At 61.7% G+C, this 57,342-nt stretch carries 54 protein-coding genes (1 of these 54 only partly in view); 11 read left to right on the top strand and 43 right to left on the bottom strand.

Annotation, left to right across the window (positions count from 1 at the left end; translation table 11 throughout):
* The 8 genes from ftsH to EQG66_RS10765 form a co-directional block, all read right to left on the bottom strand.
* On the bottom strand, positions 1-22 hold the beginning of the coding sequence (gene ftsH, locus EQG66_RS10800; RefSeq protein WP_129404597.1) for an ATP-dependent zinc metalloprotease FtsH. It extends 1,934 nt beyond the left edge of the window; 22 of the gene's 1,956 nt are visible here — the first part of the coding sequence; it begins with the start codon at positions 20-22; the stop codon falls past the left edge of the window.
* 54 nt (positions 23-76) lie between these two features.
* Complete coding sequence (gene tilS, locus EQG66_RS10795; protein WP_245988045.1) at positions 77-1,042, bottom strand: tRNA lysidine(34) synthetase TilS; 966 nt, start codon at positions 1,040-1,042, stop codon at positions 77-79.
* Positions 1,023-2,003, bottom strand: a complete 981-nt coding sequence (locus EQG66_RS10790) for a tetratricopeptide repeat protein (protein WP_129404596.1) — start codon at positions 2,001-2,003, stop codon at positions 1,023-1,025. The genes tilS and EQG66_RS10790 overlap by 20 nt, the downstream gene beginning before the upstream one ends.
* A 90-nt stretch (positions 2,004-2,093) precedes the next feature.
* Positions 2,094-3,005 carry a helix-turn-helix domain-containing protein gene (locus EQG66_RS10785; RefSeq protein WP_129404646.1) on the bottom strand — a complete coding sequence of 304 codons (912 nt, stop codon included), beginning with the start codon at positions 3,003-3,005 and terminating at the stop codon, positions 2,094-2,096.
* Positions 3,006-3,281: 276 nt separating this feature from the next.
* Positions 3,282-5,555, bottom strand: coding sequence for a phosphoenolpyruvate--protein phosphotransferase (gene ptsP, locus EQG66_RS10780; protein WP_129404595.1), 2,274 nt, complete (start codon positions 5,553-5,555; stop codon positions 3,282-3,284).
* Positions 5,556-5,628: 73 nt separating this feature from the next.
* Positions 5,629-6,000 (bottom strand): CZB domain-containing protein, encoded by a 372-nt coding sequence (locus EQG66_RS10775; RefSeq protein WP_164975660.1) that lies wholly within the window; start codon positions 5,998-6,000, stop codon positions 5,629-5,631.
* Positions 6,001-6,074: 74 nt separating this feature from the next.
* Positions 6,075-7,055 (bottom strand): NAD(P)H-dependent flavin oxidoreductase, encoded by a 981-nt coding sequence (locus tag EQG66_RS10770; protein WP_129404645.1) that lies wholly within the window; start codon positions 7,053-7,055, stop codon positions 6,075-6,077.
* Positions 7,056-7,075: 20 nt separating this feature from the next.
* A complete protein-coding gene (locus EQG66_RS10765) occupies positions 7,076-8,332 on the bottom strand; it encodes an aspartate kinase (RefSeq protein WP_129404593.1) in 1,257 nt (418 codons plus the stop codon).
* Between the two features lie 90 nt (positions 8,333-8,422).
* Between EQG66_RS10765 and ubiG the strand changes: the two genes are divergently transcribed.
* The gene (gene ubiG, locus EQG66_RS10760) at positions 8,423-9,166 is read left to right on the top strand and encodes a bifunctional 2-polyprenyl-6-hydroxyphenol methylase/3-demethylubiquinol 3-O-methyltransferase UbiG (RefSeq protein WP_129404592.1); all 744 of its coding nucleotides are present in this window, start codon (positions 8,423-8,425) and stop codon (positions 9,164-9,166) included.
* On the opposite strand, the gene EQG66_RS10755 is transcribed toward ubiG, so the two are convergent.
* The 3 genes from EQG66_RS10755 to EQG66_RS10745 all read right to left on the bottom strand — a co-directional run bounded on the left by EQG66_RS10755 (position 9,163) and on the right by EQG66_RS10745 (position 13,562).
* Positions 9,163-9,576: a globin domain-containing protein gene (locus EQG66_RS10755; protein ID WP_245988039.1), complete on the bottom strand. Its 414-nt coding sequence runs from the start codon at positions 9,574-9,576 to the stop codon at positions 9,163-9,165. The two genes, ubiG and EQG66_RS10755, sit on opposite strands and share 4 nt — an antisense overlap.
* A 61-nt stretch (positions 9,577-9,637) precedes the next feature.
* Complete coding sequence (gene polA, locus EQG66_RS10750; protein WP_129404590.1) at positions 9,638-12,457, bottom strand: DNA polymerase I; 2,820 nt, start codon at positions 12,455-12,457, stop codon at positions 9,638-9,640.
* A gap of 43 nt (positions 12,458-12,500) precedes the next feature.
* Positions 12,501-13,562, bottom strand: coding sequence for a serine hydrolase (locus tag EQG66_RS10745; protein WP_425470241.1), 1,062 nt, complete (start codon positions 13,560-13,562; stop codon positions 12,501-12,503).
* A gap of 311 nt (positions 13,563-13,873) precedes the next feature.
* On the opposite strand from EQG66_RS10745, the gene EQG66_RS10740 reads away from it, so the two are divergent.
* On the top strand, positions 13,874-14,758 hold the full coding sequence (locus EQG66_RS10740) for an alpha/beta fold hydrolase (RefSeq protein WP_129404588.1): 885 nt from the start codon (positions 13,874-13,876) through the stop codon (positions 14,756-14,758).
* Between the two features lie 171 nt (positions 14,759-14,929).
* Here the strand turns inward: EQG66_RS10740 and EQG66_RS10735 are convergent, their stop codons facing one another.
* The 5 genes from EQG66_RS10735 to EQG66_RS10715 all read right to left on the bottom strand — a co-directional run bounded on the left by EQG66_RS10735 (position 14,930) and on the right by EQG66_RS10715 (position 18,702).
* Positions 14,930-16,348 (bottom strand): NAD(P)(+) transhydrogenase (Re/Si-specific) subunit beta, encoded by a 1,419-nt coding sequence (locus tag EQG66_RS10735; RefSeq protein ID WP_129404587.1) that lies wholly within the window; start codon positions 16,346-16,348, stop codon positions 14,930-14,932.
* A complete protein-coding gene (locus tag EQG66_RS10730; RefSeq protein WP_129404586.1) occupies positions 16,348-16,632 on the bottom strand; it encodes an NAD(P) transhydrogenase subunit alpha part 2 in 285 nt (94 codons plus the stop codon). The genes EQG66_RS10735 and EQG66_RS10730 overlap by 1 nt, the downstream gene beginning before the upstream one ends.
* Before the next feature lie 9 nt (positions 16,633-16,641).
* Positions 16,642-17,370 (bottom strand): hypothetical protein, encoded by a 729-nt coding sequence (locus tag EQG66_RS10725; RefSeq protein ID WP_129404585.1) that lies wholly within the window; start codon positions 17,368-17,370, stop codon positions 16,642-16,644.
* A gap of 65 nt (positions 17,371-17,435) precedes the next feature.
* Complete coding sequence (locus EQG66_RS10720; RefSeq protein WP_129404584.1) at positions 17,436-18,557, bottom strand: NAD(P) transhydrogenase subunit alpha; 1,122 nt, start codon at positions 18,555-18,557, stop codon at positions 17,436-17,438.
* 22 nt (positions 18,558-18,579) lie between these two features.
* The gene (locus tag EQG66_RS10715; RefSeq protein WP_129404583.1) at positions 18,580-18,702 is read right to left on the bottom strand and encodes an aa3-type cytochrome c oxidase subunit IV; all 123 of its coding nucleotides are present in this window, start codon (positions 18,700-18,702) and stop codon (positions 18,580-18,582) included.
* A 157-nt stretch (positions 18,703-18,859) separates the two neighbouring features.
* Between EQG66_RS10715 and EQG66_RS10710 the strand changes: the two genes are divergently transcribed.
* Entirely contained in the window at positions 18,860-20,299 is a 1,440-nt protein-coding gene (locus tag EQG66_RS10710) for a sigma-54-dependent transcriptional regulator (protein WP_129404582.1), read from the top strand.
* Positions 20,300-20,317: 18 nt separating this feature from the next.
* Here EQG66_RS10710 and sdhA read toward each other — a convergent pair whose 3' ends face one another.
* The 3 genes from sdhA to sdhC are packed head-to-tail and all read right to left on the bottom strand — an operon-like array spanning position 20,318 to position 22,935.
* A complete protein-coding gene (gene sdhA, locus EQG66_RS10705) occupies positions 20,318-22,135 on the bottom strand; it encodes a succinate dehydrogenase flavoprotein subunit (protein WP_129404581.1) in 1,818 nt (605 codons plus the stop codon).
* Positions 22,132-22,524, bottom strand: a complete 393-nt coding sequence (sdhD, locus tag EQG66_RS10700; protein WP_129404580.1) for a succinate dehydrogenase, hydrophobic membrane anchor protein — start codon at positions 22,522-22,524, stop codon at positions 22,132-22,134. Before sdhD ends, sdhA begins: the two co-directional genes overlap by 4 nt.
* Before the next feature lie 3 nt (positions 22,525-22,527).
* The gene (gene sdhC / locus EQG66_RS10695; protein ID WP_129404579.1) at positions 22,528-22,935 is read right to left on the bottom strand and encodes a succinate dehydrogenase, cytochrome b556 subunit; all 408 of its coding nucleotides are present in this window, start codon (positions 22,933-22,935) and stop codon (positions 22,528-22,530) included.
* Between the two features lie 158 nt (positions 22,936-23,093).
* On the opposite strand from sdhC, the gene EQG66_RS10690 reads away from it, so the two are divergent.
* Positions 23,094-24,461: a methyl-accepting chemotaxis protein gene (locus EQG66_RS10690; RefSeq protein WP_245988035.1), complete on the top strand. Its 1,368-nt coding sequence runs from the start codon at positions 23,094-23,096 to the stop codon at positions 24,459-24,461.
* An 87-nt stretch (positions 24,462-24,548) separates the two neighbouring features.
* Here the strand turns inward: EQG66_RS10690 and clpX are convergent, their stop codons facing one another.
* The 10 genes from clpX to EQG66_RS10640 all read right to left on the bottom strand — a co-directional run bounded on the left by clpX (position 24,549) and on the right by EQG66_RS10640 (position 34,864).
* Positions 24,549-25,817 carry an ATP-dependent Clp protease ATP-binding subunit ClpX gene (gene clpX / locus EQG66_RS10685; RefSeq protein WP_129404578.1) on the bottom strand — a complete coding sequence of 423 codons (1,269 nt, stop codon included), beginning with the start codon at positions 25,815-25,817 and terminating at the stop codon, positions 24,549-24,551.
* 139 nt (positions 25,818-25,956) lie between these two features.
* Positions 25,957-26,592, bottom strand: a complete 636-nt coding sequence (clpP, locus tag EQG66_RS10680; RefSeq protein WP_129404577.1) for an ATP-dependent Clp endopeptidase proteolytic subunit ClpP — start codon at positions 26,590-26,592, stop codon at positions 25,957-25,959.
* Between the two features lie 106 nt (positions 26,593-26,698).
* Positions 26,699-27,691: a glycosyltransferase family 2 protein gene (locus EQG66_RS10675; protein WP_129404576.1), complete on the bottom strand. Its 993-nt coding sequence runs from the start codon at positions 27,689-27,691 to the stop codon at positions 26,699-26,701.
* 21 nt (positions 27,692-27,712) lie between these two features.
* Positions 27,713-29,281: a trigger factor gene (gene tig / locus EQG66_RS10670; protein WP_129404575.1), complete on the bottom strand. Its 1,569-nt coding sequence runs from the start codon at positions 29,279-29,281 to the stop codon at positions 27,713-27,715.
* Between the two features lie 317 nt (positions 29,282-29,598).
* On the bottom strand, positions 29,599-29,799 hold the full coding sequence (locus EQG66_RS10665) for a hypothetical protein (RefSeq protein ID WP_129404574.1): 201 nt from the start codon (positions 29,797-29,799) through the stop codon (positions 29,599-29,601).
* Positions 29,800-29,866: 67 nt separating this feature from the next.
* Entirely contained in the window at positions 29,867-30,538 is a 672-nt protein-coding gene (locus EQG66_RS10660) for a glutathione S-transferase family protein (RefSeq protein WP_129404573.1), read from the bottom strand.
* Positions 30,539-30,594: 56 nt separating this feature from the next.
* Positions 30,595-31,380, bottom strand: a complete 786-nt coding sequence (locus tag EQG66_RS10655; RefSeq protein WP_129404572.1) for a TIGR02186 family protein — start codon at positions 31,378-31,380, stop codon at positions 30,595-30,597.
* A 1-nt stretch (position 31,381) separates the two neighbouring features.
* Positions 31,382-32,296 (bottom strand): sulfite exporter TauE/SafE family protein, encoded by a 915-nt coding sequence (locus EQG66_RS10650; protein ID WP_129404571.1) that lies wholly within the window; start codon positions 32,294-32,296, stop codon positions 31,382-31,384.
* Positions 32,297-32,349: 53 nt separating this feature from the next.
* Complete coding sequence (locus EQG66_RS15600; protein ID WP_245988034.1) at positions 32,350-33,480, bottom strand: hypothetical protein; 1,131 nt, start codon at positions 33,478-33,480, stop codon at positions 32,350-32,352.
* Positions 33,458-34,864, bottom strand: a complete 1,407-nt coding sequence (locus tag EQG66_RS10640; protein WP_129404642.1) for a glycosyl transferase family protein — start codon at positions 34,862-34,864, stop codon at positions 33,458-33,460. Before EQG66_RS10640 ends, EQG66_RS15600 begins: the two co-directional genes overlap by 23 nt.
* 152 nt (positions 34,865-35,016) lie before the next feature.
* Between EQG66_RS10640 and nhaA the strand changes: the two genes are divergently transcribed.
* Positions 35,017-36,255, top strand: coding sequence for a Na+/H+ antiporter NhaA (nhaA, locus tag EQG66_RS10635; RefSeq protein ID WP_129404570.1), 1,239 nt, complete (start codon positions 35,017-35,019; stop codon positions 36,253-36,255).
* 56 nt (positions 36,256-36,311) lie between these two features.
* Here nhaA and EQG66_RS10630 read toward each other — a convergent pair whose 3' ends face one another.
* From EQG66_RS10630 to EQG66_RS10610, 5 genes are all read right to left on the bottom strand, one after another.
* The gene (locus EQG66_RS10630) at positions 36,312-37,583 is read right to left on the bottom strand and encodes an SAM-dependent methyltransferase (protein ID WP_129404569.1); all 1,272 of its coding nucleotides are present in this window, start codon (positions 37,581-37,583) and stop codon (positions 36,312-36,314) included.
* Between the two features lie 89 nt (positions 37,584-37,672).
* A complete protein-coding gene (locus EQG66_RS10625; protein WP_129404641.1) occupies positions 37,673-38,743 on the bottom strand; it encodes a 2-oxoacid:ferredoxin oxidoreductase subunit beta in 1,071 nt (356 codons plus the stop codon).
* Positions 38,744-38,748: 5 nt separating this feature from the next.
* Complete coding sequence (locus tag EQG66_RS10620) at positions 38,749-40,632, bottom strand: 2-oxoacid:acceptor oxidoreductase subunit alpha (RefSeq protein WP_129404568.1); 1,884 nt, start codon at positions 40,630-40,632, stop codon at positions 38,749-38,751.
* A gap of 147 nt (positions 40,633-40,779) precedes the next feature.
* On the bottom strand, positions 40,780-41,691 hold the full coding sequence (locus EQG66_RS10615; protein WP_129404567.1) for a pirin family protein: 912 nt from the start codon (positions 41,689-41,691) through the stop codon (positions 40,780-40,782).
* Positions 41,688-41,972 (bottom strand): BolA family protein, encoded by a 285-nt coding sequence (locus EQG66_RS10610; protein WP_129404640.1) that lies wholly within the window; start codon positions 41,970-41,972, stop codon positions 41,688-41,690. Before EQG66_RS10610 ends, EQG66_RS10615 begins: the two co-directional genes overlap by 4 nt.
* 43 nt (positions 41,973-42,015) lie before the next feature.
* Here EQG66_RS10610 and EQG66_RS10605 point away from each other — a divergent pair, with 43 nt between their 5' ends.
* On the top strand, positions 42,016-42,639 hold the full coding sequence (locus EQG66_RS10605; protein WP_129404566.1) for a J domain-containing protein: 624 nt from the start codon (positions 42,016-42,018) through the stop codon (positions 42,637-42,639).
* 33 nt (positions 42,640-42,672) lie between these two features.
* Positions 42,673-43,677, top strand: coding sequence for a cobaltochelatase subunit CobS (gene cobS / locus EQG66_RS10600; protein ID WP_129404565.1), 1,005 nt, complete (start codon positions 42,673-42,675; stop codon positions 43,675-43,677).
* A 111-nt stretch (positions 43,678-43,788) separates the two neighbouring features.
* Here the strand turns inward: cobS and EQG66_RS15595 are convergent, their stop codons facing one another.
* Positions 43,789-44,418, bottom strand: coding sequence for a PEPxxWA-CTERM sorting domain-containing protein (locus EQG66_RS15595; RefSeq protein ID WP_245988032.1), 630 nt, complete (start codon positions 44,416-44,418; stop codon positions 43,789-43,791).
* A gap of 233 nt (positions 44,419-44,651) precedes the next feature.
* Between EQG66_RS15595 and cobT the strand changes: the two genes are divergently transcribed.
* The 3 genes from cobT to cysS are packed head-to-tail and all read left to right on the top strand — an operon-like array spanning position 44,652 to position 48,712.
* A complete protein-coding gene (cobT, locus tag EQG66_RS10590; RefSeq protein ID WP_129404564.1) occupies positions 44,652-46,481 on the top strand; it encodes a cobaltochelatase subunit CobT in 1,830 nt (609 codons plus the stop codon).
* A gap of 9 nt (positions 46,482-46,490) precedes the next feature.
* Positions 46,491-47,153: a nitroreductase gene (locus tag EQG66_RS10585; protein ID WP_129404639.1), complete on the top strand. Its 663-nt coding sequence runs from the start codon at positions 46,491-46,493 to the stop codon at positions 47,151-47,153.
* 41 nt (positions 47,154-47,194) lie between these two features.
* Positions 47,195-48,712: a cysteine--tRNA ligase gene (gene cysS, locus EQG66_RS10580; protein WP_129404563.1), complete on the top strand. Its 1,518-nt coding sequence runs from the start codon at positions 47,195-47,197 to the stop codon at positions 48,710-48,712.
* 4 nt (positions 48,713-48,716) lie between these two features.
* Here the strand turns inward: cysS and ligA are convergent, their stop codons facing one another.
* The 6 genes from ligA to rpsM form a co-directional block, all read right to left on the bottom strand.
* Positions 48,717-50,783: an NAD-dependent DNA ligase LigA gene (gene ligA, locus EQG66_RS10575; RefSeq protein WP_129404638.1), complete on the bottom strand. Its 2,067-nt coding sequence runs from the start codon at positions 50,781-50,783 to the stop codon at positions 48,717-48,719.
* Positions 50,784-50,837: 54 nt separating this feature from the next.
* Positions 50,838-52,409, bottom strand: coding sequence for a glutamine-hydrolyzing GMP synthase (gene guaA, locus EQG66_RS10570; RefSeq protein WP_129404562.1), 1,572 nt, complete (start codon positions 52,407-52,409; stop codon positions 50,838-50,840).
* Positions 52,410-52,530: 121 nt separating this feature from the next.
* Positions 52,531-52,956, bottom strand: a complete 426-nt coding sequence (rplQ, locus tag EQG66_RS10565) for a 50S ribosomal protein L17 (protein WP_129404561.1) — start codon at positions 52,954-52,956, stop codon at positions 52,531-52,533.
* A 116-nt stretch (positions 52,957-53,072) separates the two neighbouring features.
* Complete coding sequence (locus tag EQG66_RS10560) at positions 53,073-54,137, bottom strand: DNA-directed RNA polymerase subunit alpha (RefSeq protein WP_129404560.1); 1,065 nt, start codon at positions 54,135-54,137, stop codon at positions 53,073-53,075.
* A 107-nt stretch (positions 54,138-54,244) separates the two neighbouring features.
* On the bottom strand, positions 54,245-54,634 hold the full coding sequence (gene rpsK / locus EQG66_RS10555) for a 30S ribosomal protein S11 (RefSeq protein WP_129404559.1): 390 nt from the start codon (positions 54,632-54,634) through the stop codon (positions 54,245-54,247).
* A gap of 98 nt (positions 54,635-54,732) precedes the next feature.
* Positions 54,733-55,101, bottom strand: coding sequence for a 30S ribosomal protein S13 (gene rpsM, locus EQG66_RS10550; protein ID WP_129404558.1), 369 nt, complete (start codon positions 55,099-55,101; stop codon positions 54,733-54,735).
* Positions 55,102-55,402: 301 nt separating this feature from the next.
* Here rpsM and EQG66_RS10545 point away from each other — a divergent pair, with 301 nt between their 5' ends.
* Positions 55,403-55,834, top strand: a complete 432-nt coding sequence (locus EQG66_RS10545; protein ID WP_129404557.1) for a response regulator — start codon at positions 55,403-55,405, stop codon at positions 55,832-55,834.
* A gap of 1 nt (position 55,835) precedes the next feature.
* On the opposite strand, the gene EQG66_RS10540 is transcribed toward EQG66_RS10545, so the two are convergent.
* Both EQG66_RS10540 and EQG66_RS10535 read right to left on the bottom strand, forming a co-directional pair.
* Positions 55,836-56,909 carry an acyltransferase family protein gene (locus tag EQG66_RS10540; RefSeq protein ID WP_129404556.1) on the bottom strand — a complete coding sequence of 358 codons (1,074 nt, stop codon included), beginning with the start codon at positions 56,907-56,909 and terminating at the stop codon, positions 55,836-55,838.
* Positions 56,910-56,971: 62 nt separating this feature from the next.
* On the bottom strand, positions 56,972-57,214 hold the full coding sequence (locus EQG66_RS10535; RefSeq protein WP_245988031.1) for a DUF1275 family protein: 243 nt from the start codon (positions 57,212-57,214) through the stop codon (positions 56,972-56,974).
* Positions 57,215-57,342: the final 128 nt, after the last annotated feature.

Genomic DNA, 57,342 nt, shown 5'->3' with positions numbered 1-57,342 from the left:
GCGGTTCTTTGTCGTCGTTCATTTCACCCTCATGTCGTCCCGCCAAGATAAGGCGGGCAGCGCAAAGTACAATGGCTCATCCGCCTGATCGCGGCGGCGCAGCATAAAGTGACCACAACCTGCCGCCGCCATCAAGCAGCCACTGGCCGATGCTGGCCTTATTACCACGCAATAGCTGAACAAGTGCTTGATCGATCGTCTCTCCACGCGGGGGAGGCGCATCCGGCTCGGCGGCGATCAGCATGCGCCCGATCAGCCGTCGTTGCACCTCGCGCGGGAAGTCATGATGATCCAAAACCCACCGAGCATTTCCGTCAGTGCGAATATGCCGCGCGGCGAGATCGTTCACCAGCCAGGAGAGCGCATCTTCCGCATCGGCGCAGGCAGCGGCCGCGCGCGCTGCCGCGAGCGGGTCGAGCCAGTCCACGCGGGTGAGGTGCTGGCGCATCTCCACCCGGTCGAACCGCGCATCGTCGTTGCTGGGGTCATGCACATGGGGTAGATTGTGCGTACGAACCACCTGCATCAGCTCAGCCCGCCGCCAGCCCAGCAATGGGCGCAGCACCGCGCCGTTGCGTGCCCGGATACCCGCCAGCCCCCCAACGCCGGATGACCGGTTCAGGCGCATCAGCATGGTCTCAAGCTGGTCATCGGCGTGATGTGCGGTGAGCAACCAACCTAGCGCTCGTTCCTCCAGCCATTGATGCAACAACCCATAGCGCGCCGCCCGCGCCGAGGCCTGTATGCTTCCAGTGATGGGGGCAGAGAGGGAGAGTATCCTGTGCGCGATGCCCTGATCCGCACACCAACGCGCAACCATTTCGGCCTCTTCGCGGGCCTCGGCGCGCAAACCATGATCGACAGTCGCAGCCTCCACGCCCCCAGGAAAGGCGCTGGCCGCGAGCCAGAGCAGCGCCATGCTGTCCGGCCCGCCTGACACCGCAATTCCGATCCGGGCCGTCTCAGCCTCTGCCTTACCGATTAGTGCAATATAATCGTTGCGGAAACGCTCAATCGTCTGCTCAGGCGCCGCACTTGGCACGGACGCGGCCCTTCTCCATCATAGTGCGCAGATCGGACGCCAGATTGGTGCCATAGCTTTTAACCAGCTCGTCATAGACCTTGCACGCGTCTGCGGGCTTTTTGAGCTGGATCAACGCCTCGCCCAGATATGCGAGGCTCTGTGCGGTGCGGTCGCCCTCCGGGCGCTTGCGGTAATTCTCGTAGAACGCAACAGATGCCAAAGCGGGCTTTCCATCATCGAGATAGGCGCGACCCAACAGGTTCTGTGCACGGCTGCCGACCGAGGTGTTGCCATATTTCTCGACCGTGGTTTTGAGCTGCGCCTGCGCTTCGGGATAGAATTTGGCGCTCCACAGTCTGAAGCCATAGGTATAGGCGTCACCCGCCGCGTCGCCCGTATCGGGCTTTTCGATCGCGGCGACAGCTGCCTTGCGCGCCTCATCAGCCAGCGCTGGTTTGGCGGGGACAGGCTTGGGCGCAGGCGCGGCTTTCGGCAGAGCAGGCGCGGCAACCTTCACCGGCGCGGTACTCACCGCGGCTGGAACAGGCGCAGGTGCAGCGACCGGATTTGCGACAGGCGCAGCGGCACCAGGCTCAGTAGCCGCCACGGACGGGAAGAGCTGAGCCTTCAATTCCTCGAACTTCTGCTCCAGCACCTTGAGTTTGTAGCTGTTCTGCTCGGTCTGGCCGGTCAGCGTGGCAAGCTGGCTTTCGAGCGACGTCACCCGCGCGATGAGATCGCTCACGGGAGTGGAGGCCGGGGCGAGCGGCGCGGCATCGGGCGAGGCAGCGGTAATATCCGGCTCCACCGGCGCGCCATTGGGAAACACCTTGCGCTGCACCGCGCGCACTTCCTTTTCCAGCCGGTCCACTCGCTTGTCGATCGGCACCACAGGCTCTGCCGCGCCTGCATGGCCCGCCATCGCTAGCGCGCTTGTTGCCAAACAGAGTGCCGAAAACCCACTGATGATATGACGCATGGCAGAACCAACCCCGAAAGATGACGTGCGCCGACCATAAACAGGCCCGCACGAAAATGGAAGGAATGCACGCCCCGTGCCGGATAGATTTTACTGAGAAGTGGCAGGCGGTGTGTCTTGCGCGCCCGAAGACGCCGCCTCATCGAGCACCCTCTGCGCCCCAGGGCTGAGGGATACGGGTGCACGCACCGCCGGATTGGCGGGTGCCGTAGCGCCTAAGGTGGGTGCAGCTGGCGCAGGTGCTTGCGGCACCGGCCGAGCCAGCAGCGCAGCGGCACTGATCGGCACATCAGCAATCGTCTTTTCCGGCGGGCCAAGCGGCGCTACCGGCTTGCCGCCCACAGTCACCGCCAGCGCATCAGGCCGCCCTGTCAGGATCATCGGATTATTGGCCTGCGCAGGAACTGTATAGCTCTCGCCCTTCAGCATCTGCTTTTCAAGCAGGCGTACACCCGCAGCGTCATAAATACGCAGCCAAACATCCTGCTGTGCTGTCAGAACAACAGGGCCGTTTACGAGTGGAAGCGGCGTAACCGGGCCAGCTTGCGCCTGCCTTTGTTCCGAGGCGGCCTGTTCGCTCGCCCGATTGGCGAGGTCAGACACTTCCTGATCGGTTGATGCCGTAAAAAATTGGGCACGCCACACCGCATAAGCTGTGGCCAGCACAAGAGCGAGGATCGCCGCAGTCCACGCCAGCTTGCGCGGTGGAATACGCGCCGGATCGACCGGCTCGAACATCTCATAGCGATCCGTGGGGTCAGCCGCGCCCAATTCCTCACGCACACCGCGCGCGATCTCCACTTCATCTGCACCCACTGCGCGTGCATAGGCGCGGGCGAAACCAACTGCGTAGGGTGTTCCGGGCAAGGCGGCGAAGTCGCTGCGCTCGATCGCTTCGAGCTGGCGCTGGGCAATCCGCGTAACCTCAGCCACCTGTGCGAGCGTCATGCCCCGCTCCTCGCGGGCAGCGCGAAGAATATCGCCGGGCCGGTCCGGTATCATTTCGGCTGCGCGCTCAAAATCCAGAACAATGTCATTCACGTCCTCGCCCCTACACAGGGGCCGCTGATGCGACCTCTTTATCTTGTTCCCCGCCCGTTACGCGAACACCTCCCATGCGCAGAGGCAACTGTCAACGAGACTAGAAGCGCCTTGTCGACGGCTTCGCGCTGTTAATCGCGCGCACTTGTATAATTGGGCGGTTTTTTGCCTGTCAAACGCGTTAACTTCTCAGTGCCTGATCCAGGCCCAGGTGAACCGAAGGTTCGTATCAAGCTTTCAATCCAGATCCACGCTCGCCTGCTGTGCGTATGCGATCAATGCCTTTCGCATGCTCTCTGGCGGGCTGACGAGCATAGTTTGCACCGCCGTGCTTAACGGCACCGCCTCCAGCGAGCGGATCATAGCTTTCACAGGACCAACCGACGCCGGGGTGATCGACAGGCGGCGGATACCGAGACCGATCAGCGCCATCGCCTCCAGCGTACGCCCACCCATCTCTCCGCATACCCCCACAGGCACCGCCGCGGCCTCACACGCGCGCGCAATGCGGTTGAGGAAGCGCAATATCGCAACACTCAGCCAGTCATACCGCTCGGCCAGCTTGGGGTGGGCGCGGTCCGCCGCGAACAGGAACTGCGTCAGGTCATTGGTGCCGATTGAGAGAAAATCGAGCTTGGGCAACAATATGTCCAGCACCTCCGCCAGCGCAGGCACCTCCAGCATCGCACCATAGCGGATACTGCTCGGCAACATCTTGCGCCGTTCGATCAGCCATTGCCGCTGATGCTCAAACAAGGCGCGGGCGACATCAAACTCCCACGGTTCGGAGATCATCGGAAACATGACATGGAGCGTCCGCCCCGCCGCCGCTTCCAGCAGCGCGCGCGCCTGCGCCTTCATCAATCCGTCGCGCTCCAGACTGAGCCGCACCGCGCGCCAGCCCATAGCCGGGTTTTCCTCTACCATGTCGTCATCATGATGCAGATAGGGCAACGCCTTATCCCCACCGATATCAAGCGTGCGGAAAATCACAGGGCGATCTCCCGCCGCATCCATCACATCGCGATAGAGCCGTTGTTGCCGTTCGCGCTGCGGCATGGTGGCGGAGACGAGAAACTGAAATTCGGTACGGAACAAGCCAATGCCATCCGCGCCAGTCACGTCGAGCGCGCCGACATCGTCGCGCAGGCCCGCATTCACCATCAGCTCGATACGCACTCCGTCCTTGGTAATGGCGGGCGCATCGCGCATCTCGGCGAACTTGGCGCGGCGCTTCTGGCTGAGCTGCAGCTTGCTCTCGAACGCCTCGTCCATGTCTGGCGAGGGGCGGATGAACAACCGGTTCTCGGTGACGTCCATCAGGATCAGATCACCCTCGTTGATGAGGTGGCGCACATCGCGCACCCGCCCCAGCACCGGCACGCCCATCGCTCTCGCCACGATAATGACATGCGCGGTGAGCGAGCCTTCCTCAAGGATCACTCCCTTCAGGCGCCGCCGGTCATATTCCAGCAGCTCGGCAGGGCCGAGATTGCGCGCGATCAGGATGGCGTCCTGCCGCAGACCAAGCTGCGCCGCCGTGCCAAGCTGACCGGAGACGATACGTAAAAGGCGGTTGGAGAGGTCCTCCAGATCGTGCATCCGGTCCTGCAACAACGGGTCGTCAATCTGGCGCATGCGCATGCGGGTACGCTGTTGCACGCGCTCTATCGCCGCCTCGGCGGTGAGGCCGCTGTCGATTGCTTCGTTGATGCGGCGCGACCAGCCCTCGTCATAGGCGAACATCTTGTAGGTGGCGATCACCTCCTGATGCTCGCCATCCACACCGAATTCAGAGGTGCTGCCCAGCGTATCGATCTGCTCGCGCATCTTGGTGAAGGCGGAATAGACGCGCGCACGCTCTGCTTCCACATCCTCCGCCACTGTATGCTCGATAGTAACGCGCGGCTGGTGAAACACCGCCTGCCCCCGCGCCATGCCCATGACGAGCTGCAAACCGGAGACGATTTGCGTACCTGTGCCGCCGATGCGCACATCGCTCGGCCCTTCATCGGCCAACCCGGCGTTGGCAATCAGCTCTGACAGTACCATCGCCACGGTCTGCAGCGCCTCGATCTCCACTTCCTCATAACGGCGCGGGTCTACATGCTGGACGCAGAGCACGCCCACCGCATTTTCCCGCCGCACGATGGGCACGCCGGCAAAGCTGTGGAACAGGTCTTCCCCCGTTTCGGGGCGATAGGCGAAGTCTGGATGGGCGGCGGCTTCATCAAGGTTCAGCGTCTCGACATTCTTTGCAATGGTGCCGACCAGACCCTCGCCAGGTGCAAGCCGGGTGACGTGAACCGCCTCCTGCTTCAAACCGCGGGTGGCGAACAGCTCCATCACCCCTTCGCGCAGCAGATAGATCGAGCACACCTCGCTGGAGAGTGCTTCACCGATGATCTCCACAACCTTGTTGAGCTTGACCTGTGCATTGGTGCGCGCGGCCATCACCTCATGCAGGCGGATCAATATCTGTCGGGCGGCGGCGGCAGGCGTATCGGGCATAAGCCATCGCTATCAGAAAGCGGGCGCAGATGCCAAGGGGTTGCAGATCCGATCCCGGATCAGTCTGATTGCGTCAGAGCAATTCGCCCTTCCACTTGGCGAGCGCGCGCACCAGCTTTTCAGAGCGCTCGGCAAACTCGCCTGTAAAAAGCTGCTCCGCTTCGGTTCTGCGCGCAGAGATGGCATGACGCAGCACATTGGCCGCGGTTTGGTGAAATTCGGCGTGCAGGCGGCGCACTACCTGATAGGGCTTGCCCTGCTTCGTCACCGGGTCGATGGCATCGCCATGGATCCATCGGCCAAAGGGGCATTTGTCGTCCCGGCAGGCTCTGTCTGGATCGATCTCGCTGCTGCCGCTGGACATTGCAACGCGCAGCTTCAGCTTCCATGAGCCGTGCGCACCGATTGCATTATTGATCTGTTCTACCATTTCGACGTTGGACACGTCTCTTCCTTTCGCAACCTGTTTGTGCGAAAGGCCCATAGAGAAAAATGCTTTATATTGGGTGAAGTCGCCCCTCAGCTTGCTTCAAGCGCGGTTTCCGCTTGTGCGACCAGCTCCGCAAGAATGGCGGCAACGGGTTCCTCCCTGCTCACCATACCAACCGACTGCCCGGCCATCAGCGAACCGTTCTCGACGTCGCCGTCTATCACCGCACGACGTAGCGCGCCCGCCCAGTAATGCTCGATCTCTAGCTGCGCGGCCATCATGTCGACCTTGCCCTCATCGAGCATCTGCGCCACTTCGCGCTGCTTGGCGGTGAAGGCTTCCGTGCCGACATTCTTGAGCGCGCGCACGGGGATTACCGGCAGGCGTGGGTCGATCTGCACACTGGCGATCGCATCGCGCGCATTGGCGCGGATGAACGCCTTTTTGAAGTCCGGGTGGGCGATGCTCTCAGTCGCGCAAACGAACCGCGTGCCGAGCTGAACCCCTGCGGCACCCATTTTGAGATAAGAGGCGATCACCTCGCCTCGCCCGATGCCACCCGCGACGAAGATCGGCACCTCCGACGCCAACTCCGGCAATATCTCTTGCGCCAACACGCTGGTTGCCACCGGGCCGATATGCCCGCCCGCCTCCATCCCCTCTATGATGAGCGCATCCACACCGGAACGGACCAGCTTTTTTGCCAGAGAGAGCGCCGGGGCGAAGCAGATGACCTTCGCGCCGCTCGCCTTGATCGCCTCGATGCTGCCCTTGGGCGGCAATCCGCCCGCCAGCACGATGTGCGTCACTCCATGTTTCGCGCAGACGGCGATCAGGTCCATAAGCTGCGGATGCATGGTGATCAGATTGACGCCGAAGGGCTTGGAGGTAAGCGCCTTGGTCGCCGCGATCTCTTTGTCCAGCAACTCCGGCGTCATCGCGCCACAAGCTATGAGACCAAAGCCACCTGCATTGCTGACTGCGGAGACTAGGTTACGCTCGCTCACCCAGCTCATCGCGCCACAGATGATCGCGACTTCGGACCCCAACAGCGCGGTGCCGCGCGCCATCAGTGCGCCAAGGGCAGCGCTCAAGCCGCCTGCTCCGCGTCCAGCCCATAGGCGGTGTGCAGCACGCGCACAGCCAGCTCGGTCTCGTCTTCGTCGATCAAGACTGATACCTTGATCTCGCTGGTAGAGATCGCCTCAATGTTGATGCCGCGTTCCGCCAGCGTCTTGAACATGATTGCCGCGACGCCCGCATGGCTGCGCATGCCGACACCCACAACGCTCACCTTCGCCACTTCCGCATCGGTGATCAGCCGGTTGAAGCCGATCTCGTCCTTGCGGCTTTCCAATATGTCCACGCTGCGCGCCAGATCTGCGCGTGGCACGGTGAAGGTCACGTCGGTTTCGGCGGTGTCCTTGCTGTCGTTCTGGATAATCATGTCGACGTTGATGCTGGCATCGGCGAGCGGACCGAAGATGCTGGCCACCGCGCCGGGCTTGTCCGGCACGCGCGTTACGATGACCTTCGCCTCGTTCTTGTCGACCGCGATACCGGTGATGAGCTGGCGTTCCATGTCGCTTCCTTCTATTTCCTCTTCGCCGACAATCATCGTGCCGGGTTCGTCGTCATTGCTGGGTTCATCGAAGGAGCTGAGCACCTGTACCCGCACCTTCTCCTTCATCGCTAATGCTACCGATCGGGTCTGCAACACCTTGGAGCCGACCGAGGCCATCTCCAGCATTTCCTCATACGTCACCTTATCGAGCTTGCGCGCGCGGCTGACGATCCGTGGGTCGGTGGTATAGACACCGTCTACATCGGTATAGATGTCACAGCGATCCGCCTTCACCGCCGCAGCCACAGCAACAGCCGAGGTATCGGACCCGCCCCGGCCCAGAGTAGAGATGCGGCCATCCTCCATCATGCCCTGAAAACCGGGGATGACGGCAACCTGCCCGCTCTGCATCGCAGTGAGCAACGCATCGGTCTCGATCGTCTCGATCCGCGCCTTGGCGTGGGCCTCGCCGGAGCGGATGGGCAACTGCCAGCCGAGCCAGCTGCGCGCATCGACGCCCATGGCTTTGAGCGTCATCGCCAGCAGCCCGCTCGTCACCTGCTCGCCGGCGGCTACCACCACGTCATATTCGGCGGGGTCGTAAAGCGGGCTGGCTTCTTTGCAGAAGCCCACCAGCCGATCGGTCTCGCCCGCCATAGCGGAGACGACGACCGCAACCTCGTGGCCCTGATCGACCACATATTTGACACGCGCGGCCACATTGCGAATTCGCTCCATCCCCGCCATCGAGGTGCCACCGAATTTCATGACTATGCGCGCCATATTTGCTGCCAGACCTGTTTGCCGTTAAGAAGCGGGAAGGCGAGCGCCCCCCGCGTGAAAACCGCGCCGCTATAGTCAGCAAGGACCAATATGGCAAGCAGGCCAGAGACAACCATAAACCCGGAAGAAGCAAGGCATTTCGGCGCGCTGGCGGCAGACTGGTGGAACCCCAAGGGAAGCAGCGCGATGCTGCACAAGCTCAATCCCGTGCGCCTCCGCTACATCAGGGAGGCGATTGATGCGCACTGGGGGGCAGACGCGCGGGATATCCGCCCGCTGAAAGGCAAGCATGCGCTCGATGTCGGCTGTGGAGCCGGGCTGCTCTGCGAGCCGCTGGCAAGGCTTGGCGCTCAGGTGACAGGAATCGACGCGGCGCAGGAGAATATAGCGGCGGCGAAAGCCCATGCCGAGGTTCAAGGCCTGAGCATAGACTATCGTGGCGCAGGCATAGAGGCGCTTGGCATGGAGGGTGCGTTCGATCTCGTCACCAGCATGGAGGTGATCGAGCATGTGACCGACCCTGCCCTGTTCGTGCGCGGGCTGGCTGAGGCGTTGGCGCCCGGCGGCCTGATGATCCTCTCCACGCCCAACCGCACCGCGCTCTCACGATTCGCGATGATCACTATGGGCGAAGGGATGGGCTTCATCCCCAAGGGCACGCATGAATGGAAACAGTTTCTGACGCCCGATGAGTTGCAAGGGCTGCTGTCCGACGCTGGGCTGGAGAGCTTCGATCTGCGCGGAATCTCCTTTGACCCGCGCACGGGCTTTGCCTTGAGTGACAATACCCATCTCAATTATATCCTCTGCGCACGGAAGAAGCGCGGAGGCTAGCTTGCGGCGGCATCCTTCTGCTGATTGACCATCGCCCGCGCCATCTGCGCCAGCCGGATTTGCATCGCCTCGCTCAAGTCCTGCGCGATATCGCGCTGTTCAGCAATTGCGCGGGCCATCGCATCGGCCCATTGCTCGCCGATCTCGGCTGAAATCGGAAAGGCGCGGTGCAGCGACATCACGCATTTGCCCTGATCGAACCAGTTTTTCGGCCCGCCCGTCCACGCGGCCAGAAACTGCTTCAGCCCGGCCTGCACCGGTCCCAGGTCCTCTGCATGGATCGCGCGCAGTTCCGCATAGGCAGGGTCGTTGTCCATAAGGTCATAGAAACGAGCCACGATGCGCTCGATCACGTCGCTGCCGCCCAGTGCTTCATAGGGCGTGGCCGGCTTTGTAGTGGGTTGGTCCAAGGTCATCCTCCTGCGAGCATGCCCTCATGCACTGGACGGGAGAAGGTATCCTTGACCTCGGTCAATGGGCAGCACCCCAGCTCTTGCCAGTGCCCACTTCCACCACCAGCGGCACAGAAATATGCACCAGCGGCGCGGCGGCGTTTTCCATTACCTCGCGGATGACAGGCGATGCACGCTCCACATCGCTTTCGGGCAGTTCAAACACCAGCTCGTCATGCACCTGCAGCAGCATTTTCACGTCATGCAGCCCGGCTTGCGCCAGAGCCGGGCCCATGCGCACCATCGCGCGCTTGATGATGTCTGCCGAGGTGCCCTGGATCGGCGCATTGATCGCCGCGCGCTCCGCCCCCTGGCGTTCGTGCATCACCGATGCCGTGATGCGCGGGAACCAGGTCTTGCGGCCAAAGAGCGTACAGGTGAAGCCATCCGCCCGCGCTTTCTCCAGCGTCTCGTTGATATAGGCGGCGATGCCGGGAAAGCGCTCATAATAACGCGCGATCATGTCCTGCGCCTCGTCCGGCGAAATCTCCAGCCGCGCGGCCAGCCCCCAGCGGGATATGCCATAGAGGATCGAAAAGTTGATCGTCTTCGCCCGTCCGCGCGTATCGCGGTTGACCTCGCCAAACAGCTCCTGCGCGGTGGCGGCGTGAATATCTTCTCCGCGGGCGAAGGCCTCCTTCAAGGCAGGCACATTGGCCATATGCGCGGCCAACCGCAGTTCGATCTGGCTATAATCGGCAGACAGCAGGACATTGCCCTCTTCGGCAATGAACGCCTCTCTGATCTGCCGCCCCGCCTCGGTGCGGATCGGGATGTTTTGCAGGTTGGGGTCGGTAGAGGAAAGCCGCCCGGTCTGCGCGCCGGTGAGGCTATAACTGGTGTGGACACGGCCCGTATGAGGATTGATCTGAGCCTGCAGCGTATCGGTATAGGTGGACTTCAGCTTCGCGAGCTGCCGCCAGTCCAGCACCTTGCGCGCGATCACCGCGCCTTCTGCCGCCAGCTTCTCCAGCACCGTGACGTCGGTGGAATAAGCGCCGGTCTTTCCCTTTTTGCCGCCTTTGTAGCCCAGCTTGTCAAACAGGATTGCGCCCAGTTGCTGCGGACTGGCAATCACAAAGGGTTGCCCGGCAAGGCCATGAATCTCGCCCTCCAAGGCGGCCAACCCCTCGGCAAACTCGCCCGACAGGCGCGAGAGATAGTCGCGGCTCACTTTTATTCCCTCGCGCTCCATCTGCGCGACTACGGGCGCAAGTGGCCGGTCCACCAGCTCATAGACGCGGGTTACATGCTCCGAATGAAGGCGCGGTTTCAGCATCTGCCACAGGCGGTAGGTCACTTCCGCGTCCTCGGCAGCATATTCGGTCGCGCGGTCCAGCGGCACCTCGGCAAAGCTGATCGCCTTCTTGCCGGTGCCGGTTACGTCCTTGAAGCTGATGCACTCGTGGCCGAGCTGGGTGCGGGCCAGTTCATCCATGCCTTGACCGCCCAGCCCCTTGCCCGCTTCAAGGTCGAAAGCGAGCAGGATCGTGTCGTCATAGGGACGGATCGTGATGCCGCCCAGCCCGGCAAGCTGCGCCGCCCGTTCCAACACGTTGATGTCATATTTAAGGTTGTGTCCGATCTTGAGGACGCCTTCATCCTCCAACATCGGCTTCAGCGCGGCAAGCGCGGCTTTGGTGTCTATCTGCTCAGGCCGCTCGGCAAACATATCGGTGCCGCCATGTGCCAGCGGGATATAGCATGCCCTGCCCGGCCCGGTAGAGAGGCTGATACCGACCAGATTAGCCGCAACCGAATCAAGCGCGTCGGTCTCGGTGTCAACTGCGACCACGCCCTCGGCCCGCGCCTGCACTATCCATCGCTCCAGCGTGGCAAGGTCCGTCACCGTCTCATAGAGGCTGCGGTCGATAGCGGGCAGTGTTGGGCTGGCGGGTGCGGAAGGCCCGGACGCAGGCGCAGTTATCGCCGCCTTCGTCATATTGGGCGCACGGCCTGCCGGTGCACTGCCATTGTTGAGGCGCGCAAGCAGCGAGTTGAACCCCTGATCCTCCAGAAACGCGCGCAGCGGATCTGGCGGAATTTCGCCCAGCTTCAGGTCGTCGAGCGGATCGGGCAGCGGCACCTGTGCATGCAGTTCCACCAACTGGCGCGATAGCCGCGCCATCGCCTCATGCTCGATCAAGTTGTCGCGCATCTTCGATGGCTTCATCGTCGGCAGCGCAGCGAATACACCGTCCAATGTACCATATTCATTGATAAGCTTGGATGCGGTCTTGGGACCGATGCCGGGCACACCGGGGACATTATCCACCGCATCCCCCATCAGCGCCAGCACATCGCCGAGTCTGTCCGGACCAACGCCAAACTTTCCCAGCACATAATTGTCTGACCGCCGCTCATTCTTCATCGTATCGAGCATGTCGACGCCGGGCTGGATGAGTTGGGCGAGATCCTTGTCGGACGACACTATCGTCACATGCCAGCCACGCGCTAGCGCCTCTCTTGTATAGCTCGCGATGATGTCGTCCGCCTCAAAGCCCTGCTCCTCGATGCACGGCAGCGAAAAGGCGCGCGTAGCCTCGCGGATCAGCGGGAACTGGGGCACAAGGTCTTCCGGCGGCGGCGGCCGGTTCGCCTTGTATTTATCATAGAGATCGTTGCGGAAAGTGGTGCCGGATTTATCGAGGATCACCGCCATGTGCGTGGGGCCATCCGCCTCGTGCAAATCTTTCGCCAGCCGCCACAGCATCGTCGTATAGCCATAGACCGCGCCCGCGGGCACGCCATGCTTGTTGGTCAGCGGCGGGAGCTGGTGATAGGCGCGGAAAATATAGCCGCTGCCATCGACAAGATAGAGATGATTCTGATCGGACATGATGGCGGGATAGCCGAGCAGGCTGCCCCTGCCAAATCAAAGCTTATTTGGTGGCGTAGCTGAACCTTTGATCCATCACCGGCCCGTCATGATAAGCCGCTACTGCACGCGCCACGCCCTGCATCACCGCCCAGCGTTCCGGGATCGAGACCGTCGTGCTCGCGATCATCACTGCCACCGCATAGCTGGTCCCATCGGGCGCGGTCATGATGCCGACATCGTTGAAGCCGGTCGCACGGGGGTATAGCTCTTGTCCGGTCCCGGTCTTGTGCGCATAGCTCCAGCCCGCGGGGACACCACCCTTGATGCGTTGGCGGCCGGTCTTGGCCTCGTGCATCACGGCTAGCAGATAGGCCGTGGACGCGGGCGAGAGCATCTCTCCCCGCTTCAACCGAGCCAGCGCCAGCGTAATGCTGCTCGCCGCCGCGCCATCCATCGGATTCGCCAGATAGTCGTTTAGCGCCTTTTCCCGCACCGATTTCGGTAGGGCGGAGCGGGCGGCATAAAACCCTCTGCCCATCGCCATGCTCTGATTCCATTCGAGGCCCGCCGTAGTGCTCTGCAGCACCCGCTCGCCGGGGCCAAACCGGATATTGGCGAGGAAGCGCCGCGCGAGATAGCCGCGAATCGCCTCCGGCCCGCCTATCTGGCGTAGCACCACATCGTTGGCGGTATTGTCGCTCTCGGTCATGGCGCGGGTCATCAGATCCGCCACATCAGTTGTGTAGCCTGTGCTGCGTACCATCGCGGCGAGCGGCTGATGAAATAACGTCAGATCATCGGGGCGGACTGTAACAGGATCAAGCAGCGTCAGCTTGCCGCGATCGACGGCATCGAGCGCTGCCATCGCCACCCACAGCTTTGACACGCTCTGCTGCGGCATCAGGCTATCTGCGTTGTAGGCGGCCTCCCAGTCGGCATCGACCGGGCGCACAGAAATCGCCACCGTGCCATTGAAGCTGCTGCCCAGCGTCTCGATCTGGACGCGCAAGGCGGCAGGCGCCTTTGCTCGGCGCTCCTGTGGCGAAATTTCAGTTAAGCGAAGCGGAGATGTGAACGAGGCAGGCGGCACGGCCTGACTGGTAGAAAATGTGCTGGCTGCCATCATGCCGCCCGCAAGTATGAACGCCGCGAGAGCTTTGGGCCAATGCTGCCGACTCTGGCTCTGCTTTCCGCTGCCACACCGATAATCGGCCTTACCGCCTCGTTTAACCTTCATTCGACCCGCACACCCGATTATCTGCCCTCGACGACCCTGCAATCGTGCTTATATCTATGCCGCACGGTGCCCCAAGAACAGGTTTAGCCCTGTTTTTCGCGCTCAATGGAGGGATTATGCGACGAATGATTCAAATAATCGGTTAATTTGAGGAACCCGCCGCGCACAGCGGGGCATATCATGGCAGTGACGACTTGATGATTGATAAAGCAGCCGAATTTGACGGCACACGGCGCGCAGTGATTCGCGGCGCATTGGGCGCCGCAGCTTATGGCGTTTTAGGCTCGCTGGGAGGAAGGGCGACGGCGAACGCTCCGTTCACGTCCCAGCGTATTGGCGTGATACTTCGCGGGGATCTGAAGGCTGGCGGGCGCGACATATTGCTGATCCCCGGCCTTGCCAGCAGCCCCGCAATCTGGGCGTCCCTCGTCAAACGGCTCAGCGGCCATCGGTTGCATCTCGTGCATGTCAGCGGCTTTGCCAAACGCCCCGCAGGCGCCAACGCAGCCGGGCCGCTGCTCGATCCACTCACTGCAGATCTGGCACGCTATATCAACACGCATGGGCTGCGCGCGCCGGCGATCATCGGACACAGCATGGGCGGCACAGTTGCGCTGATGCTTGGCCTGCGCCCAGACGTGAAGCCAGCGCGCATCATGGTGGTGGATATGCTGCCCGATGGGGCGGCAATGCTAGGTGGCACAGCGCAGGGCTATGGCTATCTCGCCACGCAGTTGAACGGCTATTTCACCGGCACCAAGGCGGGGCGACAGATGCTGACCGATATGGTGCGCCAAACGCCGGGCGGGCGGGATAGCGACCCAAGGGTGATCGCGCAGGCGCTGACCGAACTGGCGCAGACAGACCTGACCGCGAAGTTGCGCGCGCTTGCCTGCCCACTGACCGTTGTACCTGCGCTGCCCGGCACACCCCGGCTTGATAGGGCGCAATTACAGCGATTTAAGGCGGCCTATGCGGGGGTGAAGGCCCTCACTCTGACGGGCATAGGGCCGAGCGCGCACCAGATAATGCTCGACCATCCGGAGAAGTTCACGGCGGCGGTGAGGAAATTTCTCGGTTGAGGCGCATTGTTGATGCAGGTCAACGAAGCTTGACCGCACGCGGTGTAGCCAAGCAATCGACCAGCGGATGAAACACCGTTTCCTCTTCCGGTCAGAGGCGTCTTCCCACGCCTCCTCCTCGGCACTTCATGGGGGTGCGCGCCTTCGGGCCGCACCCCCTTTTTTGTTGGATCAGTGCGCGAGCGCCTTGACGATATCCTCGACCATCTTCTTGGCGTCGGCCAGCAGCATCATGGTGTTGTCCATGTAGAAAACGTCATTGTCGACACCGGCATAGCCAACACCGCCCATGCTGCGCTTTACGAACAGCACCGACTTGGCGTTGGCGACCTCAAGGATCGGCATGCCGTAGATCGGCGAGGTCTTGTCGGTCTTGGCTGCCGGGTTGGTCACATCGTTCGCGCCGATTACGAAGGCGACGTCTGCCTGGCTGAACTCGCTGTTGATGTCCTCCAGCTCAAACACCTCATCATAAGGCACGTTCGCTTCGGCAAGCAGCACGTTCATATGGCCGGGCATACGGCCCGCGACCGGGTGAATCGCATATTTGACCGAGACACCCTCTTTCTTCAGCAGGTCGCCCATTTCGCGCAGCGCATGCTGCGCCTGCGACACCGCCATGCCATAGCCGGGGACGATGATGACGCTCTCGGCCTGTTGCATCAGGAACGCGGCGTCGTCCGCCGAACCACGCTTCCACGGGCGCTGTTCCTTCGCTTCGCCACCGGATACAGCGGCTTCGGCGCCGAAGCCGCCCGCGATTACGGAGAGGAACCCGCGGTTCATCGCCTTGCACATGATGTAGGAGAGGATCGCGCCGGAGCTACCCACCAGCGCGCCGGTGATGATCATCGCGGTGTTGCCAAGCGTGAAGCCCATGGCGGCGGCAGCCCAGCCCGAATAGCTGTTCAGCATCGAGACGACGACCGGCATGTCCGCCCCGCCGATCGGGATGATGAGCAGGAAGCCGATGAGGAAGCTCAATGCCGTCACGGTCCAGAACACCCAAGGCGCCTGATCCTGCGTGAAATAGGCCACAAGGCCGAGGATGCCGAGCAAGGTGCCCAGATTGATGACATGGCGCATAGGCAGCAGGATCGGTTTGCCCGACATATTGCCATTGAGCTTCAGGAACGCGATGACCGAGCCTGAGAAGGTGATCGCGCCGATGGCGACGCCAAGGCCCATCTCGATGCGGCTGGCGGCGAAAATCTCGCCGGTCGCCGGGTCAGCAATGCCGAAAGCCGCCGGGCTCAGATAAGCCGCCGCACCCACCACAACTGCCGCCATGCCGACCAGCGAGTGGAACGCCGCCACAAGCTGAGGCATGTCCGTCATCGCGATTCTGCGCGCGGTGATAAAGCCGATCACGCCGCCAATGGCGATCGCGCCGATGATCTCAGGCAGAGCCACAACATCATGGGTATAGAGCGTAGTCGCGATCGCGATGCCCATACCTGCCATGCCATAGCGGTTGCCCGCGCGGCTGGTCGCCGGGCTGGAAAGCCCGCGCAGCGCGAAGATAAAGAGCACGCCTGCCACCAAATAGGCCAGCGCCACCCCCCAGGGAAGCTGAGCTACCTCATGCATCACTTGCGCTCCTTCTTCTTGTACATGGCAAGCATGCGCTCTGTCACGGCAAAGCCGCCGAAGATGTTCACGCTGGCGAAGACAACGCCCGCAAGGCCAAGCCACTTGGCAAGGCCATCACCGCCCTCGGCAGCCGCGATCAGCGCGCCGACGATAATGACCGACGAAATTGCGTTCGTCACCGCCATCAGCGGCGTGTGCAAAGCCGGCGTAACCGACCAGACTACATAATAGCCGACGAAACAGGCCATCACGAAAATCGAAAGTATGGAAATGAAATCCATGATATTCCCCTACATAAAGTACGTAAACTTCATCACAGTTATACCAAATGGCTGTGCTGGCATCATGCGCAGAACTTTTACGCGGACACTGGATTCATCTGCACGCTTAGCCGAGATAATCGATCCCATTATCGTCATAATATCAGGGTAAGATTTAATCTGTCCGGGAGATATTTTAGGGGAATTAAAGTAACCCCACCGACCATCTTCACCATACCTGATATCAAACTCAAGATTCCCCCTGATGAACGACTTTCCTGTAAAAAACACAGCGACAAAGTATTTTTGTTTAAAATCATTGGGATTTATTCGGGAGTAAGGAATAGAAACTGCCTGCTCCAACTTATCTGGAATTATACCAACGAGCGTAGGGAGTTCTTTTACAGAATTATATCCCCAAAAACTTTGGTCGAAATCTCCATCTAAGTCATCGTCAGAAAAACATCTTACTCTGTTTTTGCGTCCAATCCATGTATTGTTATATTCAAAGTCGTGCCCCATATCTGTTGAGCAGAAAATAGCTTTGCCTTCTGCTCGAAGTTCAATTAACTGCGCACCACTTTGCGCGGCATTTTTTCCATCAATACCCTCGTAGTCGCTTTGAATTTGCGCGGCTCCAGTCGGTAGAACTCTCTGCTTAAAAACCACTTCCTTGGGGTGAACAACAAACTCGTCGGCAGGTGCGCTCTCAGCAACCACAATCCAGACGTTGCTAAAGGCAGTTACGCCCTTCGCCATGCCTGCGCTGGGAAACGCCCAAGTAAGACAAGCGTAAACGAGAGCCACTAAGTGGCCTAGTACCCTCACCCCAGCAGCCGCTCGTTGACGACCTTGCCATCCTTGGTAAGGCGGATAGCATTACCGATCTCTTCGTCGAGCACTGGCGCGTTCTTTTCCTTGTCCCAGAAGGCAGAAAGGAAGTTGAAGATGTTGCGCGAGAACAGCGCCGAGGCATCGGTGGCGAGGCGCGAAGGCACATTCTTGTGGCCGACGATCTTGACGCCATGCACCGTGACGACCTCGCCAGCGACTGCTCCTTCGACATTGCCGCCCTGCTCGACAGCAAGATCGACGATCACGCTGCCCGGCTTCATGCTCGCAATCTGCGCGTCGGAGATGAGGCGCGGGGCCGGGCGTCCCGGAATCAGCGCGGTGGTGATCACGATGTCTTGCTTGGCGATATGGCTGGAGACCAGAGCTGCCTGTGCAGCCTTGTATTCATCGGACATCTCGGTGGCATAGCCGCCCGAACCTTCGCCTTCGATGCCCTTCACGTCCTCAACGAAGATCGCCTTGGCGCCGAGGCTTTCGATCTGCTCGCGGGTCGCCGAACGAACATCCGTGGCCGAGACCTGAGCGCCCAGACGACGCGCGGTCGCGATTGCCTGCAGGCCCGCAACGCCCACGCCCATGACGAACACCTTGGCGGCGCTGACCGTGCCTGCCGCCGTCATCATCATCGGGAAGGCCTTGCCATATTCCGCGGCGGCATCAAGCACAGCCTTATAGCCGGACAGGTTCGACTGCGACGAGAGAATGTCCATCGACTGCGCGCGCGTGATGCGCGGCATGAACTCCATCGCCAGCGCCTCGATCCCGGCCGCAGCATAGGCATCCACCCGTGCGCGCTCACCGAACGGGTTTAACCCCGCCGCCAGCATCGCGCCTGCCTTCTGCCCACCGAGCGAATCAACTGCAGGCCCCTGCACACCTAGGATGATATCGGCCTCTTTCAGCGTCGCTTTGCGATCCCCGACGCTGGCGCCAGCAGCTGCATAATCCGCATCCGCGATGGATGCGGTAAGGCCCGCACCTGCTTCTACAGCAACTTCAGCGCCCAGCGCGATGAACTTCTTCACCGTCTCAGGACTGGCAGCAACCCGTCGCTCGCCAACGGCAAGCTCCCTCAATACCGCTATTTTCACAGTTGGTCCCCTGTTATGACCGTCAGGCTATGAGCAGGACGACGATTACCGCGACGACAGCAGTAAGGATCGTGCCCCATTTGACGAGTCCAATGAAGCCCGAATAGGTTTCTTCCGCCATCTTCATATCGTTGCCAGATGCCATGTTAACTCCCCGTATCACACTGTCTATTTGATCCCAAACGCTTCACTTAGGGGTATCATGCGGCTGCGACAAGGACAGAATCGCACAATGCTTTACTGATTAACATCGTTTTTACCTTGGCAGACTATTCCGGTGCGTCACCATATTAGGATGATTGATGGCGCTCAATGGTATGCCGCTATTGCTGCTGATAGACGACGAACCGGCGCAGAAGCGCCTGGTTTCGGCGCTGGCAGCGCGTGCGGGATGGCGCACCATCTATGCCAGCGATCAGGATGCCGCGCTCGCCACACTTGGCACGCGCGACGGAATGCAGCTGGATGCGGTGCTGATAGACCATTGGAACCCCGCCATGAAGCCGGTGGAGACCATCCGTCAAATCCGTGAACGTCGACCTTCTCTGCCTATTTTGGTCATAACCTCTCAGAACGATGTGCTGGATGCGGTGGAGGCAATGCGCGCAGGCGCGAGCGACTATCTCGCCAAGCCTATCGCGCCAGACAGGCTGCTGGCGGCACTCAACGCCACGCTGGACCGCGCAGAGGAACGCTCCGGTGAGTTGCGTCCACTGACGGAAAAGCTAACCGCGCCGCTGGCCTTCAACGAGATAGTCGGCGGCGCTCCGCATTTCCTAGCCGCGCTCGCCATTGCCGCCAAGGCCGCGCGTGCCCGCGTCCCGGTGCTGATCGAGGGCGAAAGCGGCGTCGGCAAGGAAGTGATCGCGCAGGCTATCCATGCCGCGTCGCCTCGCCACCGCAACCGCATGGTCGCGGTCAACTGCGGCGCCATTCCCGCCAACCTCGTCGAATCGGAATTGTTCGGCCACGAGCGCGGCGCGTTCACCGGCGCGTTCGAGCGGCAGATCGGCAAATTTGTAGACGCTGATATGGGGACTATCTTCCTCGATGAAGTAAGCGAAATGCCGCTGGATGCGCAGGTGAAGCTGCTCCGTGTTTTGCAGGATGGCGAGGTGCAGCCACTGGGCGCACGCCTGCCCACCCACATTGACGTGCGCGTCATCGCAGCGACCAATAAGGTGCTGGAGGAGGAAGTCGCCGCCGGGCGCTTCCGCGAAGACCTGTTCTATCGCCTCAACGTGATGCACGTCACCGTGCCGCCGTTGCGGGAGCGCAGCACGGATATTCCGGCGCTGGCACGTCATCTGCTCGCGCGGCTTTCCAGCCAGCACGGCCTCAAGAACCTGAGCATCACCAACGAGGCGCTTGGCCTGCTGATGCAGCATGACTGGCCCGGTAATGTCCGCCAGCTCCAGAATGTGCTGTTTCGCGCTGCGGTATTATGCGAGGGCGATTTCCTTGGTCCCCAGGATTTCCCTCAGATCGCCGCGCAGGCCCGTACACTGATTCCGGGCCATACAAATGCGGCAGACAATGCCGATCATAACGACGGCGGCGCAATCACCCTCTATGAACAGACCGGCCATATCCGTCAGCTCGCGGATATCGAGGCAGACGTGATCCGCCTCGCTATCGGCCATTATCGCGGCCGCATGACCGAGGTCGCGCGGCGGCTGGGCATCGGCCGCTCGACACTTTATCGCAAACTGACCGAGCTGGGTATAGACAACGTCGCGTAAGCGCGCTTGCCTATACGCTTAATAGACGCGCGCCTTGGGCTGGATATACTCCACCTCGTCGGTGAGCGTATAATCATGCACCGGTCGGTAATCGAGCGTAACCTTGCCCGTGCCGCTGCCCTTGGCGCCTCCACCCCAGCCATCAAACCAGCTCACGGTGTGCTTCATCCAGTTCGCGTCATCGCGGTTGGGGAAGTCTTCGTGTGCATGCGCACCGCGCGATTCCTTGCGGGCTTCGGCGCCGACCATGGTGCAGACCGCTTGAGACATCAGATTGTCCAGCTCCAGCGTCTCGACCAGGTCGGTGTTCCAGACCAGGCTGCGGTCAGACACGCGTACATCGCTTAGGCGCTTGTTGACCTGTTCCATACGCTGCACGCCTTCAGAGAGTAGCGCGCTGTCGCGGAACACGGCGGCATGCTTTTGCATCGTGCGCTGCATGTCCAGGCGCACCTCGGCGGTGGAGGAACCACCCGAAGCGTTGCGGAAATGATCGAGCCTGCCGAGCGCGAGGTCTGCACTGTCCTTGGGCAGCGGCTTTTGCGCGGCATTGGGCTTCAGCGTTTCCTTCAAGTGCAGGCCAGTCGCGCGGCCAAAAACCACAAGGTCGATCAGCGAGTTGGAGCCGAGCCGGTTCGCGCCGTGGACGGAAACGCAGGCCGCCTCGCCCACCGCATAGAGGCCGGGGACAACCACTTCCGGGTCATCGCCCACCTTGGTGACGACCTGCCCGTGATAATTGCACGGGATGCCGCCCATATTATAGTGCACCGTCGGGCAGACGGGCAGCGGCTGGCGCGTAAGATCTACACCCGCGAAAATCTTGCCGCTTTCCGTGATGCCGGGCAGACGCTCGGCCAGCACCTTCGGGTCGATATGATCGAGGTGCAGATAGATATGGTCCTTGTTCGGGCCGACGCCGCGCCCTTCGCGCATCTCCATCGCCATCGAGCGGGAAACGACGTCGCGGCTCGCGAGATCCTTGGCGGAGGGGGCATAGCGCTCCATGAAGCGCTCGCCTTCCGAGTTCGTCAGATAGCCGCCCTCACCGCGCGCACCCTCGGTGATGAGCACGCCCGCGCCATATATGCCGGTGGGGTGAAATTGTACGAACTCCAGATCCTGCAATGGCAGGCCCGCGCGCAGCACCATGCCGCCACCGTCACCCGTGCAGGTGTGCGCCGAGGTTGCAGAGAAATAGGCACGGCCATAGCCGCCAGTCGCCAGCACAACCGCCTGGCTGCGGAAACGGTGAATGGAGCCATCCTCCATGCACAGCGCGATCACGCCCCGGCATTCGCCATTTTCCATGATGAGGTCGATGGCGAAATATTCGATGTAGAAATCCGCCGCATATTTGAGGCTCTGTTGATAGAGCGCATGCAGCATCGCGTGGCCGGTACGATCGGCGGCGGCGCAGGTGCGCTGCACCGGTGGGCCCGCGCCCATGTTCTGCATGTGGCCGCCGAACGGACGCTGATAGATCGTGCCATCGGCATTGCGGCTGAAGGGCACGCCCGCGTGCTCCAGCTCGTATACCGCGGCTGGCGCCTCACGCACCATATATTCGATTGCGTCCTGATCGCCCAGCCAGTCAGACCCCTTGACGGTGTCATACATGTGCCAGGTCCAGTGGTCCGGCGTGTTGTTGCACAACGACGCCGCAATGCCGCCCTGCGCCGCAACCGTGTGGCTGCGCGTCGGGAACACCTTGGTGATGCACGCGGTCTTGAGGCCTGCTTCCGCGCTGCCCATGGTAGCGCGCAGGCCCGATCCGCCCGCGCCGACGACCACAGTGTCATAGATATGGTCGATGATCTTGTAGGCTTCGGTCATGCCGCAGCGCCCCCCGTAAATGCGATTTTGGCGATGGCGAAAATGCCGAGAGCGGCCCCGCCAATTGCATAAAAATTGAGCGCCATGATGGCGACGAACTTCAAGCCGTCGTCATGGACATAATCCTCGATCAGCACCTGAAGGCCGAGCTTGAGGTGCCAGAAAATGCTGACCAGCATCAGCGCCATCGGCACCGCGACCAGCGGTTGCGAGAGCCAGCCGACAACGCTTTCATAATCGAGGCCGGGCATCTGGAGGATCGAGAAGATCAGCCACAAAACGAGCAGAAGGTTGCCTACCGCGGTAAAGCGCTGGACTATCCAATGATGCGCGCCCGATTTGGCAGAGCCGAGGCCACGCACGCGGCCGATGGAGGTGCCGTTACCCATGGTTCAGATTTCCCTCGCAAAAATCATCAGCCAGATGCTCGCCGTGATGACGATGGCGAGCAATGGCAACAGCACGGACCAGGTCTTGTTGGTCTGCAACTCATAGCCCGCACCCATATCCAGCACGAAATGGCGCAGGCCGGAGAGCAGGTGCTGGAAAAAGGCCCAAGTGAGGCCGATCATCACGACATAGCCGATAGGGCTGGTAGCGCAGATCAGGAATGTTGCGTAGGCTTCTGCACCAGTCGCCGCTGCGACCAGCCACCATACGAGGCCCATCGCGCCGACAATCGCCAGCCCATCTCCGGTGATGCGATGCAGGATCGAGATCGCCATATGCGGTCCCCAGCGCCAAATCCCCAGATGCGGCGATAATGGCCGATTTTTCGCGCCTTTTTGTGCCTGAGCCATGCCGGTCTCATTCCCCTGTAACAACCAGAATCAGGCTCCTTTAGCGCGCACTTACCGCAGGTGCAAACTCTGATGCAGCGCGTGGCCGCAGCACAGGTTATGGATAATGAAAGATTAACCTGTCGGCACTATGGTTCCCTAAAATCGCGTGAGACTTTATGAAACACCAGTGGGCGGACAGGATCATGATGCCGGTGAACGAAGCGCAATCGGCGAATATCGATATGCGGGAGAGGCTGGCGGAGTTTGATCCGCAGGCCCGGCTGGCGGCGGATGCTCGTCAAATCTGGGCCGTGACCGAACAGGACAGCGCCGCCGCGCATGCCTTTTATTCCTATTATGTCGGCCATTCCGGGCTCGATGCCATTCTCTCCTCCGATGCGCTCATGGCCCTGCGCGCCGAAACCGAACGCTACATGCATGTGAAGTTCGTCGCATTCGAGGAAAGCGCCTGGGCGCAATCCGTGCGGCAGTGCGTGCTGCATGCTCGCAAGCACAAGATTCCGTTCCGCTCCATGCTCGCAGCATTGAGCGCAGCGCAGGAAACGATCGCGGACAGCCTCCGTCACCATATGCCTGACGATAGTGCCGGGTGTCATCGCCTACTCCAGAGCCTGATGCGTATGGGTCTTATTGAAGCGGAGATGATGTGCGCCTTTATCGCGGAAGAACAGTCGCGCGAGGATGTCGAAGATCGCAAACGCTATGGCGAGCTGTTTGAAAAGCGGATTGCGGGCGAGGTGGGCGATGCGTCGCGCTTTGGCGAAGGCCTGCGCGATCAGGCCAAGCATGCGTCCGATGCGACGCGCGGCATGCTCGACAAGGTATCCGAAGTTGCCGCCGCGGCGGAGCAATCTGCCCTAGCTATGCGCGAGGCGGCGCATATCTCCGCCGGCCTCATCCGCGCCATCGACGAGACGCGCGCGCAGGTCGAAAACTCCGCCGAAGTTGCGCAACGCGCCAGCCTTCAGGCGGGCGAAGCGGTGTCAATGTCTGCCACGCTGTCAGATCATGCCAAGGCGATCGAATCGATCCTAGGCCTCATCCGCGATATTGCGGGGCAGACCAATCTGCTCGCCCTCAATGCCACGATCGAGGCGGCCCGCGCGGGCGATGCCGGGCGCGGCTTTGCGGTGGTGGCGCAGGAGGTGAAATCGCTCGCCAGCCAGACCGCCCGCGCGACCGACGATATTGCCGGCAAGATCGCCGCCATCCAAAGCTCTACCCGTCAGTCGGTCGATACCAACCAGCGCATCCGCGAGACGGTGAGCGATGTGCAGGACAGTGCCGAGCGCATCCGCCTTTCGATGGAGCAGCAGGCGCAGACCGTGACCATGATTACTGCCGCCGTCGATGAAACGGCTTTGGCGGCGGATTCGATGTCCGGCACCATCGCCGCCATCCGCCGCGATACCGAAGTGGTGGCGTGCGAGATTGATGATCTAGAACAAGGCTTTGCCACGGCACAGACAATGCTCGGCAAGCTGCGTGACGCATCGAGCGAGTTCAGCCGCAAGGTTGCGTGATCGATTTCAAAATCCCGCTGAACGGCAGTTCATAAGGGCTAACGCGTCTCCATCCGAAGTCAGCAGCGGCGCGTTTCGGATCAAACCCTAAGCCGCGTCTTCTGCCTGCTTGTCCTTCTCGGCGAACACGCGGACAGGCTCCTTGCGGCCATCGACCACATCCTTATCCACCACCACAGCCGCGACACCCTGCATCGAAGGCAGATCGAACATCGTATCGAGCAACAGGCCTTCGATGATCGAGCGCAGGCCGCGCGCACCTGTCTTGCGCTCGATCGCCTTCTTGGCGATGGCGGTCAACGCGTCTTCGGTGAACGAAAGGTCCACCTCTTCCATCTCGAACAGCTTGGCATATTGCTTCACCAGCGCATTCTTCGGCTCGGTCAGGATCTTGACCAGCGCGGAAATGTCGAGGTCTTCCAGCGTCGCGATCACTGGCAGACGACCCACAAACTCAGGGATAAGCCCGAATTTCAGCAGATCCTCCGGTTCACTCTGACGGAGAAGCTCGCCCGTGCGGCGTTCCTCAGGCGCGGCGACATGCGCGCCGAAACCGATGGACTTCGACTCCAGCCGGTCCCCGATGATCTTTTCCAGCCCCGCAAACGCCCCACCGCAGATGAAGAGGATGTTGGTGGTGTCGACCTGCAGGAACTCCTGCTGCGGATGCTTGCGCCCGCCCTGCGGTGGCACCGAGGCCGTGGTGCCTTCCATCAGCTTGAGCAATGCCTGCTGCACACCCTCACCAGATACGTCGCGCGTGATCGAGGGGTTCTCGGCCTTGCGGCTGATCTTGTCGATCTCGTCGATATAAACGATGCCGCGCTGCGCCTTCTCGACATTATAGTCAGACGCCTGCAACAGCTTCAGGATGATGTTCTCGACATCCTCACCGACATAGCCCGCCTCGGTCAGCGTCGTGGCATCCGCCATCGTGAAGGGCACGTCGAATGTCTTGGCGAGCGTTTGCGCCAACAGCGTCTTGCCGCAGCCTGTGGGGCCGACGAGCAGGATGTTCGACTTGGCGAGTTCCACATCCGCACCCTTGGCGCCGTGGTTCAGCCGCTTGTAGTGGTTGTGCACCGCGACCGAGAGCACCCGCTTGGCCCGCGCCTGGCCGATGACATAATCATCCAGCACATCGCAGATTTCCTGCGGAGTGGGTACGCCGCCATCCTTCTTGCCGACGAGACCGCTTTTCGTCTCCTCGCGGATGATGTCGTTGCACAACTCGACACACTCATCGCAGATGAAGACGGTTGGCCCCGCGATCAGCTTACGCACCTCATGCTGGGACTTGCCGCAGAAGCTGCAATAGAGGGTGCTTTTCGAGTCAGAGCCGGTCAGCTTGGTCATTCCTGTCTTTCCTGACCCGGCCGGGGCAACATGAGGTTGCCCTTTCTGGCCGGGCTATATGCGGCATCCTAGACCGCGATTTCCATGTTTCACAAGGGGGAGAATAACGCGCCCGGATTAACGCACCCTTATGAAGCCTTTATGCGCCTTCTGCGTCGGCCGGTGCAGGCCGTTTGTCAAACACCTGATCGACGATGCCGAACGCTTTGGCTTCGTCCGCTTCGAGGAAGGTGTCGCGGTCCATCGCCGCTTCGATTTTCTCCAGCGGCTGGCCGGTGAACTTGGCATAGAGGCTGTTCATCCGCGCGCGAATCCGCAGGATTTCCTTGGCCTGAATCTCGATGTCAGACGCCATGCCCTGCGCGCCGCCGGACGGCTGATGCACCATGATTCGCGCATTGGCGAGCGCGATGCGCATGCCCGGCTCGCCCGCCGCCAGCAGGAAGCTGCCCATGCTCGCCGCCTGACCGATGCACACGGTGCCGACCTTGGGGCGGATATATTGCATCGTGTCGAAAATCGCCATGCCCGCCGTCACCACGCCGCCCGGCGAGTTGATGTACATGTAGATGTCCTTTTTCGGATTCTCCGATTCGAGGAACAGAAGCTGGGCGACGATCACCGAGGCCATATGATCCTCGACCTGCCCGGTTACGAAGATGATTCGCTCGCGCAGCAGGCGGGAATAGATGTCGAAGCTGCGTTCGCCCCGGTTGGATTGTTCGATAACGACGGGGACCAGCGCGGCCATCGGATCAAAAGTGCTATTGTGCATGATGCTCTTTCAGACGGTGTTGTGCTTCGCCTACATCGTGCCAAAACGAGGCAGGTTCAAGGGGCTTTCCCGCACCCCACTCTAATGACCACCCGTTAATGCAGGATTATTGCCCGATCGATAAATCCGCTGGGGCGCTGTGGCCTAGATACGCAAGCCTTTTCACCTCGCGCCGCCCGCGCACCACCGTATCGAGAATCAGGCCGCACATGAAGCTGAGCACGGCGATGATCATCATGCCGGTCACGAGGATCGCGGTGGGGAACCGCGGCACTAGGCCGGTTTCCAGATAGGTGAGCAACAGCGGCACCGCGAGGCCGAGCGCCACGGCCGCAAACAACCCGCCGACAAAGCCAAAGAACCAGATCGGCCGCTCGACCCGATAGAGTGTGATGATCGTGCGTAAAATCCGCCAGCCGTCGCGATAGGTGGAGAGTTTGGAAGTCGATCCCTCAGGCCGCGCGGCATAGGCCGTTACATGCTCCGTCACGGGCATCGCAAGTTCCAGCGCGTGGACGCTCATCTCCGTCTCGATCTCGAAGCCGGAGGAGAGCACCGGAAAGCTCTTGACGAAGCGGCGGGAAAACACGCGATAGCCTGAGAGAATATCGGTAAAGGTGCGGCCAAACAGGCTTTTGAGCAGGCCGGTCAGCATTGCATTGCCCAGGCGATGGCCGCGCCGGTAAGCGGCTTCGACTTCTGTGCGCCGTGCACCCACAACCATGTCGAAATTGTGCTCCAGCATCATGCCGATCATGCCGGGTGCGGCGGACGCCTCATAGGTCGCGTCGCCATCTGCCATCACATAGATGTCGGCGTCCACATCAGCAAACATCCGCCGCACGACATGGCCCTTGCCCTGTTGCCGCACCTGCCGCACGATAGCCCCGGCTTGCGCCGCCAGCTCCCGGCTACCGTCCGTGCTGTTGTTGTCATAGACATAAATCGCCGCGCTCGGCAGCGCCGCGCGAAACTGCGCCACCGTCTGCGCGATGGCGCCCGCCTCGTTGTAGCAGGGGAGCAGTACCGCGACCCGCACTCCGGCGGGCAACCGCACAGCCGGCCATGCCGAGCCATCCGATGCGCCGCCGGGAATCATGCGCGAGCCGTCACCGCGGGCTTATTCAGCCTCGGCCTTGGCGGTCTTTTTGGGCGCAGCCTTCTTCGCTGGCTTGGCCTCCGCCTCACCCTCGGCGCTTTCCGTCTTCTTCGCCGCTGCCTTCTTCACCGGCTTGGCTTCAGCCTCGCCTTCAGCAGGAGCGGCCTTCTTGGCGGCGGCCTTTTTCGCGGGCTTGTGATCATGGTCATGATCATGGCCGCAATCTGGCCCATGCACATGGCCCTTCGTCTCGCCGTCTTCCGCCTCGATCGCGGCTTCCAGCTCGGCCTTGGTCACGGTGCGCTCGGTGATCTCGGCCTTGTCGAACAGGAAGTCGACTACCTTGTCCTCATAGAGCGGCGCACGCAGCTGGGCAGCGGCCATCGGCTCGTTCTGAATATATTGCACAAAGCGCTCGCGGTCCTGCGGACGATATTGCTGGGCCGCCTGTTGCACCAGCATCTGCATCTCGCGGTCGTTCACCGCGATGCCATTGGCCTGGCCGATCTCGGAAAGCAGCAAGCCGAGGCGCACGCGGCGCACGGCGATGCCGCGATACTCGTCCTTGTCCTTCTCCAGCTCGGCCAGCGCGGCGTCCTTGTCTTCCTCGTGGCCCGCTTCATGCTCCAGCTGCGCCCAGATCTGGTTGAACTCTGCCTCCACCATGGATGGAGGCACATCGAAATCATGGCTGGAAGCGAGCTGATCGAGCAGCTTGCGCTTCATATGAGTGCGGGTGAGGCCGTTATGCTCCTGCTCGATCTGGCCCTTCATCAGCTCGCGCAGCTGCTCAATCCCTTCGAGGCCGAGCGACTTGGCGAACTCGTCATCCGCCTGCGGCTTGCTCTTGTCGAGCAGCGCGGTGACGGTGATGTCGAATGTCGCGGGTTTGCCCTTCAACGTCTCGACATTATAGTCTTCCGGGAAAGTGACGGAGACGACCTTCTCGTCGCCCACCTTGAGGCCGATCAGCTGATCCTCAAAGCCGGGGATGAGGTTGCCCGATCCGATCTCGATCTTCATGCCCTCGCCGGTGCCGCCGTCAAACGCGACGCCATCAACCTTACCGGCAAAGTCCATCACCACGATGTCGCCGGTCTTGGCTTTGGCGCCATCCTTATGCGGGGCAAACGCGTTCTGCTGCTCGGCAATGCGGTTCACCGCTTCGTCCACGGCCGCGTCCTCGACCGCCACCGCCAGCCGTTCCAGCTTGAGGCCGAGATCCTCGACCTTGGGCGCGGCGATCTCAGGCAGAACTTCCAGCGAGATCTTCACCTCGGCATCCTTGCCAAAGGCAAAGCCCTCGTCCAGCTCAACGGCAGGCTGCATCGCGGGGCGCAGCTTGTTGTCGGCAATGACCTTCTGCACACCTTCCTGAATGGAGGTGTTGAGCGCCTCTGCCTGCAACCGCTCGCCATGCATCTTGCGGATGAGGTTGGCGGGCACCTTGCCGGGGCGGAAGCCGGGCATGCGGATCTGCGGGGCGATGTTCGCCACTTCGCGGTCCACGCGCGCGTCAATGTCGCCAGCGGAAATGGTGAGGGTGTAGGCGCGCTTCAGGCCTTCGTTCAACGTCTCAACGGTCTGCATGTTTTTAAGACTCAAGCTTTCAGGAAATCACGAAAGGCGGCCACATATCCGAAAGGAGCCATGAAGGCCAGCAGGAAATGGCAGACGCGCCGCTGTATGCAAGCTTGAGGCGGCAGACTGAGCGTGGCCCCGCCTAATGTCTCTCTGGGCTAGAGCGCGCTGCGTTAAATCTGGATCAGTCAGAACGCTCTAAGTTTTTGTTTTATCGTATCGTTTTAGCGCAAAACCGGTTCCCACTTTTGCGCACGATACTCAAATAGCAAGAGATCGACTTGGCGGCATACTCAGCCGTCTAGACAAGCGTTGGATATGGTCAGTCAGGCCTTGCGACGCTCAGGCCCGGCATAATCCCTGTCTGAACCCGCTACACGGCGGTCATGCGCCAAAAGCACCCGCCCCAGCCAGCGTGTGCGCACATTTTCCGCGTCTGCCACCGCCTGAAGCGAACCCATTTCCTCATAAAGCCGCTTGAGGCGCGCGGCCTCATCATGGCTGATCGTCGGCCCCCAGAAGCTCATCCCACAACTCCGCTGTTCGGAAACAACCGGAAAAATGACGCATCGCAGTTAAAAATGGGTGAAGATCCTAGAAATCCGGCTTGTCATAATAAGGCGGCGGCACAATCACCTCCATCCGCTCAGACAATAATGGGCGGAAAGACGGGCGCGATTTGAACCCCGCATACCAGCGTTTCACCGGCTCATGCCCCGCCCAGTCTATCCCGCCCAGATAATCGGCGACGGAGATATGCGCAGCGGCTGCAATATCCGCAAGGCTCATCGTACCGCCCGCCAGCCAGCTGCGATGGTCGAGCAGATAATCCATATAATCCATATGCGTGTTGGCATTGCGCATCGCATCACGCAGGCGTCCGGCATCGGGGGGAGCGCGATGGACGATGCGCTTGCGCATACGCTCCTCCAGCAAAGGCGCCACCACATCACGATAGAAAATCTGGTCGCACCAGGCTGTCAGGCGTCTGATTTCCGCTCTCCCGGTCGGGCTGCCGCTGATGAGCGGCATTTTCTCGACCGTTTCCTCGAAATATTCGCAGATCGCCTGACTATCGATCAGCACCGCGCCTTTCTCGTCATCCACCATCACCGGCGTGGTGCCTGCCGGGTTCAGATCGAGAAAGGCGTCCTGCCCCTCCCACGGCAACTCGCGCACCAGATCATAGGCCACACCCTTTTCGGCGAGTTGCAGCCGGACCTTGCGGGAAAATGGGCAAAGCGGAAATTGATAAAGACGCCACATGCGGCCCTATCTAGCGCATCGTTCCGCCTGCGCCAGCATAAATGCGGGAAAGATTGCTATACTCTTCGCCCTACCCACCCGGCCAGCACGCCCATGAGCACCGCAACACCCGTAGCCGCCAGTCCGTAGAGCAGGGACCAGTCCTCCGCCGCACTCGCCACAAACCGCTCCAGCCCTGATTTGCGGACCTCAATGTCTCGAACGGCAGCCGCGACAACGCGGCCATCCTGAATGAGGAAAGTCTCGGCCGTATAATCGCCTACCAACACACGGGCCGAAAGCGGCAGGTGCGCGCGATAGAGCACGCCATCCGTGATCTCTACGGTGCCCGGCGCCTGCACAAACAACCCTTTCCGCGCTTGCAGATCTTCCAGGCCGCGTTCGAAGCGGGCAATCTCGTCTGTGTCGGCAAAGGACGTGGGGGAGAGCTGAATATTGTCTATGCCCAGCTCATAAATCGCTGCCGTGCGTGCGTCTGTAATGGCCTTGATGGGGCGGGAGCTGGCGATGGCGTAAAAGCTCGGCGCGGATTGGAACTGCATGCTGTCCGCATTCACCCATATGCCCGCCACCTGTCTCTTTTCACGCATTCTTATCTGCTGTTCAGGCCCTTTGAGAACCACAACAATGTCTGCCCTTTTGTCAGGGGGGCGCCCGCCGGGATAGACGATAGCGCCAAAAAGCAGCAGCTCTGCGCCCCTGAAGCTGTATTGAATGTCGATCTGGCGCTGAGACACATCGGGCACCAGCACGGGCGCCTCTGCCCCAGTCAGGGCAAGAGCCATGGCAGGCAGCGTCGCAAGACGCGCGAGGCTATGGCGGGAGCGGACATGCAGCTTCATCTCAGCCCGGCTCCAGCGTATAAATCTCATCCGGTCGCCAGCCCAAGCCCAGCGCCATGCGGATCGCCACGACCAGCACGATAAACGCAAGGATGATGCGCAGATATTCGGGCCGCACGGTACGGGAGATGCGTGTGCCAAGCTGAGCACCGGTGACACTGCCGACCAGCAGCAACAGCGCCAGAACCAGATCGACCGCTTTTGTCGTCACGCTGTGCACCAATGTCGTTGCCATCGTCACGAACAATATCTGAAACAGCGATGTACCCACCACCACCTGTGTCTGCATGCCAAGCAGATAGATCATGGCCGGCACCATCACAAACCCGCCACCCACGCCCAGCAGCATCGTCAATATGCCTGTCGCCATGCCGAGCAACAGTGGGGCGAGCGGAGAAATATACAGGCCCGATTTATAAAATCGCCAACGCATCGGCAGCGCCGTTACCAATGGATGATGCCGCCGCTTGGCAGGAGGGGCTGCCAGCCCCCGCTTGCGCCGCACCAGAGCCTGAACCGACTCCCATGCCATAAGCCCGCCGATGGAACCCAACAAAAGCACATAGAGTATGGCAATCACCGTATCTGTTTGCCCCACAGACTGCAACACGCTGAAAAGCCCGGCACCTATTACCGCGCCCACTACACCGCCAGCCACGAGCACAGCGCCCATACGCAGATCCACAGTGCCGCGCGAGAGATGGGCGAACACCCCGGAGACACTCGCCCCGGTCACTTGTGTCGCAGCAGATGCCGCCGCCACAGTAGGCGGAATCCCGTAAAATATCAGCAGTGGTGTGGTCAGAAATCCGCCACCCACGCCAAACATGCCTGAAAGGAGCCCCACTATGCCACCCAGCCCTATAATCACCAGCATGTTGACGGGCAGATTGGCTATAGGAAGGTATATATCCATGCCCAATCCTTTACCGCAATTTGGAGAGCGGGGAACCTATTTACGGGAGGTGTTCAAAAATCGCTGGCAAGGGTGACGGATGGACCAGAACCTGGTCGCGCCTGCCCGGCGATTCGCTGACGCCATTCCAGCACCAGTCGGGGGCTGGTCGCGCCAAGCGGCAAACGCGTCTCTATCATCGGGCCGATGTCGAGGCGGGCCACATTCGGCTGCGCGCCTCCTGAGAGGCTAAAACCAAGCCGCGTCCGCTCTGCACGATCCAGCGGAAGGCCGAACGTGAGGCGGCCATCGGCAAACAGATCTTGCCGTGACAAGCCGACTACGCCCGCCTGTGCATAGCCTTCTGCTACGACCGGACCGAAAACACGGGTGGGATTAAGGCCACCGGCCGCGATGAGCGCAAAGGCATTGCGTCCGCTCTGTTCCAGTGCAATCCGGCGCTCAATGCCGAGCCTGAGCGGCGCGCGACCTGAAAATGGCTGCACCGCAATGCCCAGCGCAGCCTCGCTCTGGTGCGGCGTGTCCAGCGCAGCAGACATCCGGCCATAGACCGCCACAGGCATGCTGTGTTTACCTATACTCAGTCTGGCAATCCGCCGGTCGATCCGCACACCCGCCTGCGCAGCCCCAAGCTGCCCGGCGCCGTTAAGCGCAGCACCACTGCCCTTGCCGCGCCAGAACAGCCATGCCGACCCGCTCCAGCGCGGTTCGCCCTCAGATGCGGCAGGAGGAGGCAACAATGCAGGCAGTGAGACCCGCTGTAAGACAGCAGAGCTTGATGGCGCCCTCGCGTTTTCGGCCATGGCTTGACGCGGCTTCTGCTCTGCGTCCGGCTTAGTGCCTGCCGCGATATGGATGATCGGCGCGCGATCTATCCGCGCAACCCAAATACGACGAGACCGCATAACGGGAGCACGGTCAATTCTTGCCACCCATACAGGCCTGGCATCCGCCACCGCCTTGCCCTGCGCATACCCAGCCACCCTGTTCAGCAGTTCATGTGCCCCGGCTGCTGTGGATGCCATAGGCAACGCACGACCCTGTTGCGCGTTCCAATCCCCCATCAGCGATGAGGACGCAGCAATGCGCCCGCCTATCCACAGCATCAGCACCGCCGCCAGAAAGCGCAGTGGCATGCCCCTCGGTGCGCGTTGTGCAAGATCATGTTCCAGCGTGGCGTCCATACAAATCCGCCTCTGCAGGGAACCGATGTCGTGTTTTTTCCCATATCACCTGGCCACCGCGCAATTGTGCTATATACACCGCCATTGCCCGCCGTGCCGCCAGCATAGCGATGACATTGCAAACGATCACACGAGGGATCGCGCGCAACCCCTCGCGCCAGCCATAAGTGCGGCCGGTCCAGTATGCCCGGATGGCCAGACGCCAGATCATCAACGCTGCGGTGGCCGTCAGCGCCGTATCCAGCCATTCGGGCATATGTGGTGCCGAGGCGATCCCCGCCAGCGAGAGCATCAGCGCGGCGCCATAGCCAATGGTCGCGCAATAGGCGGCGAACAATACCAGCGCAGACAGGCTGGTGCGCCGGTCATGCAGCCGCATCCATCGCTCGCGCCAGTGTCCGCTCCAGCCGAGGCGATCCCACCCCGCGAGCGAGATACCCGTGAGCCAGCGCGCTTTCTGTTTTACTGCGTCTTTTACGGTCTCAGGGAAATGCTCCTGCGTACAGATTAGTTGCCCTTTGGAGTCCTGCATCGAAACGAAGACGGTCCGGCCCTTGCGCTCGGCAATGCGCAGGCCGATCTCATAATCTTCTGTCAAAGAACCGGCATCAAATGGCTGCCCGCCCCGCTCCTCGGCTATAGCGCCGATCATATCGCGCGCGAAGGCGCATCCCACCCCGGCAGATGGCACAGCCGCGCCAATCGCCTCGCGCAGGATCAGGTGCTTGCCATGCGCCTCGGCAAATTCATCCGCATAATGCGCCGCAACCCAGCGCGAACGGCTGGAAAGCAGCGGCATCACCGGAAGCTGGACCATATCGAAACGGTCAATCATCGTATCAAACAGACGGATCTCGTCGGCATGAACGACATCTTCCGCATCATGCAGCACCACCGCCTTGAAGCGCCGCCCCCTCGCCTTCTCCTCGCGCACCATCGCTGCCCAGACATGGTTGAGGCAATCGGCTTTTGTGGTCCGTCCATCATGGGGGAGGACTATGGTGCGCACACGATCATCCGCCTGTGCCACGGCGGCAACCTCCCGGATAGTTTCCGGGTCATTGGGGTAGGTGCCGACAAAGACCGTAAAATCCGCCACCGCCCAGCGGGTGAGGCACGTGCGCAACATAGCGCCAATGACTTCGGATTCGTTCCACGCCGGTATGAATATCGCGACGGTGCCGGGTCTCTCGGAGGGGGGAAGGCTGGCCCCGGTCATCCGCGCATGGCGGGAATAGACAAAAACCCGCCGCCATGCCGCGCGGCCCAGAAAGGCAAGATCAAACAGAAAATCATCCAACCCGCCGATCAGCAGGCCGACAAGTGCAAACAGCAACAACTCATAATGCAATGCAGCGACAATACTCGCAACGCTATCCAACAATCCCAAGCATGCCCCCTTTGCATGGAATATGGCTTTTTCGATTGCGGCCCGCGATTCGGTTTTTTTCGTGATATCGTATGCGAGCGCCTGCTCAAACTCGGTTAACCTTTGCCCGGTTTGACCGCATAAGGAGGAACAGATAGGGTAATGTCATGACCCGCGCATTTGCTCACCCATCCGCATTACGCGCCTTTTTGACAGGAGAGGCGGCTGGCGGGCTGTTGCTAATCGGCGCAGCGGCGCTTGCTCTGTTGCTCGTCAATAGCGGGATCGCCGGGGCAGATCTTTATCATGCCATAATCCATATGCCGCTGGGCTCGATGAGCGCGGTTCATATCATCAACGATGGCTTGATGGCGCTGTTTTTCATGGCCGTTGGCCTCGAAATCAAGCGTGAATGGCTGGACGGGCGCCTCTCAGGCTGGAACCGCAGGCTATTACCCGCGATCGCCGCGACAGGAGGCATGGCGGTGCCGGCGGCTGTATATATGGCGCTGGCGGGTGGTGAGCCGGGGCTGGCGAGAGGCTGGGCTATTCCAGCGGCGACAGACATTGCCTTCGCCCTTGGCGTATTGGCGCTGCTTGGCAAGCGCGCCCCTACGTCGCTCAAATTATTGCTGACGACCATTGCGATTGTGGACGATATTGGCGCGGTCGTTATCATTGCCTTTTTCTATACAGAAACGCTGCATGGCGGGGCGCTGGCGTGCGCGGCAGCGATCTTCGCGGTAATGATGATTCTCAATCGCAATAAAGTGACGGCCTTGCCAGTCTATCTGGCGCTCAGCCTTGCCCTGTGGGTGGCGGTTTTGATGTCCGGCGTACACGCAACCATAGCCGGGGTACTAGCGGCGATGGCGATTCCCATTCGCCTGACGCCCGGCACACCCGACGCGGCGGACAGCCCCTTGCACCGGCTGGAGCATGCCCTGCATCCGTGGAGCGCATACCTCATCGTGCCGTTGTTCGGCTTTGCCAATGCGGGTGTGGACCTGCGCGAGGCAGGCCTTGACGGGCTTTCCGCGCCACTTCCCATCGCCATCGCCGCCGGGCTGCTGATCGGCAAGCAAATAGGCATATTCGGCAGTATCTGGCTATGTGTGCGCAGCGGGCTTGCGCCGATGCCGCGGGGGGCCACATGGGCGCAGATATATGGCCTTTCCCTGCTGTGCGGCATTGGGTTTACGATGAGCCTGTTCATTGGCGCGCTCGCCTTTCCAGCCGCGCCAGAGCTGATAGAGCAGGCAAAGCTCGGTATTCTCGCGGGGTCGTTTCTCTCCGCACTGGCAGGCTATATGCTGCTGCGCCTCGCGCCGCAGCACCCAAACCATGCCGAGATCGAAGCGGCACTGGACCGCGAAATAGAGGCCGATGGAGACGCATCAGCATAGCCAGACGCGCAAGCATGCTGACACATGCATACCCATCTGACTGAAATCGCCCTATGTCATGCTGCGGGCTTCACCAGCGTCACCTGCGCCACATTGATGCCTCCGCCAGCAAAGCCGCCCTCGCAATACATCAGATAATAGCGCCACAACTTGACGAAGCGTTCGTCAAACGCACGGGGCAGATGCCCGCCGTCCACAGCTGCTTCAAACCGCTCTCTCCACAGGCGCAGCGTGGTGGCATAGTGCATACCAAAATCGCGCTGATCCAGCCACTGTAGCCCCTGCGCCTCTGCCAGCGCGCGAAAGCGGCTTTCCGAGATCAACATGCCTCCGGGGAAAACATAGGTCTGGATGAAATCGGCGCTCTGGGCATAACGATCAAACAGCGCGTCATCGATGCTGATATACTGCACCACCGCGCGCCCACCAAGCCTCAACAGCCTATGGATCGCGGCAATATATTCCGGCCAGTATCGTTGCCCTACCGCTTCCACCATCTCGATGCTGGCGATCGCGTCATATTGGCCGCGCACATCGCGATAATCACGCAGGTAGACAGCCGCCCTGTTGCGCGGCAGGCGGGTGCGCACCCATGCGGCCTGCTCATGCGAGAGGGTGATTCCATCATAATCTATATCGGCCCGGTCCAGCGCCCGCTCTGCAAGCGCACCCCAGCCGCAGCCTATTTCCAGCAGCCGCTGCCCGCCTTTCAGGCTCAGCCGGTCCAGCACCGCATCATTCTTGGCGATCTGTGCGGCAGCCAGCCCTTCATCGGGATGCTCAGGATCGTCAAACAGCGCGGAGGAATAGTTCATGCCCTTGTCGAGCCACAGCCGGTAAAAATCGTTGCCGAGGTCGTAGTGCGCAGAAATATTGCGCTTTGCGCCCATACGGCTGTTGCGGTGCAGCCAATGAAACATGCGCATGGCCCAGCGCAGCGGCCCATGCGAGCGGGCAACGCCACCCAGAGTTCTGCCATTTGCCATGAACAGCGCGAACAGGCGCTCTGGCGCAGGGCTGCTCCATTCACCCAGCTCCCATGCGCGATACCAACCGACCGAACCAGCCGTAACCAGCCGCGCCAGCGCCCGCCAGTCGCGCAGATGCACCTCGCAGACCCAGCCCTGCGCTCTGCCGCCCAACACGCGGAAGGTGCCATCGGGCAGCCACGCTTCCAACCGCCCTTGTTCCAGCCGCTTGTCTATCCGGTCTAGCAGCGCATGCCCCATCCGCGCCATCACCGCCCGGCTCAATGGCAAAGGCGCACGAAAGCGGCGTTTGCCCGCCTTCACAAGATGTTGGCCTCTCCGGGGGTCAATCGCGTTCATGAGTCGCAGTTCTGCAACATTCATGCTGCGAGGGCAATTAACCTTTGTCGGGCGGGTGAGCCATCCTGAGACAGATGGACGCCGGGCCGTTACAGTTCGTGCCCGCTGCCCGCGCTGCCTGCGTCCGCCGCTTCAGTTTCCGGGCCGACCACCCAGGTCTGGCCCAACGAGAGCAGCTTTTGCAGGTCGGGCGTCTTGCCCTTGGCGGCGGCTTCGTTTTGCGCGATCACGCCTTCCTCAAAGCTCGGCGCGGGGTCATCATACAGCACGCCCAGCGCCATCGGGAAGGCGCCGAAGGGCATCTCGACCAGCATATGCGCGATCGAGCGGTTGCGCACATCGTGCACGATCACGCCCGCCGCCTGCCAGTCTCCGTCCAAGACATCGACGACCTTGAGGCACAGGTTCTCGCGGTCTAGCGCGATGCCCTTGACGCCGCCGGTCTTGTCCGACCCGAACAGCATCGGCTCGCCGTCCTTCAGCCAGAGCTGGCGGTCCTCCGCGCCCTTGGGGGCGGCGAAATCCTCGAACACGTCCTTGTTATAGACGATGCAGTTCTGGAAAATCTCGACGAACGCCGCGCCCTTGTGGGCATAGGCGGCCTTCAGCACATCGGGCAGGTTCTTCGACACATCGAACCCGCGCGCCACGAAGCGCGCACCCGCGCCCAGCGCGAACGCGGCGGGCTTGGCGGGATGATCGACCGAGCCATAGGGCGTGGAGGGCGACTTTGTGCCCTCACGGCTGGTGGGCGAATATTGCCCCTTGGTGAGGCCATAGATCTCGTTGTTGAAGAGGAGGATCTGGCAATTCAGGTTACGGCGCAGCACATGCATCGTGTGGTTGCCGCCGATGGACAGCGCATCGCCATCGCCGGTGATGATCCACACGTCCAGCTCCGGGTTGGCGAGCTTGACGCCCGTCGCCACCGCAGGCGCGCGGCCGTGGATAGTGTGAAAGCCATAGCTCTCAACATAATAAGGGAAGCGCGAGGAACAGCCGATGCCGGAGACGAACACGGTATTCTCCGGGCGCGCGCCGATCTCCGGCAGCGTGCGCTGCACGGCTTTCAGGATCGCGTAATCACCGCAACCAGGGCACCAGCGTACTTCCTGATCGGTCTCCCAATCCTTGGCGGTCATCTTCTGCGGAGGGGTCATGTCGTTCACTTGAGAAGCTCCTCGATGGCGGCTTCGATCTCCGCGATGCGGAAGGGCTGGCCGGAGGTTTTGTTCAATGGCCGGGCATCGACCAGATACTGATCGCGCAGCACGGTCTTCAACTGCCCGGTGTTCATCTCCGGCACCAATATCTTGTCATAGCTCTTGAGCAGATCGCCCAGATTATTGGGCATCGGCCAGATGTGGCGGATGTGGATGTGGCTCACATCCTGCCCCTTGGCGCGCGCGCGCTTCACGGCCTGATGGATCGGCCCGAACGTGCTGCCCCATCCGACGACGGCGAGCTTGCCGCCGGCCGCACCCTGCTCGACCGTCTGATCGGGGATGCTGTTCGCTACGCCGGCCACCTTGTTGCGACGAATGTCGGTCATCGCCTGATGGTTGGCGGGTGAATAGTCGATATGGCCGCTGTTCTGCGCCTTCTCGATGCCGCCGATGCGGTGCATCAGGCCAGGGGTGCCGGGCTTGATCCACGGGCGCTTCAGCTTTTCGTCCCGCGCGTAAGGCATCAGCCCGCCTTCCTGCGCCTGTTCCATAAACGCGACCGGGAACGGCGCGAAGCTGCTCACGTCCGGCACCTTCCATGGCTCAGCAGCGTTGGCGATATAGCCATCAGACAGCAGGATAACCGGCGTCATATATTGCGTGGCAATGCGGCATGCCTCTATCGCGCACTCGAATGCGTCGGCGGGCGAGCGCGCGGCGATCACGGGCAGCGGCGCGTCGCCATTACGGCCATAGACCGCCTGATAAAGGTCCGACTGCTCGGTCTTGGTGGGCAGGCCGGTCGATGGCCCGCCGCGCTGGACGTTGACGATGACAAGCGGCAGCTCGGTCATGATCGCAAGACCCATCGCCTCGCCCTTCAAGGCGATGCCGGGGCCGGACGAGCAGGTTACGCCCAGCTGCCCCGCATAGCTTGCGCCGATGGCCGAGGCGATCGCGGCGATCTCGTCTTCCGCCTGAAAGGTGGTGACGCCAAACTCCTTCAGCTTTGACAGCGAATGAAGCACCGCCGACGCCGGGGTGATGGGGTAGCCGCCATAAAACATAGGAAGCTGAGCAAGCTGCGCACCCGCGACAAGGCCATAGGCGATAGAGTCGGCGCCGGTGATGGTGCGATATAGCCCCTGCGGCTGCGGCGCGGCGGCGAGGCTGTATTGCGGCAGGGTTATGCCCTCCGCGCCGATCTCCGCCGTCTCGCCATAGGCATGGCCTGCATTGAGCGCGGCGATGTTGGCCTCCGCCAGCTCAGGCGCCTTCGCGAACTTGGCCTTCAGCCACGCGATGATCGGTTCCCGGCTGCGGTCAAACATCCACAGCGCGAGGCCCAGCGTCCACATATTCTTGCAGCGCAGCGCCTCCTTGTTGCCAAGGCCGAAGGGCTTCACGCTGTCCATCGTGAGTTGGGAAATATCGAACGACAGCACCCGCCATTGGCCAAGCGAGCCATCCTCCAGCGGGCTTACCTCATATTTTGCCTTCTCAAGGTTCCGCTTTGTGAACTCGCCGGTGTCGGCGATGATGAGGCCGCCCGGCTTCAAATCCTTGACGTTGGTCTTCAATGCCGCCGGGTTCATCGCCACCAGCACATCGGGCGCATCGCCCGCGGTGGTGATGTCGGACGAACCGAAGTTGATCTGGAAAGCCGAGACGCCGAACAAAGTGCCTTGCGGCGCGCGAATCTCGGCCGGGAAATCGGGGAAGGTGGCGAGGTCATTGCCCGCCAATGCCGTCGACAGCGTGAACTGACCGCCGGTAAGCTGCATGCCATCGCCACTGTCACCTGCAAAACGGACAACGACGGATTCGGGAGAAAGAGCCCCCTCGGTTGCGCGTGGGGTCAAGATTTCAGCGGCGCTGGCCATAGGTTCGGATATCCTCTGCACCCCTGGAGGGGCCATAATGCGTCACTTCCTACGACAGTCGCACAAAAGCCGCAAAGTAGAAAAAGAGTCGGGGGCGGATAGCAGGGGTTTTACTTGCCCGAAACGGCACAGAAACAGAATATGCGCTCAGGGATAGCTGACGGTCTTGGGGCGGCCATGCGGCAGCGGGATATACTCCAGATTATCGTCAGGTATCAGGGGGAAGCGCATCGCCTCCCAATCCTGGCGCGCCTGAACGATGCGATCCTTGGATGACGAAACGAAATTCCACCACACATGGCGGGGCGTGGCAAAGGCCTCGCCTCCGCACAGCATCACGCGCGCTCCGTATTGAGACCGCAGCGTCGCCGCGACGCCCGGACGGAGCACATGCAGTGCACCGGGCGCAAGCGCGTCTCCGTTCAGGCTCGCGTCCCCACTCAGCACATACAGCGCCCGCTCGTCCGCCAGCGCGTCGATCGGGATGGCCCCACCCGGCTCCAGCGCGATATCCGCATAGATGGTGCCTGCATAGGTGGTGACAGGCGCTGTCTCGCCCCAGAGCGTACCCATTATGATCCGCGCCTGCGCTCCATCACCGGCAATCACCGGCAGGCGGGTTTGCGGAACATGCTCGAAGGCGGGGTCCCGCTCCTCCTGCCCATCGGGCAGGGCGAGCCATGTCTGGATCGCCCACAGGTCTCCGCCCGCGGCGCGCGCGTCATCGGGGGACCGCTCGGAATGGACGATCCCGCGCCCTGCGGTCATCAGGTTGATGGCGCCGGGCTCAATCAGCTGCGTGCTGCCCAGCGAATCGCGGTGCACGAACGCGCCCTTCAGCATATAGGTGACGGTGGCGAGGCCGATATGCGGGTGCGGCCGAACATCAATGCCCTTTGACGGCGCGAGCGTCGCCGGGCCAGCTTCGTCATAAAACACGAACGGGCCGACCATCGTGCGCGCCTTCGCGGGCAGGGACCGGCGCACGGTGAAATCGCCCAGATCGTGGCTCGACGGGATCAGAGTCTCAAGGACCGGGCCTGATGGCGGAGAAGTCATTCCCCCGGCGCCAGCGCGCGGATCGACAGCGCGTGAATCTTGTCCACCAGCAGCTCCCGCAACGCATCGTTCACCAGCCGCTGCCGCGCCACCCGGTTCGCGCCGATGAACGCTGTCGACACCAGCTCCACCGTGAAATGGCTCTCGCCAGAGGCATCGTGCCCGGCATGGCCGCGATGCTTCTCACTGTCGTTGATAATGAGGAGATGCGACGGATTGAGCGCCAGACGCAGGCGCGACTCAATTTCTGTGGCGACCGGGCCTTTCGCTTGGCTATCCATCCGCCCTATATAGGCGTTTTGCACCTGCCGGGATAGCCTCAACTTGCCTGCCGAAACCGATCCGCCGCGCCGCAGCACCCGTTTTCATGGTCGGGTGGAGGGCGCAGCGCAGCATTGCGCCGTGGAAGGCTGCCCCTATCCCGGTGAGTTCCGCGCGCCTGCCGCGCGCGATCTTGATGCGCCCGCAGACCGCCCGCCGCAATGGCGCTGGCTCTGCCTCGATCATGTGCGCGAGTTTAATGCGGGGTATAATTTCTTCTCCGGCATGTCCGCAGATGAAATCGCTGCTGCCCAGCGGCCTTATGCGGGGTGGGAGCGCGAGACGCGCGCCTTCTCGTCCAACGCCCATCCGCCGGGGCCGAAATGGGCGGACTTCACCGATCCGCTGGACGCCATCGGTGCGGGCTATCGGCAAAAGATGGACGCGATGCGCGCCGAGATGGCCTCCCGGCAGGACGGCAAGCCGCTGTCCCCGGAAGACCGCAAGGCGCTGCGCGTGATGGAGCTGGGCACAGACGCGGACCGCAAGGCGCTGCGCACCCGCTACGCCGCGCTGGTCCGCCGCTATCACCCGGATCACAATGGCGGGGACCGATCCCACGAAAAGGCGTTGCAGGATGTGATCGCCGCCTATACGCACCTGCGAAAGGCTCCCGCTTTTGCGTGAGTCACCCCTGTTTCAATGCTTCAAGGCCGACTGATGACCGACATACCCAACGCCAACCCCGATATGCGCAGCGAAACGCTGATGGAAGCGCCGGACAAACAGGTGAGCGCGCGCGAGCTGTTCGGCGTCGATGTCGACATGATGGTGCCCGCCTTCTCCGAGGCAGACGAGCGCGTGCCCGATCTTGACCCGGCCTATGTGTTCGATGCCGACACCACGCTCGCCATCCTCGCGGGCTTTGCGTTCAATCGCCGCGTCATGGTTCAGGGCTATCACGGCACCGGCAAATCGACGCATATCGAACAGGTTGCAGCGCGCCTCAACTGGCCGTGCATCCGCATCAACCTCGATGCGCATATCAGCCGTATCGATCTGGTCGGGCGTGACGCGATCGTGCTGAAGGACGGCCAGCAGGTGACGGAGTTTCGCGAGGGCCTGCTCCCCTGGGCGTTGCAGCGGCCGGTGGCGTTGGTGTTCGATGAATATGACGCGGGGCGGCCTGACGTGATGTTCGTGATCCAGCGTGTGCTGGAGACGGACGGCAAGATGACCCTGCTCGATCAGAACCGCGTCATCCGCCCGAACCCATGGTTCCGCCTGTTCGCCACCGCCAATACGGTGGGGTTGGGCGATACGTCGGGCCTCTATCACGGCACGCAGCAGATCAACCAGGGCCAGATGGACCGCTGGAATCTCGTCGTGGCGCTCAATTATCTGCCCGCCGAGGTGGAGGCGCAGGTCGTCCTCGCAAAATCCGGCGAATATGATCATGCGGGCGGCCGTAAAGAGGTCGAGAACATGATCAAGGTCGCAGAACTGACGCGGCAGGGCTTCATCAACGGCGATATCTCGACCGTGATGTCTCCGCGCACCGTGATCAGCTGGGCACAGAACGCGCTGATTTTCAAGGATGTCGGCTTCGCCTTCCGGCTCTCGTTCCTCAACAAGTGCGATGAGGCGGAGCGCGCGCTGGTGGCGGAATATTATCAGCGCGTGTTTGGGAAAGACCTGCCGGAAAGCATTGTGGGGAAGGCTTGAACCCCACAGCCAGCCCGTCAGCGCGCGTCGTTATAGCCGCTGTCCCCACATAAAAAGGCGGCAGCCTCCCATGGAAGCAGCCGCCAACTCTATCTGCTGTGAAAAGGTCGCTCAGACCATCGCGTAGCCGACCCGCACCTTGGCCTTGCCACGGCGCATCGCCGCGCCGATGCCGCCAAAACCGAGGATCATCAGCGCCCAGGTCGCCGGTTCCGGCACGGCGCCCGCCGTTCCAGTCGAGAACAGGGTCAGTGTCGAGCTGGCACCGAAGTTGAGGTTGATCTTGTCGAGGTTAGTGCCTGCGTCGAAATAATAGAATGCGGTCGAATCGCTCTTGTCGCTGCGCGTGTTACCCGCGACGTCGCTGGGCGAGCCCTTGCCAGCACCGTAATGGATGCCGATCAGGGTCATGCCATTGAGCTTGGTGCTGAAGGGCAGAGCGGAGAAATCCACGCTCTTGGCCCCGTTGAGGTTCGAGTTCGTCGTGAACGACCCAAATTGGAAGGTCGAGACACTGAAGGTCGTACTGCCCAACAGACCGTTGAGGATCGGCACAAGAGTGCTTTTGCTGGCCTGATTGAGCAGGTTGCCCTGATAGAAACCCGAACAACTCTGGCTGGAAAGCGCCGGAGTCGCGTTAATGTCTGTCATGGAGCAGGCGGGCAGGACCGTTACGGCCTGTGCCGAGGGAGCCATGAAGAAGGCCCCGGTAAGGGCGGTGCTGATCAAAAGCTTGCGCATGTTCATACCTGTCTCTGTGGTTATGAGTGCATGTCTAACAGAATAAACGCAATCATTACATGCCGTTAACCACGTTTGTCTGAGCCGGTGCTTTGATCCATTCCGAGACAGGCTGGAGTTCATTCTGTTTCATTTTGAGACAAGTTCGGGCCGCAGCGCGAAAGCCATACACGCCCCTGTCCTGAAACGAGCCAGGGCTTGACTTGCCGCTTCGCCTCGCGCAGCCCAATTGCATGGCTGCCCAAACTCCGCTCGATGCCTTCAAGGCGATTCTTTCCGGCACCGCCCGCGCAATTGCGCGCGACTCGGAGGCGGAGGTCGGCTTCACGGCGGATAGCCCGCATCTGGCGGGCAAGGCGATCAAGGTCCCTGCGCCGGGCCGCGCTCTGCCGCGTGATCAGGTGGCGCTTGCGCGGGGATTCGCGGACGCGAGCGCGCTCAAGCTGCGCCACCACAATGTCGCGCTCCATAACCGGCACGCGCCGGCGGATGCGGTTGCACGCGCCGTCTATGACGCCGCCGAGCAGGCGCGGGTAGAGGCGCTGGGCGCGCGCAGCATGGCAGGCGTGCGCGACAACCTCTCTCATGCGCTGGACCTGCGCCTGAAATCTGATGCCATCACGCGCGCGCGCAACGCAGATGAAGTGCCGCTCTCCACCGCCGTCGCGCTGATGATGCGCGAGCGCCTTACCGGAGATGCTCCGCCTGAGGCCGCGCGCGCGGGCGTGGAGCTGGTGCGCGAATGGATCGAGGAGAAGGCGGGCAGCGATCTCGATGCCCTGCCGCTCGCGCTCGACGATCAGCACGCCTTCCAGCAGCTCACCTCTAGCCTGCTGGAACATCTCTCGCTGGTCGAATCGAGCGACCCGCAAGAGCCGACCGACGAGAGCGGCGAGGACGATCAGGATTCCGCCGAGGAGGACGACAGCCAGGAAGGCGACGAAGGCGAGGAACAGCCCGGCGACAGCGACGCTACCACTGAAGCGCGCGGCGAACAGTCCGAGGGCGAGAGCGAAGACGGCGAGGCCGAATATAGCGACGACATCGATTCGTTGAGCGATGACGATGCGGACGGCATGGGGGATGAAGGCATGCTGCCGGTGCGGCCCAACCGCCCGATGTCGGATCTGCCGCCCGGCTTTGACTATAAAGCGTTCACCACCGCGCATGACGAGGTGGTCGCCGCAACGGACCTGTGCGACGCGGACGAGCTGGTGCGCCTGCGCGGCTTCCTCGATCAACAGATGGCGAGCCTGCAGGGCGTCGTTACCAAGCTTGCGAACCGCCTCCAGCGGCGCCTGATGGCGCAACAGTCGCGTAGCTGGGAGTTCGATCAGGAGGAGGGGATGCTCGATGCCGCCCGCCTCGCGCGCATCGTTATCGACCCGACGCACTCGCTGTCCTACAAGGTGGAGCGCGACACCGAATTTCGCGACACCGTCGTCACGCTGCTGATCGATAATTCAGGTTCCATGCGTGGCCGGCCGATCAGCATCGCGGCGATCAGCGCAGACATCATGGCGCGCACGCTGGAGCGCTGTGGCGTCAAGACCGAGATACTGGGCTTCACCACGCGCGCGTGGAAGGGCGGGCTGAGCCGTGAGGATTGGCTCGCCGCCGGGCGCCCGCAGCTCCCCGGCCGCCTCAATGATCTGCGCCATATCGTCTATAAGAAGGCGGACGAGCCTTGGCGGCGGGCGCGCACCTCGCTGGGGCTGATGATGCGCGAGGGGCTATTGAAGGAGAATATCGACGGCGAGGCGCTGCTCTGGGCGCACAGCCGCTTGGTCAACCGCCCGGAGGAGCGCCGCATCCTCATGGTGATCTCTGACGGCGCGCCGGTCGATGACTCGACCCTTTCGGTCAACAGCGGCGTCTATCTGGAGCGCCATCTGCGGCAGGTGATCGAGTGGATCGAGACGCGCTCTCCGGTGCAGCTCGTCGCCATCGGCATCGGCCATGACGTAACCCGCTATTACAAGCGCGCGGTGACGATCATGGACGCCGAGCAGCTGGGCGGCACGATGGTGGAGCAGCTCGCGGGTTTGTTTGATGAGGATTGAACTATGACAATGAGTGTAAGTGATGCCGTAGCCAGCCGCCGCTCTGTCCGCGCCTTTCTAGACAAGTCGGTGGCGTTGGATGTGCTGACGCGCGTGATGGATAAGGCGCGGTTTGCGCCTTCGGGGTGCAATTTCCAACCGTGGGAAGCGAGTATCCTGACCGGCGAACCTTTGAAGGCGCTGCAAGCAAAAATGATGGCCTCTGCTCCGCAAGACCCACCGGAGTACGACTGGTCCGGCCCCAATATCTCGCCCGCGCACAAGGCGCGCCTGTTCGCGGTGAGCGAGGACATGTATGGTGCCATGGGCATCACGCGCGAAAACAAGGACGCCCGCCGCGCCTTTGTGGCGGATAATATCGTCTCCTTTCATGCGCCCGCCGTCTTGCTCTGCTATTTTCCGCGCTTCATGGGGCCGCCGCAATGGTCCGATGTCGGCATGTGGCTGCAAACGATCATGCTGTTGTTGCGCGAGGAAGGGCTGGATAGCTGCCCGCAGGAATATCTGTGGCAACATGCGCGGCTCATCAAGGACTTTATCGGCGTTTCCGATGAGACCCACATCTTCTTTTGCGGCATGGCAATCGGCTATCGCGACGCGCAAGCGCCCATCAACGCTTTCCCGCGTGAGCGGGTGCCGCTCGATGAGCAGGTGCGCTTCATCGGCTTTTGAAGGGCGTTGACCTTGCCTGCAAAGCGCCGCATGTGCGGGCCATGACTGCCGATACATCATCCCCCCTGCGCCTGTTCAACAGCCTAACCCGCCAGATCGAGGAGTTTGTGCCTGTCCATGCGGGCGAGGCGCGCGTCTATACCTGCGGGCCGACGGTCTATAACTACCCCCATATAGGCAATATGCGCGCCTATGTGTTTGCCGATACGCTGGGCCGGGTGCTGAGCTTCAAGGGCTATCAGCTTCGCCACATCATCAACATCACCGATGTCGGCCACCTCACCGACGATGCCGATGCGGGCGAGGACAAGATGGAGAAGATGGCGGCCGCCAAGGCGCAATCGATCTGGGATATCGCGCAGCATTATACAGAGGCCTATTGGGCGGACGTGAAGGCGCTCAATATCCGCCAGCCTGCGCACTGGTCGATCGCGACCAACTATGTGCCGCAGATGATCGATTTCGCGAAGTCGATTGCGGAAAAACACTGCTACGAGCTGGAAAGCGGCCTCTATTTCGACACCTCAACCGTGGCGGACTATGGGCGGCTGGCCCGCGCCGCGACCGAGGAGGGGGAAGGCCGGATCGAGGCGGTCGAGGGCAAGCGCCATGCAGCCGATTTCGCGATCTGGCGCAAAACACCGCCGGGCGAAAAGCGCCAGATGGAGTGGGACTCGCCCTGGGGCAAAGGCGCGCCGGGCTGGCACCTTGAGTGCAGCGTGATGAGCCGCGAACTGCTCGGCCTGCCGTTTGACATTCACACCGGCGGCATCGACCACCGCGAAATCCACCACCCCAACGAAATCGCGCAGAATCAGGCGATCACCGGCTGCGGGTCGCTCGATTGCGCGGAGCACAGCGGCGCGCGCATCTGGATGCACAACAACTTCCTGATCGACCGCACGGGGAAAATGAGCAAGTCGTCCGGCGAGTTTCTTCGGCTGCAGACCATCATTGACCGGGGCTTTCACCCGCTCGCCTACCGCATGCTGTGCCTGCAGGCGCACTATCGCAGCGAGCTGGAGTTCAGCTGGGACAACCTGGCGGCGGCGCTGACCCGGTTGAAGCGGATGCAAAAAGTTGTCGCTGTGAGGCTTTGGCAAGAATACGAAGAAATTGGAGAGGCGGTCGATCCGCCAAAGCAATTTCTGCCCATACCTTTAGAGCAGCGTAAAGATGCCGATATAACCGGAGTTCTGCGGGACTTTGAAGAGGCGATTAGCGATGATCTAAATACCGCTAAATGCCTCCCACTCATTGAAGAGGTTTTGTCCGACAAGGGTATCGAAAACTCGCTCAGGTGGCATCTAGTTGCTACAATCGACGAGGTTCTTGGCCTCAATTTACTGGGACTTCAACGAACCGATCTGCGTATCCGCCCCAAATCCGCCACCCTCACGGAAAGCGAAATCGAAGCCGAACTGGACCGCCGCGCGCAGGCCCGTGCCGCCAAGGACTTCGCCACGTCAGACGCTATCCGCGATGCGCTTGGCGCTCAGGGCGTAGAGGTGATGGACGGCGATCCGCTGCGCTGGGAATGGAAGCTCGATCTGGGGTAAAGCCCTACCCCGCCGCCCTGACAATCTCCGCCCACTCCGCCTCGTCGATCACGCGGATGCCCAGCTCCGCCGCTTTCTTGAGCTTCGATCCCGCACCCGGCCCGGCCACGACGAGGTTGGTCGACGCGCTGACCGATCCCGCCGCGCGCGCGCCCAGCCGCTCCGCCTGCGCCTTCGCCTCATCGCGACTCATGGTTTCGAGCTTGCCGGTGAACACGATCGTCTGGCCGGAAACGGGGCTTTGCAGCGTCTCTACGACATAGGGCGGCGGCTCAACTTCGCTCAGCAGATCATCCCACACATCGCGATTATGCGCCTCGTGGAAAAAATCGCCCAGCGCCTTGGCGACCGCAGGCCCGATGCCTTCGATGCTGGTAAGTTCCGCCCGCGCCGCCTCATCGTCCAGCGCCCGCTCCGCCACCTCGCGCAAATGCGGCAGCGTCTCGAAGCGCTTCAGTAAGTCCCGCGCCGTCACCGCGCCGATGTGGCGGATGCCCAGCCCGAACAGCAGCCGCGCTGCGTCTGGCTGGCGCTTCGCCTCGATGGCGCCGAGCAGATTATCGACCGACTTCTCCTTCCAGCCCTCGCGCCCCAGCAGCTCCGCCCGGTGCGCCTTCAGCCGGAAGATGTCCGGCGGGCCATGCTCCAGCCAGCCGAGGTCAAAAAACTCCTGGATGCTTTTCTCGCCCAGCCCCTCGATATCGAGCGCGCCGCGCGACACGAAATGCTTCAGCCGCTCGATCCGCTGCGCGCCGCAGATGAGCCCGCCGGTGCAGCGCACATCGACCTCGCCTTCCTCCGCCACCGCCTCGGAGCCGCAGACCGGGCAATGATCGGGGAAGGGGTAGGCATCTCGCGCTTCGTCGCGCGTCAGATTCTCGACGATCTGCGGGATCACATCGCCCGCGCGCTGCACCACCACGCGGTCGCCCGGCCGCACGCCGAGCCGCGCGATCTCATCCCGGTTGTGCAGCGTCACGTTGGAGACGACGACGCCGCCCACCGTCACCGGCGTCAGGCGGCCTACGGGGGTCAGCTTGCCGGTGCGGCCCACCTGAATGTCGATGGCTTCGAGGGTCGTCTGCGCCTTTTCAGCGGGGAATTTGTGCGCAATCGCCCAGCGCGGCGCCTTGGCGACAAAGCCCAGCCGCTCCTGCCAGTCCAGCCGGTCGACCTTATAGACCACGCCGTCAATGTCATAGGGCATGTCGGCGCGCAGCCGCTCAATCGCGCGATAATGGCCGAGCAGCGCCTCCGCCCCCTCCAGCCGCACGAAATGTTCGGACAGCGGAAAGCCCCAGTCATGGATCGCCTGCATCACTTGCGTCTGCGTATCGCCCGGCAGCGCGCTCGCCACGCCCCAGCCATGCGCGAGGAAGCGCAGCGGCCGTGCGGCGGTGACGCTTGCGTCCTTCTGCCTCAGCGACCCCGCCGCCGCGTTGCGCGGATTGGCGAAGATCTTCTCGCCCGCCGCTGCCTGCCGCTCGTTCAAAGCCGTGAAATCGGCCTTCGCCATATAGACCTCGCCGCGCACCTCGAAGATCGCGGGCGCTTGGGCAGGCAATTGCTGCGGAATGTCGGTGATGGTGCGCACATTGGCGGTCACGTCCTCGCCCACCTGCCCGTCACCCCGCGTCGCCGCGCGCACCAGCCGCCCGTCCTCATAGCGGATGGAGAGAGACAGCCCGTCGATCTTGTCCTCCGCCGTCATCGCCACCGGCGTGTCTTCGCCCAGCGCGAGATAGCGGCGGATGCGCGCGATGAACTCCGCCACGTCCTCGTCGGCAAAGGCGTTGTCGAGGCTCATCATCCGCTTTTCATGCGCGACCTTGGCGAGCGGCGAGCTTTCCACCGACGCGCCGACCTGAGCATTGGGGCTATCCGCGCGGATAAGGTGCGGGAAGGCAGCCTCCAGCGCGTTGTTTTCCCGCACCAGCGCGTCATAGTCCGCGTCGGAAATCTCCGGCGCATCGTTGGCATGGTAAAGGCGGTTGTGCTTCGCGATCTCCTTCGCAAGCCGCATCAGGCGGTTGGCGGCGTCCGCTTCGGAGAGGGAGGAGGGGTTGGTCAACATCGCACGGCTATATAATACACTATTGCGCCGGAGCAATTTGACGAGATGGCATCATTCCCACTCGATCGTGCCCGGCGGTTTCGACGTATAATCATAGACCACGCGGTTGATGCCCTTCACCTCGTTGATGATGCGGGTGGCGACCCGGCTGAGGAAGGCCGCGTCGAAAGGATAGATATCCGCCGTCATGCCGTCTGTACTGGTCACGGCGCGCAGCGCGCAGACGCTGTCATAGGTGCGATAATCGCCCATAACGCCGACGGTGCGCACGGGGAGCAGAACGGCGAACGCCTGCCAGATCGCGTCATAGAGGCCCGCATTGCGGATTTCCTCCAAATAGATCGCGTCTGCCTTGCGCAATATGTCGCACCGTTCCTCCGTCACTTCGCCGGGAATGCGGATGGCGAGGCCGGGGCCGGGGAACGGATGCCGCCCGACGAAAATCTCCGGCAGGCCCAGTTCGCGGCCCAGCACGCGGACTTCATCCTTGAACAGCTCGCGCAGCGGCTCGACCAGCTTCATGTTCATGCGCTCTGGCAGGCCGCCGACATTATGGTGGCTCTTGATCGTCACGCTCGGCCCGCCGGTGAAGCTGACGCTCTCGATCACATCGGGGTAGAGCGTACCCTGCGCAAGGAAATCCGCGCCGCCGACCTTGCGCGCTTCCTCTTCGAACAGGTCAATGAACGCCTTGCCGATGAACTTGCGCTTGGCTTCCGGGTCCGTGACGCCCGCGAGGCCACCGAGGAAGGTTTCAGACGCATCCACATGAACCAGGTTGATGCCATAATGCTGGCGAAACAGGCTAACGACCTGATCGGCCTCGTTCATCCGCATCAGGCCATGATCGACGAAGACGCAGGTGAGCTGATCCCCGATCGCCTCATGAATCAACACCGCCGCTACCGCGCTATCTACCCCGCCAGACAGGCCGCAAATCACCCTGCCCTGCCCCACCTGCGCGCGGATCTCGGCAATCTTGGTGGCGCGGAACTCCGCCATCGTCCAGTCCCCCGCACAGCCGCAGACATGGCGCACGAAATTGGCGATCAGCTTGCCGCCATCGGGCGTATGCACCACTTCGGGGTGAAACTGGGTGCCGTAAAAACGGCGTTCATCATCCGCGATCACCGCAAAGGGCGCACCATCGGAGATCGCCACGATGCGAAAGCCGGGCGCGAATTTCGTGACCTTGTCGCCATGGCTCATCCACACCTGATGCCGCTCGCCAACATTCCACAGCCCGTCAAACAGCACACACGGCTCTGTCACGGTCAGGAAGGCGCGCCCGAATTCGCCACCCTCGCCGGTTTCATGGCCGGGCCGCACCTCTCCACCGAGCTGATGCGACATCACCTGCTGGCCGTAACAGATGCCAAGGATCGGGATGCCCGCCTCAAACAGCATCTGCGGCGCGCGCGGGCTGCCTTCCTCCGGCACGCCTGCCGGGGAGCCGGAAAGGATGATGCCCTTGGGCTTCATTCGCTCGAACGCCGCCTCTGCCTGCGTGAATGGGGCGATTTCGGAGTAGACGCCAGCCTCGCGCACGCGGCGCGCGATAAGCTGCGTCACCTGGCTGCCAAAGTCGACGATGAGGATGGATTCGTGGTGCTGGCCTGTCATAGGGTGCCGATACGGCGGGCCGCCGCGCCTGTCCAGCCCCGGCCCAATGCACATATGCAAAACGGGCCGCCAGCTTGGCAGCCGACGACCCGTTCGTGAAGCTCAGTAACGAGCGGAAAGCTTACGCCGCTTCCATCTCGTCCATATCGGCGGTCTGTACCGGGCCGCTATCCTGCCCCTTGGCATCCATATCGCGGTCAACCAGTTCGATGATCGCGATCGGCGCGGCGTCGGATGCGCGATAGCCTGCCTTGATGATGCGGGTATATCCGCCGTTGCGGCCCTTATAGCGCTCGGCCAGCACCTCGAACAGCTTGGAGAGCTGCGCGTCGTCCTGAAGACGGGCGTGGGCGAGACGACGGTTGGAGAGGCCGCCGCGCTTCGCGAGCGTGATCAGCTTCTCGACATAGGGGCGCAGCTCGCGGGCCTTCGCGATACCGGTGGTGATCTGCTCATGCTTGATCAGCGAGGCCGCGAGGTTGCGCAGCAGGGCCGTGCGATGGCCCGATGCGCGCTGCAGCTTACGATGTCCTACCTTGTGACGCATTGTTCATTCCTTCGTTCGTTATGGACCCGTATCAGGTAGTCCAGACCCGGTGACATTTGGGGAAGTCGACCATTCCCTTTGAACCGGGCCAAAGTACCACTTTGGCCCGACACATCTTAGCCCATAAGCTCCTGCTCAAGCTTCTTGGCCATTTCCTCGATATTCTCAGGCGGCCAGCCGGGGATATCCATGCCGAGGCGCAGACCCATAGAGGAGAGCACTTCCTTGATCTCGTTCAAGGACTTGCGACCGAAGTTCGGCGTGCGCAGCATCTCCGCCTCGGTCTTCTGAACCAGATCGCCGATGTAGATGATGTTGTCGTTCTTGAGGCAGTTGGCCGAACGGACTGAAAGCTCCAGCTCGTCCACCTTCTTGAGGAGGTAGCGGTTGATGGTGTTGGCATTGCCATCGCTCTCGCCGCCCGAAGAAGCGGCGCCAGCCATCGCAACCGGCGCAGGCGCGGCCAGCGCGTCCTCGAAGTGGACGAAGAGCTGAAGTTGATCCTGCAGGATGCGCGCGGCATAGGCCACGGCGTCTTCGGGGCTGACGGTGCCATCAGTCTCGACCGTGAGGCTGAGCTTGTCGAAGTCCAGCTCCTGGCCCACGCGGGTCGGCTCGACCTTGTAGGCCACCTGCCGCACCGGCGAATAGAGCGCATCGACCGGGATCAGGCCGATCGGCGCATCGGCCGGGCGGTTGGAAACGGCGGGGACATAGCCCTTGCCGACATCCGCGATCAGTTCCATGTTGAGCGAGGCGCCCTGATCGAGGTGGCAAATGACGAGATCGGGGTTCATCACCTCGATGTCACCCGATACCGCGATATCGCCTGCCTTCACATCGGCTGGGCCGGTGACGGAAAGCTGAAGCCGCTTTGGCCCCTCGCCTTCCATGCGCAGCGCGATCTGCTTCACGTTGAGGACGATGTCGGTCACGTCCTCACGGACGCCCGCGAGGCTGGAGAACTCGTGCAACACGTTCTCGATCTTGATCGAGGTGACAGCCGCACCCTGAAGCGAGGACAGCAGCACACGCCGTAGCGCGTTGCCGAGTGTCAAGCCAAAGCCGCGCTCAAGCGGCTCTGCGACGAAGGTCGCCTTGCGACGGCCATCGCCGGAGGACTTGATCTCCAGGCTGCTGGGCTTCTTCAATTCCTGCCAGTTCTTCATGTTGACAGTCATGTATTTCCCCTGGGAATGAGGCGGGAGCTCTGCCTTCAGTGAAGAAGAGAACCCCGGCCGGTGCAAAAGCGAGAGCGGCGCGTCCGCCGCCCTGACGGGAGGTTCTGTTAGACGCGACGACGCTTGGATGGCCGCACGCCGTTGTGCGGAATCGGCGTCACATCGCGGATCGACGTGATGGTAAAGCCCACGGCCTGAAGCGCGCGGAGAGCGGATTCGCGACCCGAACCCGGCCCCTTGACCTCAACCTCAAGCGTGCGCACGCCATGCTCGGCAGCCTTGCGGCCCGCATCCTCGGCGCAGACCTGCGCGGCATAAGGAGTGGATTTGCGGCTGCCCTTGAAGCCCATCATGCCCGCGGACGACCAGCTGATCGCGTTGCCCTGCGCATCGGTGATGGTGATCATGGTGTTGTTGAAGCTGGCGTTCACATGCGCGACGCCGGCCGAGATGTTCTTGCGCTCACGACGTTTGATGCGCTGAGGTTCCCGTGCCATATTCTTTATCCTACTTCAGAAAACTGGTTGGCGGATGGAGTGCCCAAGGCTTGCGCCATCCGGCGGAGAAGAAATCGAAAAAGTCCCCGGACTTTTTCTTATTTCTTCTTGCCCGCGATCGGCTTGGCCTTGCCCTTGCGGGTGCGCGCATTGGTATGCGTGCGCTGTCCGCGAACCGGCAGCCCCTTGCGATGACGCAGGCCGCGATAGCAGGCGAGGTCCATCAGGCGCTTGATGTTCATCGCGGTGGTGCGGCGCAGATCGCCCTCCACCGTGTAGCTCGCGTCGATCGCTTCGCGGATCTGGAGCACTTCGGCGTCCGAAAGATCCTGCACGCGGCGGCTCTCGTCGATGCCGAGCTTGGTTGCGATGTCTACCGCGGTCTTGCGGCCAATGCCGTGAATATAGGTGAGCGCGATGATAACGCGCTTGTTCGTCGGGATGTTGACGCCCGCAATACGTGCCATAAAAATTGTTCTCCTGCTCCACGGGGCGCCTGGCGAGCGCTCCATCTCAAAGCTTCAAGTTGCGCGACATGCCTGTTTGACAGAAAAGGGCGCAACGACGACAATCCGGGACACCAAAAGCACGGCCTGCGCTCTTTGCTGCGCCGCCGTCCTCTCATGTATCGGAAGCGGATGCCCTTATCGACTCGGTTAATCCCTGTCAAGCAACAGGCAGCGTTCACCTTCACTTAACCAAAATATCGGAAAATGACAGTGTCGCACTCCAATAAAGGGTCAGCAGAGGCGACGGAGACAGACATTCATGAATCTAACAACAATCCTTGTCGTCGATGATTCCGTCACAATCCGCGCCATGCTCGAAGTTTTGCTGGAGCAGGACAAGAGTCTGCGCATTGTCGGTATCGCCAGCGACGCCGAGGAGACATTTCACCTGATTCGCGAAACCGACCCCGATGTGATTACACTGGATGTCGCCATGCCCGGCATGGATGGCATGGCTGTGCTGGAACGCATCATGAAAGAAGAGCCGCGCCCGGTCATCATGCTGTCATCACTGATGCGCGAGGGGGACCCCATGCGCGTGGAGGCCGAGGCCAAGGGCGCCGCCGGATGCTTCAACAAATCACGGATGGTCACTCAGGCCGCAGAACTGATCGCGATGATAAAAGATGTTGCCTATCAGCGCGGCCACCGGGGCGATATACCCCGCCTGCCGCTCTCCGCCAGAGCCTGATCTACCGGGCGCTCAGCGCCTCCGCACCCGCCACAGCGCGCGCCGCACGATGCGCCTTCCAGCGCGCGCTGATCCATCGTGTCGCGGGCAGCTCCACCCGGTAATGCAATGCAGCGGCGATCGGCACGATAACGCCCAGCGCCAGCGCCAGCGCGCTCCAGTGATCAAGCCCGGCAGCCTGGGCCTTCAGCAGGATGACGAAGCCGATATTCTCATGCACGAGATAGAGCGGATAGCTGATCGCGCCGAACCACAGGATCGGCCGCACATTGAGGAAGCGCAGCGCCCCGCCCAGTGTCGCCGCAAAGGTGATGACGAGCGCACATGCGGCGAGGAACATGTCGCGCTGGTCCGTCAGCAACAGCGTCAGCAGCGCAGCGGCAAAATAGGGTAGCTGCTGAAACCACCTGCGCTGGCCAGACCAGATGCGGTAAAACAGCATGCCGATGATGAAATAGGGCACGAACTGAAGCACCAGCAGCATCGCGATGCGCGAGGGCATCCCCTCCCACAGGAACATCAGCCCTTTGAGCGCCAGCCACGGGAGCATCATCAGCTCCAGATGGTCGAATTTCTTGCCAAGGAACAGCCAAAGCCCCGTCATGCTGGCGTAAAAACCCAGCTCCACCGTCAGCGTCCAGTATGCGCCGTCTATCGCGGGCAGATAGAGGAAGCCCTGCAACATCGTGATGTTGGCCAGCGCCGCCATCGGCGATATCTGCAGCCGCTCGACATCCCCCAGCCAGACGAACGCCAGCACGATGGGCAGTGTCGCCCAATAGGCAGGGAACAGGCGCGAGAATCGGTTCACCGCGAAATCGGCAACAGTGCCGACCCGCTCCAGCGTAAAGAAGATCGCGAAACCGGAGATCGCGAAGAACAGCAGCACCCGATATTCCCCGGCCCAGAATGAGAAGGGCACATGGTCAACGCCCGGAAATACCTGAGGAAAGCGGGTGGTGAGGTGAAACAGCACGACCGTGATCGCCCCAATGCCACGCAAGGCATCAAGCTCGATCAAGCGCCCCTTGCTCTGGCGCACCGGCGAATCGCCCACAGCCGTTTCGTCTCGCATGGCGTGGCTGATAGCGGAAAATGCTTAAAACCCTAGTAAAGCTGTGTAGCGCGCCCGGCACTCTATTCGGCGGAACGCGCTGTCGCCGCATCATCGAGCGGCCCCGCCGCAAGGCAGCAGCCCGCCGCCACCGCCGCCGCGCACCACAAAGCCGCCGCGCCATAGAGCGTCTGCATCGCCGCGCCCGCCACCGCCCCGCCCACGAGCGCCAGCCACAGCGCCATATGCGGCAGCCACGCCTTGCGATCCTCGCCTAGCAGCGCGCCGGCAATGCGCTGCCCCGCCTTGACGAAGGTTCCCGTCATAGTAAGCGCATTTTCACTGGCACGTATCAGGCGGCTTGCGGGATGTAACTCATTTCGAACCTTGTTTCGGCGGCATTGGTATCTTGCCAGTTGCCGGGGAGAAGGTCGTCTATGGGATCGCCGTCATT

The sequence above is a fragment of the Sphingobium fluviale genome (genome assembly GCF_004122115.1).
Lineage (GTDB): Bacteria > Pseudomonadota > Alphaproteobacteria > Sphingomonadales > Sphingomonadaceae > Sphingobium > Sphingobium fluviale.
The sequence above is the reverse complement of the archived record's forward strand: the minus strand, read 5'-3'. Positions and strand labels throughout refer to the sequence as shown.

Coding starts and splice junctions, on each gene's coding strand:
- EQG66_RS10790 (WP_129404596.1), bottom strand. CDS start 2,003: ATGCGTCATATCATCAGTGGGTTTTCGGCACTCTGTTTGGCAACAAGC.
- EQG66_RS10785 (WP_129404646.1), bottom strand. CDS start 3,005: ATGATACCGGACCGGCCCGGCGATATTCTTCGCGCTGCCCGCGAGGAG.
- ptsP (WP_129404595.1), bottom strand. CDS start 5,555: ATGCCCGATACGCCTGCCGCCGCCGCCCGACAGATATTGATCCGCCTG.
- EQG66_RS10770 (WP_129404645.1), bottom strand. CDS start 7,055: ATGGCGCGCGGCACCGCGCTGTTGGGGTCCGAAGTCGCGATCATCTGT.
- EQG66_RS10765 (WP_129404593.1), bottom strand. CDS start 8,332: ATGGCGCGCATAGTCATGAAATTCGGTGGCACCTCGATGGCGGGGATG.
- ubiG (WP_129404592.1), top strand. CDS start 8,423: ATGGCAAGCAGGCCAGAGACAACCATAAACCCGGAAGAAGCAAGGCAT.
- polA (WP_129404590.1), bottom strand. CDS start 12,457: ATGTCCGATCAGAATCATCTCTATCTTGTCGATGGCAGCGGCTATATT.
- EQG66_RS10745 (WP_425470241.1), bottom strand. CDS start 13,562: ATGGCAGCCAGCACATTTTCTACCAGTCAGGCCGTGCCGCCTGCCTCG.
- EQG66_RS10740 (WP_129404588.1), top strand. CDS start 13,874: ATGATTGATAAAGCAGCCGAATTTGACGGCACACGGCGCGCAGTGATT.
- EQG66_RS10735 (WP_129404587.1), bottom strand. CDS start 16,348: ATGCATGAGGTAGCTCAGCTTCCCTGGGGGGTGGCGCTGGCCTATTTG.
- EQG66_RS10730 (WP_129404586.1), bottom strand. CDS start 16,632: ATGGATTTCATTTCCATACTTTCGATTTTCGTGATGGCCTGTTTCGTC.
- EQG66_RS10725 (WP_129404585.1), bottom strand. CDS start 17,370: ATGGCGAAGGGCGTAACTGCCTTTAGCAACGTCTGGATTGTGGTTGCT.
- EQG66_RS10715 (WP_129404583.1), bottom strand. CDS start 18,702: ATGGCATCTGGCAACGATATGAAGATGGCGGAAGAAACCTATTCGGGC.
- EQG66_RS10710 (WP_129404582.1), top strand. CDS start 18,860: ATGGCGCTCAATGGTATGCCGCTATTGCTGCTGATAGACGACGAACCG.
- sdhA (WP_129404581.1), bottom strand. CDS start 22,135: ATGACCGAAGCCTACAAGATCATCGACCATATCTATGACACTGTGGTC.
- sdhD (WP_129404580.1), bottom strand. CDS start 22,524: ATGGGTAACGGCACCTCCATCGGCCGCGTGCGTGGCCTCGGCTCTGCC.
- sdhC (WP_129404579.1), bottom strand. CDS start 22,935: ATGGCTCAGGCACAAAAAGGCGCGAAAAATCGGCCATTATCGCCGCAT.
- EQG66_RS10690 (WP_245988035.1), top strand. CDS start 23,094: ATGAAACACCAGTGGGCGGACAGGATCATGATGCCGGTGAACGAAGCG.
- clpX (WP_129404578.1), bottom strand. CDS start 25,817: ATGACCAAGCTGACCGGCTCTGACTCGAAAAGCACCCTCTATTGCAGC.
- clpP (WP_129404577.1), bottom strand. CDS start 26,592: ATGCACAATAGCACTTTTGATCCGATGGCCGCGCTGGTCCCCGTCGTT.
- EQG66_RS10675 (WP_129404576.1), bottom strand. CDS start 27,691: ATGATTCCCGGCGGCGCATCGGATGGCTCGGCATGGCCGGCTGTGCGG.
- tig (WP_129404575.1), bottom strand. CDS start 29,281: ATGCAGACCGTTGAGACGTTGAACGAAGGCCTGAAGCGCGCCTACACC.
- EQG66_RS10665 (WP_129404574.1), bottom strand. CDS start 29,799: ATGAGCTTCTGGGGGCCGACGATCAGCCATGATGAGGCCGCGCGCCTC.
- EQG66_RS10660 (WP_129404573.1), bottom strand. CDS start 30,538: ATGTGGCGTCTTTATCAATTTCCGCTTTGCCCATTTTCCCGCAAGGTC.
- EQG66_RS10655 (WP_129404572.1), bottom strand. CDS start 31,380: ATGAAGCTGCATGTCCGCTCCCGCCATAGCCTCGCGCGTCTTGCGACG.
- EQG66_RS10650 (WP_129404571.1), bottom strand. CDS start 32,296: ATGGATATATACCTTCCTATAGCCAATCTGCCCGTCAACATGCTGGTG.
- EQG66_RS15600 (WP_245988034.1), bottom strand. CDS start 33,480: ATGGACGCCACGCTGGAACATGATCTTGCACAACGCGCACCGAGGGGC.
- nhaA (WP_129404570.1), top strand. CDS start 35,017: ATGACCCGCGCATTTGCTCACCCATCCGCATTACGCGCCTTTTTGACA.
- EQG66_RS10630 (WP_129404569.1), bottom strand. CDS start 37,583: ATGAACGCGATTGACCCCCGGAGAGGCCAACATCTTGTGAAGGCGGGC.
- EQG66_RS10625 (WP_129404641.1), bottom strand. CDS start 38,743: ATGACCCCTCCGCAGAAGATGACCGCCAAGGATTGGGAGACCGATCAG.
- EQG66_RS10620 (WP_129404568.1), bottom strand. CDS start 40,632: ATGGCCAGCGCCGCTGAAATCTTGACCCCACGCGCAACCGAGGGGGCT.
- EQG66_RS10615 (WP_129404567.1), bottom strand. CDS start 41,691: ATGACTTCTCCGCCATCAGGCCCGGTCCTTGAGACTCTGATCCCGTCG.
- EQG66_RS10610 (WP_129404640.1), bottom strand. CDS start 41,972: ATGGATAGCCAAGCGAAAGGCCCGGTCGCCACAGAAATTGAGTCGCGC.
- cobS (WP_129404565.1), top strand. CDS start 42,673: ATGACCGACATACCCAACGCCAACCCCGATATGCGCAGCGAAACGCTG.
- EQG66_RS15595 (WP_245988032.1), bottom strand. CDS start 44,418: ATGCGCAAGCTTTTGATCAGCACCGCCCTTACCGGGGCCTTCTTCATG.
- cobT (WP_129404564.1), top strand. CDS start 44,652: ATGGCTGCCCAAACTCCGCTCGATGCCTTCAAGGCGATTCTTTCCGGC.
- EQG66_RS10585 (WP_129404639.1), top strand. CDS start 46,491: ATGAGTGTAAGTGATGCCGTAGCCAGCCGCCGCTCTGTCCGCGCCTTT.
- cysS (WP_129404563.1), top strand. CDS start 47,195: ATGACTGCCGATACATCATCCCCCCTGCGCCTGTTCAACAGCCTAACC.
- guaA (WP_129404562.1), bottom strand. CDS start 52,409: ATGACAGGCCAGCACCACGAATCCATCCTCATCGTCGACTTTGGCAGC.
- rplQ (WP_129404561.1), bottom strand. CDS start 52,956: ATGCGTCACAAGGTAGGACATCGTAAGCTGCAGCGCGCATCGGGCCAT.
- EQG66_RS10560 (WP_129404560.1), bottom strand. CDS start 54,137: ATGACTGTCAACATGAAGAACTGGCAGGAATTGAAGAAGCCCAGCAGC.
- rpsK (WP_129404559.1), bottom strand. CDS start 54,634: ATGGCACGGGAACCTCAGCGCATCAAACGTCGTGAGCGCAAGAACATC.
- rpsM (WP_129404558.1), bottom strand. CDS start 55,101: ATGGCACGTATTGCGGGCGTCAACATCCCGACGAACAAGCGCGTTATC.
- EQG66_RS10545 (WP_129404557.1), top strand. CDS start 55,403: ATGAATCTAACAACAATCCTTGTCGTCGATGATTCCGTCACAATCCGC.
- EQG66_RS10540 (WP_129404556.1), bottom strand. CDS start 56,909: ATGCGAGACGAAACGGCTGTGGGCGATTCGCCGGTGCGCCAGAGCAAG.
- EQG66_RS10535 (WP_245988031.1), bottom strand. CDS start 57,214: ATGACGGGAACCTTCGTCAAGGCGGGGCAGCGCATTGCCGGCGCGCTG.